Origin of the sequence: Nonomuraea longispora, assembly GCF_004348345.1 — a bacterium.
GTDB classification, from domain to species: Bacteria; Actinomycetota; Actinomycetes; order Streptosporangiales; family Streptosporangiaceae; genus Nonomuraea; species Nonomuraea longispora.
In genome coordinates this window covers 1-45,234 of record NZ_SMJZ01000056.1, presented here as the reverse complement: position 1 = coordinate 45,234, position 45,234 = coordinate 1, and the positions used below count along the sequence as shown (strand labels likewise).

At 70.8% G+C, this 45,234-nt stretch carries 48 protein-coding genes and 1 pseudogene; 32 read left to right on the top strand and 17 right to left on the bottom strand.

Annotation, left to right across the window (positions count from 1 at the left end; genetic code table 11):
• Window positions 1-76: 76 nt before the first annotated feature.
• Window positions 77-502 carry a MerR family transcriptional regulator gene (locus tag E1267_RS16920; protein ID WP_132333533.1) on the bottom strand — a complete coding sequence of 142 codons (426 nt, stop codon included), beginning with the start codon at window positions 500-502 and terminating at the stop codon, window positions 77-79.
• 95 nt (window positions 503-597) lie between these two features.
• Between E1267_RS16920 and E1267_RS16915 the strand changes: the two genes are divergently transcribed.
• The 3 genes from E1267_RS16915 to E1267_RS16905 all read left to right on the top strand — a co-directional run bounded on the left by E1267_RS16915 (window position 598) and on the right by E1267_RS16905 (window position 2,237).
• Window positions 598-1,005: a hypothetical protein gene (locus tag E1267_RS16915; protein ID WP_132333532.1), complete on the top strand. Its 408-nt coding sequence runs from the start codon at window positions 598-600 to the stop codon at window positions 1,003-1,005.
• 108 nt (window positions 1,006-1,113) lie between these two features.
• Complete coding sequence (locus tag E1267_RS16910; RefSeq protein WP_132333531.1) at window positions 1,114-1,518, top strand: ArsR/SmtB family transcription factor; 405 nt, start codon at window positions 1,114-1,116, stop codon at window positions 1,516-1,518.
• On the top strand, window positions 1,515-2,237 hold the full coding sequence (locus tag E1267_RS16905) for a cation efflux transmembrane domain-containing protein (protein ID WP_132333530.1): 723 nt from the start codon (window positions 1,515-1,517) through the stop codon (window positions 2,235-2,237). Before E1267_RS16910 ends, E1267_RS16905 begins: the two co-directional genes overlap by 4 nt.
• 49 nt (window positions 2,238-2,286) lie before the next feature.
• Here the strand turns inward: E1267_RS16905 and E1267_RS47905 are convergent, their stop codons facing one another.
• A complete protein-coding gene (locus tag E1267_RS47905) occupies window positions 2,287-2,568 on the bottom strand; it encodes an acyltransferase domain-containing protein (RefSeq protein ID WP_425465080.1) in 282 nt (93 codons plus the stop codon).
• 184 nt (window positions 2,569-2,752) lie between these two features.
• On the opposite strand from E1267_RS47905, the gene E1267_RS16900 reads away from it, so the two are divergent.
• Both E1267_RS16900 and E1267_RS16895 read left to right on the top strand, forming a co-directional pair.
• Window positions 2,753-3,067, top strand: coding sequence for a hypothetical protein (locus E1267_RS16900; protein WP_132333529.1), 315 nt, complete (start codon window positions 2,753-2,755; stop codon window positions 3,065-3,067).
• A gap of 135 nt (window positions 3,068-3,202) precedes the next feature.
• Window positions 3,203-3,916 (top strand): hypothetical protein, encoded by a 714-nt coding sequence (locus E1267_RS16895; protein ID WP_132333528.1) that lies wholly within the window; start codon window positions 3,203-3,205, stop codon window positions 3,914-3,916.
• Here the strand turns inward: E1267_RS16895 and E1267_RS16890 are convergent.
• From E1267_RS16890 to E1267_RS16845, 10 genes are all read right to left on the bottom strand, one after another.
• Window positions 3,900-5,447, bottom strand: coding sequence for an arylsulfatase (locus E1267_RS16890; RefSeq protein ID WP_165959646.1), 1,548 nt, complete (start codon window positions 5,445-5,447; stop codon window positions 3,900-3,902). The genes E1267_RS16895 and E1267_RS16890 overlap by 17 nt on opposite strands.
• Window positions 5,444-7,072: a glycoside hydrolase family 13 protein gene (locus E1267_RS16885; protein WP_132333526.1), complete on the bottom strand. Its 1,629-nt coding sequence runs from the start codon at window positions 7,070-7,072 to the stop codon at window positions 5,444-5,446. Before E1267_RS16885 ends, E1267_RS16890 begins: the two co-directional genes overlap by 4 nt.
• The gene (locus E1267_RS16880) at window positions 7,065-7,973 is read right to left on the bottom strand and encodes a dihydrodipicolinate synthase family protein (RefSeq protein ID WP_132333525.1); all 909 of its coding nucleotides are present in this window, start codon (window positions 7,971-7,973) and stop codon (window positions 7,065-7,067) included. Before E1267_RS16880 ends, E1267_RS16885 begins: the two co-directional genes overlap by 8 nt.
• A complete protein-coding gene (locus E1267_RS16875) occupies window positions 7,973-9,583 on the bottom strand; it encodes an FAD-dependent oxidoreductase (protein ID WP_246063964.1) in 1,611 nt (536 codons plus the stop codon). The genes E1267_RS16880 and E1267_RS16875 overlap by 1 nt, the downstream gene beginning before the upstream one ends.
• 24 nt (window positions 9,584-9,607) lie before the next feature.
• Window positions 9,608-10,405, bottom strand: a complete 798-nt coding sequence (locus E1267_RS16870) for an ATP-binding cassette domain-containing protein (RefSeq protein ID WP_220449520.1) — start codon at window positions 10,403-10,405, stop codon at window positions 9,608-9,610.
• The gene (locus E1267_RS16865; protein WP_132333522.1) at window positions 10,402-11,409 is read right to left on the bottom strand and encodes an ABC transporter ATP-binding protein; all 1,008 of its coding nucleotides are present in this window, start codon (window positions 11,407-11,409) and stop codon (window positions 10,402-10,404) included. Before E1267_RS16865 ends, E1267_RS16870 begins: the two co-directional genes overlap by 4 nt.
• A gap of 5 nt (window positions 11,410-11,414) precedes the next feature.
• Window positions 11,415-12,827 carry an ABC transporter substrate-binding protein gene (locus E1267_RS16860; RefSeq protein WP_165959651.1) on the bottom strand — a complete coding sequence of 471 codons (1,413 nt, stop codon included), beginning with the start codon at window positions 12,825-12,827 and terminating at the stop codon, window positions 11,415-11,417.
• 140 nt (window positions 12,828-12,967) lie between these two features.
• Window positions 12,968-13,834 carry an ABC transporter permease gene (locus E1267_RS16855; RefSeq protein ID WP_132333520.1) on the bottom strand — a complete coding sequence of 289 codons (867 nt, stop codon included), beginning with the start codon at window positions 13,832-13,834 and terminating at the stop codon, window positions 12,968-12,970.
• The gene (locus tag E1267_RS16850; protein WP_132333519.1) at window positions 13,831-14,757 is read right to left on the bottom strand and encodes an ABC transporter permease; all 927 of its coding nucleotides are present in this window, start codon (window positions 14,755-14,757) and stop codon (window positions 13,831-13,833) included. The genes E1267_RS16855 and E1267_RS16850 overlap by 4 nt, the downstream gene beginning before the upstream one ends.
• Window positions 14,754-15,809 carry a LacI family DNA-binding transcriptional regulator gene (locus E1267_RS16845; protein WP_132333518.1) on the bottom strand — a complete coding sequence of 352 codons (1,056 nt, stop codon included), beginning with the start codon at window positions 15,807-15,809 and terminating at the stop codon, window positions 14,754-14,756. Before E1267_RS16845 ends, E1267_RS16850 begins: the two co-directional genes overlap by 4 nt.
• A 302-nt stretch (window positions 15,810-16,111) precedes the next feature.
• Between E1267_RS16845 and E1267_RS16840 the strand changes: the two genes are divergently transcribed.
• From E1267_RS16840 to E1267_RS16785, 12 genes are all read left to right on the top strand, one after another.
• Window positions 16,112-17,812, top strand: a complete 1,701-nt coding sequence (locus E1267_RS16840) for a right-handed parallel beta-helix repeat-containing protein (RefSeq protein WP_165959650.1) — start codon at window positions 16,112-16,114, stop codon at window positions 17,810-17,812.
• Between the two features lie 9 nt (window positions 17,813-17,821).
• Window positions 17,822-18,847: an SGNH/GDSL hydrolase family protein gene (locus tag E1267_RS16835; protein WP_132333516.1), complete on the top strand. Its 1,026-nt coding sequence runs from the start codon at window positions 17,822-17,824 to the stop codon at window positions 18,845-18,847.
• A gap of 21 nt (window positions 18,848-18,868) precedes the next feature.
• Window positions 18,869-19,501 carry a TetR/AcrR family transcriptional regulator gene (locus tag E1267_RS16830; RefSeq protein WP_132333515.1) on the top strand — a complete coding sequence of 211 codons (633 nt, stop codon included), beginning with the start codon at window positions 18,869-18,871 and terminating at the stop codon, window positions 19,499-19,501.
• 66 nt (window positions 19,502-19,567) lie between these two features.
• Window positions 19,568-19,978 (top strand): VOC family protein, encoded by a 411-nt coding sequence (locus E1267_RS16825; protein ID WP_132333514.1) that lies wholly within the window; start codon window positions 19,568-19,570, stop codon window positions 19,976-19,978.
• Between the two features lie 34 nt (window positions 19,979-20,012).
• The gene (locus E1267_RS16820; protein WP_132333513.1) at window positions 20,013-20,477 is read left to right on the top strand and encodes a helix-turn-helix transcriptional regulator; all 465 of its coding nucleotides are present in this window, start codon (window positions 20,013-20,015) and stop codon (window positions 20,475-20,477) included.
• A 216-nt stretch (window positions 20,478-20,693) separates the two neighbouring features.
• The gene (locus E1267_RS16815) at window positions 20,694-21,500 is read left to right on the top strand and encodes an ABC transporter ATP-binding protein (protein WP_132333512.1); all 807 of its coding nucleotides are present in this window, start codon (window positions 20,694-20,696) and stop codon (window positions 21,498-21,500) included.
• Window positions 21,487-22,194 (top strand): ABC transporter ATP-binding protein, encoded by a 708-nt coding sequence (locus E1267_RS16810; protein ID WP_132333511.1) that lies wholly within the window; start codon window positions 21,487-21,489, stop codon window positions 22,192-22,194. The genes E1267_RS16815 and E1267_RS16810 overlap by 14 nt, the downstream gene beginning before the upstream one ends.
• Window positions 22,195-22,230: 36 nt before the next feature.
• The gene (locus E1267_RS16805) at window positions 22,231-23,472 is read left to right on the top strand and encodes an ABC transporter substrate-binding protein (protein WP_132333510.1); all 1,242 of its coding nucleotides are present in this window, start codon (window positions 22,231-22,233) and stop codon (window positions 23,470-23,472) included.
• Window positions 23,473-23,481: 9 nt separating this feature from the next.
• A complete protein-coding gene (locus E1267_RS16800; protein WP_132333509.1) occupies window positions 23,482-24,345 on the top strand; it encodes a branched-chain amino acid ABC transporter permease in 864 nt (287 codons plus the stop codon).
• Entirely contained in the window at window positions 24,342-25,349 is a 1,008-nt protein-coding gene (locus E1267_RS16795) for a branched-chain amino acid ABC transporter permease (protein WP_220449519.1), read from the top strand. Before E1267_RS16800 ends, E1267_RS16795 begins: the two co-directional genes overlap by 4 nt.
• A 185-nt stretch (window positions 25,350-25,534) precedes the next feature.
• On the top strand, window positions 25,535-27,427 hold the full coding sequence (locus E1267_RS16790; protein WP_165959649.1) for a helix-turn-helix domain-containing protein: 1,893 nt from the start codon (window positions 25,535-25,537) through the stop codon (window positions 27,425-27,427).
• The gene (locus E1267_RS16785; RefSeq protein WP_281283642.1) at window positions 27,424-27,645 is read left to right on the top strand and encodes an alpha/beta hydrolase; all 222 of its coding nucleotides are present in this window, start codon (window positions 27,424-27,426) and stop codon (window positions 27,643-27,645) included. The genes E1267_RS16790 and E1267_RS16785 overlap by 4 nt, the downstream gene beginning before the upstream one ends.
• Here E1267_RS16785 and E1267_RS16780 read toward each other — a convergent pair.
• Complete coding sequence (locus E1267_RS16780) at window positions 27,630-28,100, bottom strand: lamin tail domain-containing protein (RefSeq protein ID WP_132333506.1); 471 nt, start codon at window positions 28,098-28,100, stop codon at window positions 27,630-27,632. The genes E1267_RS16785 and E1267_RS16780 overlap by 16 nt on opposite strands.
• A 203-nt stretch (window positions 28,101-28,303) precedes the next feature.
• On the opposite strand from E1267_RS16780, the gene E1267_RS16775 reads away from it, so the two are divergent.
• The 3 genes and pseudogenes from E1267_RS16775 to E1267_RS47900 all read left to right on the top strand — a co-directional run.
• Window positions 28,304-28,483 carry a hypothetical protein gene (locus tag E1267_RS16775; RefSeq protein ID WP_132333505.1) on the top strand — a complete coding sequence of 60 codons (180 nt, stop codon included), beginning with the start codon at window positions 28,304-28,306 and terminating at the stop codon, window positions 28,481-28,483.
• Between the two features lie 114 nt (window positions 28,484-28,597).
• Window positions 28,598-29,470: an Atu4866 domain-containing protein gene (locus E1267_RS46405; RefSeq protein WP_132333504.1), complete on the top strand. Its 873-nt coding sequence runs from the start codon at window positions 28,598-28,600 to the stop codon at window positions 29,468-29,470.
• 102 nt (window positions 29,471-29,572) lie between these two features.
• Window positions 29,573-29,674, top strand: a pseudogene (locus E1267_RS47900) (mycothiol transferase); the annotation flags it as partial.
• On the opposite strand, the gene E1267_RS16760 reads toward E1267_RS47900, so the two are convergent.
• The gene (locus E1267_RS16760; protein ID WP_246063961.1) at window positions 29,668-30,783 is read right to left on the bottom strand and encodes an ROK family transcriptional regulator; all 1,116 of its coding nucleotides are present in this window, start codon (window positions 30,781-30,783) and stop codon (window positions 29,668-29,670) included. The pseudogene E1267_RS47900 and the gene E1267_RS16760 overlap by 7 nt on opposite strands.
• Window positions 30,784-30,872: 89 nt before the next feature.
• Between E1267_RS16760 and xylA the strand changes: the two genes are divergently transcribed.
• The 7 genes from xylA (at window position 30,873) to E1267_RS16725 (ending at window position 38,006) form a co-directional block, all read left to right on the top strand.
• A complete protein-coding gene (gene xylA, locus E1267_RS16755) occupies window positions 30,873-32,024 on the top strand; it encodes a xylose isomerase (protein ID WP_132333502.1) in 1,152 nt (383 codons plus the stop codon).
• Window positions 32,021-32,764, top strand: coding sequence for a sugar phosphate isomerase/epimerase family protein (locus E1267_RS16750; protein ID WP_132333501.1), 744 nt, complete (start codon window positions 32,021-32,023; stop codon window positions 32,762-32,764). Before xylA ends, E1267_RS16750 begins: the two co-directional genes overlap by 4 nt.
• Window positions 32,761-33,864 carry a Gfo/Idh/MocA family protein gene (locus E1267_RS16745; protein ID WP_132333500.1) on the top strand — a complete coding sequence of 368 codons (1,104 nt, stop codon included), beginning with the start codon at window positions 32,761-32,763 and terminating at the stop codon, window positions 33,862-33,864. The genes E1267_RS16750 and E1267_RS16745 overlap by 4 nt, the downstream gene beginning before the upstream one ends.
• A 181-nt stretch (window positions 33,865-34,045) precedes the next feature.
• Window positions 34,046-35,647 carry a lysine--tRNA ligase gene (gene lysS, locus E1267_RS16740; RefSeq protein WP_132333499.1) on the top strand — a complete coding sequence of 534 codons (1,602 nt, stop codon included), beginning with the start codon at window positions 34,046-34,048 and terminating at the stop codon, window positions 35,645-35,647.
• Window positions 35,644-36,213: an AAA family ATPase gene (locus E1267_RS16735; protein ID WP_132333498.1), complete on the top strand. Its 570-nt coding sequence runs from the start codon at window positions 35,644-35,646 to the stop codon at window positions 36,211-36,213. The genes lysS and E1267_RS16735 overlap by 4 nt, the downstream gene beginning before the upstream one ends.
• Window positions 36,214-36,273: 60 nt before the next feature.
• A complete protein-coding gene (locus E1267_RS16730) occupies window positions 36,274-37,002 on the top strand; it encodes a glycosyltransferase family 2 protein (protein WP_132333497.1) in 729 nt (242 codons plus the stop codon).
• Between the two features lie 41 nt (window positions 37,003-37,043).
• Window positions 37,044-38,006, top strand: a complete 963-nt coding sequence (locus tag E1267_RS16725; RefSeq protein ID WP_132333496.1) for a ketopantoate reductase family protein — start codon at window positions 37,044-37,046, stop codon at window positions 38,004-38,006.
• Here the strand turns inward: E1267_RS16725 and E1267_RS16720 are convergent.
• Window positions 37,981-38,508 carry a DUF6886 family protein gene (locus tag E1267_RS16720; protein ID WP_132333495.1) on the bottom strand — a complete coding sequence of 176 codons (528 nt, stop codon included), beginning with the start codon at window positions 38,506-38,508 and terminating at the stop codon, window positions 37,981-37,983. The genes E1267_RS16725 and E1267_RS16720 overlap by 26 nt on opposite strands.
• Window positions 38,509-38,583: 75 nt before the next feature.
• Here E1267_RS16720 and E1267_RS16715 point away from each other — a divergent pair, with 75 nt between their 5' ends.
• A complete protein-coding gene (locus tag E1267_RS16715; RefSeq protein ID WP_132333494.1) occupies window positions 38,584-38,940 on the top strand; it encodes a hypothetical protein in 357 nt (118 codons plus the stop codon).
• Window positions 38,941-38,946: 6 nt separating this feature from the next.
• Here the strand turns inward: E1267_RS16715 and E1267_RS16710 are convergent, their stop codons facing one another.
• A complete protein-coding gene (locus tag E1267_RS16710; protein WP_165959648.1) occupies window positions 38,947-39,372 on the bottom strand; it encodes a hypothetical protein in 426 nt (141 codons plus the stop codon).
• A 62-nt stretch (window positions 39,373-39,434) separates the two neighbouring features.
• Between E1267_RS16710 and E1267_RS16705 the strand changes: the two genes are divergently transcribed.
• Window positions 39,435-41,336 carry a sensor histidine kinase gene (locus tag E1267_RS16705; protein WP_132333493.1) on the top strand — a complete coding sequence of 634 codons (1,902 nt, stop codon included), beginning with the start codon at window positions 39,435-39,437 and terminating at the stop codon, window positions 41,334-41,336.
• Window positions 41,337-41,445: 109 nt separating this feature from the next.
• Here E1267_RS16705 and E1267_RS44365 read toward each other — a convergent pair whose 3' ends face one another.
• The gene (locus E1267_RS44365) at window positions 41,446-41,586 is read right to left on the bottom strand and encodes a hypothetical protein (RefSeq protein WP_165959647.1); all 141 of its coding nucleotides are present in this window, start codon (window positions 41,584-41,586) and stop codon (window positions 41,446-41,448) included.
• Between the two features lie 393 nt (window positions 41,587-41,979).
• Between E1267_RS44365 and rho the strand changes: the two genes are divergently transcribed.
• From rho to E1267_RS16690, 3 genes are all read left to right on the top strand, one after another.
• A complete protein-coding gene (rho, locus tag E1267_RS16700) occupies window positions 41,980-43,083 on the top strand; it encodes a transcription termination factor Rho (RefSeq protein WP_132333492.1) in 1,104 nt (367 codons plus the stop codon).
• A 23-nt stretch (window positions 43,084-43,106) separates the two neighbouring features.
• Window positions 43,107-44,138 carry a putative RNA methyltransferase gene (locus tag E1267_RS16695; protein WP_132333491.1) on the top strand — a complete coding sequence of 344 codons (1,032 nt, stop codon included), beginning with the start codon at window positions 43,107-43,109 and terminating at the stop codon, window positions 44,136-44,138.
• A 144-nt stretch (window positions 44,139-44,282) separates the two neighbouring features.
• Window positions 44,283-45,234 (top strand): TolB family protein (locus tag E1267_RS16690; protein ID WP_425465079.1); only part of this gene is annotated, 952 nt, incomplete at its 3' end.

Sequence of the window (45,234 nt, the reverse complement as noted above, 5' to 3'; positions counted from 1 at the left end):
ATCGCCGCCCGCAACGGCACCCCGATCAGTTTCTGGCAGTTCACCAAGTACGGCCTGGTCGTCACCGTGGTGACCATCACTTTGACCGCGCCGTACCTGTGGTTCCGCTACCTGACCTGACGCCGGCCTCGGCCTGGCCGTACATGAGCCGGCAGCGGCCGGCCCGGCAGTCCTGAAGGCCCGCCGCAGCGGTGCGGCGGGCCCTGGTCAGCTCTGCGATCTTGACGTCGAGCCGGTTCACCACCGCTTCCAGTCGCCAGCGTTCACTGTCGCACGTGGCGCCGCCCTGGTCGTGCGCGGCCAGGGCGGCGATGACCTGGTCCAGGGTGAAGCCCAGCTCCTGTAGCGCCTTGGCCATGCGGATGCGTTCCACCGCCTCGGTGGTGAAGACGCGGTATCCGGAGGGTCTGCGCTCGGCCGCGGGCAGGATGCCGCGCCGCTCGTAGAAGCGCACGGTGTCCACGCTGACCCCGGCTTCCTGAGCGACCTGTCCGATTCTCATGTGGCTTCGCCTCTTGACTCTGGACTCAGCTCCAGACTTTACGGTTCACGTGAGGGCGCCACAAGAGCGCCGGAACCCGTCGAGAGGAGTCCGGCATGGACATCCCGCCCGCTTCCACGCCCGTCGTCTGCGACATGACCACCGCTCCTGACACCGCCCGGCAGCGCCTGGAGGAATACCGGCTGCTGTTCGGACGGCACCTGCTCAGCCGCGAGCGGACCGGCCAGGGCGTCCGCTTCCGGCTGCGCGCCGAGCCCGGCGTGGCTGCGTGGGCGCGCGACCTCGCCGCACGGGAGAAGGCCTGCTGCGCGTTTTTCGCCTTCGAGGTCATGGTCGAGGGGGAGCAGGTGATCTGGGACTGGGCGGTCAGCGACAACGACGCCGCGCGTGCCGTACTGGAGGAGTACTACGTGCTGCCCGCCGCGGACCCTGAGGAGGTGGAGAAGCGTCTGGCGGACAAGGGCCTGCATTTCACCGACCCCCTGCGCCACACCGTCGGCTGATCCCGGCGGCGCTGCGCCTGGTCGTCAGCCCGGAGCATGCCTGCTGAGCTTACGGCGCGGCTTCCTTGCTCTTGCGATGACATACCCTTTCTGGAATATCATCGCTGTATGGCGATTAATGATGTTGCTGGTCGCTGCGTCCGCATCGATATCGCTGTCGGCGTCCCCCCGGCGGCAGCGTTGTTCCACTCGCTGGCCGACGAAACCCGGCTGCGCATCGTGGCCAGGCTCGCCCGCGGCGAGGCTCGCGTGGTCGACCTGACCGCCGAACTCGGGCTGGCGCAGTCCACGGTGTCCAAGCACCTGGCCTGCCTGCGCGACTGCGGCCTCGTCGCCTATCGCGCCGAAGGCCGGCAGTCGTTCTACTCCCTCACCCGGCCCGAGCTGATGGACCTGCTGGCCTCGGCCGAGCAGCTGCTGGCAGCCACCGGCCACGCGGTCACGCTCCGCCCCGCCCCCGGCCACAACGACTGTGACGGTGTCGCGCCGGCGGCCGGGGAAGCGGCGACATGAGCGCGCTCAACCTGACCGGCCCCGTCCCGTCCCCGGCGCGGCGCACCCTGCTGCGGCAGCGTATCCGGCTGCTGGTGGCAGCCACCATCGCCTACAACGTGATCGAAGCGGTTGTGGCCATCGCCGCAGGCACCATCGCCTCTTCGGTCGCCCTCGTCGGATTCGGCCTCGACTCCATCGTCGAGGTCGCCTCCGCCACCGCGGTCGCCTGGCAGTTCTCCGCCACCGACCACGAAGCACGGGAGAAGACCGCGCTGCGCGTCATCGCGCTCTCGTTCTTCGCCCTGGCCGCCTATGTCACCTTCGACTCGGTCCGCGCCCTGCTGGGCGTCGGCGAGGCCGAGCACTCCACGCCCGGCCTGATCCTGGCCTCTCTGTCGCTCGTGATCATGCCCTTCCTGTCCTACGCGCAGCGCCGCGCAGGCCGCGAACTCGGCTCCGCCGCCGCGGTCGCCGACTCCAAGCAGACCCTGCTGTGCACCTACCTGTCGGCGGTCCTGCTGGTGGGCCTGGCGCTCAACAGCCTGTTCGGCTGGTCCTGGGCCGATCCCGTCGCCGCCCTCGTCATCGCCGCCGTCGCGGTCAAGGAAGGCCGCGAAGCCTGGCGCGGGGACGCCTGCTGCGCGGTCCCAGCCGCCACCCTGTCCGGCGGCACCGTCTCCGAGTCTGATGGTTGCTCGGACGGCTGCTGCTCACCCGTTCAGAAGGACACGCCATGAACGATCCGGCCGGTGCGGGCACGCCAGTGCCGGCCGGATCGCAGGTGGGTCACGTACGCCCTTCGCAAGGGAGACAGAGCCAGACGTAGAGGTGCAACGCCACGGGGCCGGCGTCGACCGGGAACGCCGGGAAGCCGCGGTATCCGTTGCCCGCAAGCCCTGAGCCCATCTGCGAAATCATGTCCCGATGGCACCGTTCCAGGTGCCGCCACAGTCCGGGGTGTTTGTGGGGGTCGGGCCGGACCGCCGGCGTTTCGTCCCGGTCGGCGGGCATTGCGTCCATCCGGTCCAGCAACCGCGCCGCTTCCGCGTTCGGGGGAAGGCCGAGCATGTGCCCAACCTACGACGGCGAGCCGCACGGGGCGGCGGTTCGAGGTAGTGTCGTGATCAGGATCTTTGAGCGGCGTTGTCGCTCTCGGTCCCTTTTGTGTTGTACGGAGCTCGGAGGTGATCACGGTGCACCCGGTCTAGCGACAGCCCCAACCAGGGGCGTCACGGAGCCGAAAGGTGACCGTATGAGCAAGACCGACAAGACCCGGCCATGGTGGGTGCGGATGGCCGACGCGCCACTGACCACCTGCGTGCCCGTGCATGATCACCGTTTCGGGCCGTGCACGCTGCGGGACGAGATCGACGTCGACAGCACCGACTGGAAGCAGGACGGCTGTTTCTGGGGCCCTCCCGGCTACCACGTGCTCGTCGTCGACGCCAAGCGCTCCTCCCGGGAGTGGCAGCACTTCCGTCGCGTGGACCGCCGCCGCAGCCGTCACCAGGCGCGGCGTGAGCTGCGCGTCTACCACACCTATCGCACGCATCTCGACGAGAACTGAGTACGCGGCGAGGGCCGGATGTCAGCGGGCACTGTCGTTCGCCCCGGTCCGGCCGCCCTCGCCAAGGGGATTCTCCCTCGGCACCTCGGGTAGCTGCCGTTCCGAAGACGCGGTCCCCGCCCTGAGGAGCAGGTCATGGAGTGGTGCACCTCCTTCGTGCGGTCCGGGCTGGCCGCCACGTTCGGCACCGCCGCCCGGCTGCGGCGAGGGCGCCCCCTCCACCGGTGCGGGCTGATCCTGGAGGCGCGGCTGCGCCTGCACGGGACGCCTCGGCCGTGGGGTGCCCGGTTCCTCGACCAGCCGCTGGACCTGCGGGGAATCGCGCGGCTGTCCCGCTCCACGGGTGTGCCGCCGCCGCTTCCCGACATTCTCGGGCTCGCCTTCCGCTGGCAGCAGGACGACGCCACCGCCGACCTGCTGCTGGCCACCACCGGCCACACCGCGCTCGGCCGTCGTGCGTTGCGGCCCGCCACGCGCTGGACGGGGATGTACGGCTCTCTGTTCCCGTACCAGGTGGGTGAGCGCAGGCTCCTGCTCGGCGCGCTGTTCCACACGCCCGCCCGGCTGCCGGCCACGATCGACGCGCTGGAGCAGGCGGTCGAGTACGGTCCGCTGCGCGCGGAGTTGCTGGCCGCCGCCCCGAGAGGTCCATGGACTCTGTTCGGCCAGGTCGAACTGTCCGGCCCGGCGATCGGGGACGCCGACATGCCGACGCGGTTCAACCCCCTCCGCCGTCCCATCCCGGGTCTGCGCCCGGCGGGATGGCTGAACGAGGTACGCGACGCCGCTTACGTGGCCGCCCAGCAGACGCCGGATCCCGCGGACAAGGCTCTCACCCGCGCGGTATGACGCCGACCCGCCGTGCCCAGGCCTGGTACGCGGTGGCCAGTTCGGCGACGACGTCGGGGTGGTGCCCGGCCAGGTCGGTCAGCTCGGAGCGGTCGGTGTCCAGGTCGTACAGCTCCCATGGCGCCGCGTGCTCGCGGACCAGCTTCCACCGCCCCCGGCGTACGGCGGCGTTGCCGAGGTGCTCCCAGAACAGCCACGTGTCCTGGACCGGCTCCCCGCGCAGGGCGGGCGTCATGTCGCGCCCCTCAAGGGGCGGCACCTCGTGACCCCGGTGTTCGCTCGGGTACGTGACGCCGGCGGCGGCGAGCAGGGTGGGCAGCACGTCGGTGAGCTGGCAGGGCGTCCGGACGATCCGGCCGGCGGCCAGGCCTCCGGCGGGCCAGTGCACGACGAACGGGGTCGCGATGCCTCCCTCGTGCACCCAGCGCTTGTAGAGGCGGAACGGGGTGTTGGACAGGTTGGCCCACGCGGGGCCGTAACTCGCGTACGTGTCCTCGGGCCCGGGGTCGACGCCCGGGAGGTTGCCGACCCGCAGCTCGGCGCCCTCACGGGTGGCCGCGGGCACGATGTGTCGCCCGGCCCGGAACTCGCCGGGGTCGCCGAGCGGCAGGATCTCGGCGCAGCCGCCGTTGTCCGACAGGAAGACGACGATGGTGTCGTCGGAGACCCCGGACGCCGCCAGCCGGTCGAGGATCCGGCCGACACCCCGGTCCATCCGCTCCACCTGGGCGGCGTACACCTGCATGCGGCGTGCCTCCCACGTCTGATGCGGCGCCGACGCCCACGATGGCTGGGCGGGATCGGGCGCGGACAGTGCCGACTCGGTGCCGAGCAGGCCTTCCGCGTGCAGCCGGTCGAGCCGGCGGGCGCGCAGTTCGTCCCAGCCCGCCGTGTAGACGCCGTCGTAGCCGGCGATGTCGTCCTCGGGCGCGTGCAGCGGCCAGTGCGGCGCGGTGTAGGCGACGTAGGCGAAGAACGGCCGGCCGGCGGCGGCCTCCCGGCCGATGAAGTCCACCGCGTGATCGGTGATCGCGTCGGTGTAGAAGAAGCGCGGATCGCGGGTCTCGTCGCTCGCGTCCTGTTCGCCGCGGTACAGCGTCGCCGGGTCGTAGTAGCTGCCGCATCCGCTGAGCGTCCCGAAGAAGTCGGAGAAGCCCCGCCGGGTGGGCCACGAGTCGGCCGGTTCCCACAACGGCCCGCTCAGGTGCCATTTGCCCGACATGCCAGTCGCGTACCCGACATCCCCGAGCAGCTCGGCGACGGTCACGCAGCGGTCGTTGAGGCTGCCCGGATATCCTCCGGGCGCGTTGTTCCCGGCCAGGACGCCGATGCCGGTCTGGTGCGGATGCAGCCCGGTCAGCAGGGAGGCGCGCGACGGGCTGCAGCGTGCCGTGTTGTAGAACTGCGACAACCGCACCCCCGACCGCCCGATCCGGTCGAGGTTCGGCGTGCGGATCTCGCCGCCGTAACAGCCGATGTCGGAATATCCGAGGTCGTCGGCGAGGATCAGCACGATGTTGGGGCGCCTCACGTCCACTCCGCGGTCCCGTCCCGTACGCGCAGCCAGGCGGCCGTGTCCGGCCCGAGCGGAGCGCGCTCCTCGGCGTGCGTGTCGCTGCGCAGGAGCGTGACCGTGTCCGCGGGCAGCGGCACCTCGGTGGCACCGAGGTTGACGACGCATTCGAAGTACGGCCCCCGCCGCAGACGCAGCACGGAGCCGGCCCGGTCCACCCATTCGAGCTCCTGCGGCACGTCCAGCTCCCGCCGGATCCGCAGCGCCCGCGCCACCAGCCCGTACGTGGAGTCCGGGTCGGCCACCTGGCGGGCCACCGAGAGCCGTCCCCAGCCGGAAGGCTGAGGCAGCCACGGGTCCGCCGACCCGAACCCGGCGCCGTCCGGGGCGGGCGTCCACGGCAACGGCACACGGCAGCCGTCGCGCCCCCGTCGCCGCCCGCCGGACCGGGTCCAGATCGGGTCCCGGAGGCGGTCGTCGGGGATGTCCAGGTGGTCGGGCAGCCCGAGCTCCTCGCCCTGATAGAGGTAGGCGACGCCGGGCAGCGCCAGCATGAGCAGCAGCGCGGCCCTGGCTCGGCGCCGGCCGAGCTCCTCGTCGACCGGGCCCAGTTCGTGACCCGATCTTCCCTGGTGCTTGCGGGTGTCGGCGCGGCCGTAGCGGGTCACCGTACGTTCGACGTCGTGGTTGGACAGCACCCAGGTCGGCGGCGCGCCGGAGAGCGCCATCGTGCGGAGCGTGGAGTCGATCACCGTGAACAGGTCGCCGGCGTCCCACGCGGACTGCAGGAAGGGGAAGTTGAACGCGGTGTGGAGCTGGGCGGGCGCCACGTACCTGGCGAGCCGGTCGGGATCGGCCACCCACGCCTCGGCGACGAAGACCCTCGGCGGGTCGTAGGCGTCGGCCACCTCCCGCCAGTCCCGGTAGATCGCGTGCACCTCGTCGCGGTCGCGGTGCGGGTGGTCGGGCACGTCGGTGAGGACGAGCAGGTCCTCCTCCCGGTAGCCCAGGTCGGGGTAGCCGGGGTGTTTGACCAGGCCGGTGGCGACGTCGATGCGGAACCCGTCGACCCCGCGGTCGAACCAGAAGCGCAGCAGGTCGAGAAACTCGGCGCGCACCTCGGGGTTGGACCAGTTCAGGTCGGCCTGGGTGGGGTCGAACAGGTGCAGGTACCACTGCCCGTCGGGAACCCGGGTCCAGGCCGGGCCGCCGAACGTGCTGCGCCAGTCGTTGGGCGCTCCCGAGCCGTCCAGGAAGTGGTATCGCGCCCGTTCCGGGGAGCCCGGAGGGGCGGCGAGCGCGGCCTGGAACCAGAGGTGGTCGGTGGAGGTGTGGTTCGGCACGATGTCGAGGATCACCCGCAGGCCGTGCCGGTGCGCCGCCGCGACGAGCTGCTCGGCCTCGTGTACGTCGCCGTACTCGGGGGCGATGGCGCGGTAGTCGGACACGTCGTAGCCGCCGTCGTTGCCCGGCGACGCGTACCACGGGGTGATCCAGATGGCGTCGACGCCGAGCCCGGCCAGGTAGCCGAGGCGGCTGCGGATTCCGGCGATGTCGCCGATCCCGTCGCCGTTCCCGTCCGCGAAGGACCGGATGTAGATCTGGTAGATCACCGCGGTACGCCACCATTCGACGTCAGCCATCGGCGCCTGCGATCAGTTCCGGCTCGAATTCCCTCAGGAACTCGCGCAGCGCCGTCAGCTCGCCGTCGTCGAGGGTGCGCAGCGGCGCGGCGACCGTGGGGCGGCACAGGCCCCGCATGGCCAGTGCCGCCTTGACGACCGGGACTCCGGGGCGGACCCGGTGCACGCCGAGCAGCCGGACGACCTGCTTCTGGGCCAGGGCGGCACGCTCCTGGTCGCCGGCGTGGTGGGCGTCGACCAGTTCGAGCGCGAGGCGCGGGGAGAGGTTGGCGATCCCGGGGGTGATCCCGTCGGCGCCGGCGGCCAGCGCGTCGAGCATGGCGCCCTCCGCTCCCTGGCTGACGCCGAAGTCCGGCCGGTGGCGCTTGACGTCGAGCCACCGGCGCAGGACGTCCGCGTCGCCGGAGCTGTCCTTGACGCCGGTGACGTGCTCCATGTCGGCGACGGCCGCGATCGAGCCGGCCGAGAACGGCGGCGCGTACCTCGGGATGTGGTACGCGATCACCGGAACGGCGGCGGCACGGGCGGCCCGATAGTGCTCGACGATGTCGCGCTCGTCATGGTGGAAGTAGCAGGGCGGGCTGAGGGCGACCGCGTCGCAGCCGGCCTCGGCGGCGAGCTCGGCCCGCCTGAGCGACTCGCGGGTGCCGGCGGCCGAGACGTTGACGACGACGGCGCCGTCAGGCACCAGGCGCCGCCAGCGGCCGACGGCCTCCGTGAGGAACGCGCCGATCTCGGCCGTCGGGTGCAGCGGCCCTTCGCCGTTCGTGCCCAGGAGCATGATCTTCGTGATGCCCGCGGCCGCGAGCGCGTCGAAGTAGCGCAGGCCGGCCGCGAGGTCCGGGCGTCCGCTCTCGCCGATCGGGGTCACGGCGGGGACGATCACACCTGACACGGACATCAGTACCCCCGGATCTCCGGCCAGGCCAGCTCTACGCCGTCTGCCTTCAGTTTGCCCTGGAACGCGCGCAGGTGTCCTTCCTTGCGCCGGACGTCGTGCGGCTCCACCTTCTCCCCCAGGCAGTAGGCCACCAGCGAGGCGGCGGCCTCGCCGATGTTCCACTCCACGGGGTGCAGCCGGTAGCAGCCGTTGGTGATGTGCGTGCTGCCGATGTTCTTGCCGGCCGGCAGCAGGTTCCGCACGCGTACGGGCAGCAGGGCGCCGAGCGGGATCTGGAACGGGCAACTCGGGACGTCGATGTAGTTGTCACCGCCCGTCGAAGGGTGCAGATCGATCCGGTACATGCCGATGCCCACCGTGTCGTCGTACGGCGTCGCGCCCGCCCCACCGCGTACGGCGAGGGACACGTCCTGCTCGACGACGGTGTACTCGGCCCTGATGCGCCGGGACTCGCGGACGTAGGGCGCGGCGGCGAAGCCGTCGGTGGTGTCCATGGCGTCGGGCCGCAGCCGCAGGCCGGGCCAGCCGCGCCCGCCGTCGGGCCGCGGCGCCTCGGTCTGCAGCCAGTACAGCATGCTCTCCGACAGCTCACGCGCGCCGGCGAGGTGGCGGGCCTTGTCCTCCTCGCTCACTCCGATGAGGGGCCCCTCCACGTAGTCGATCATCGGCCAGTTCACCAGGGTGACGTCGCTGGTGACGAAGCCGGGCTCGTACTGCTCGCGGGCGACGGCCCGGCGGAACTCCCACAGTTCGCGGTCGCCCGGGTCCTGGCTCTGGTCGGCGAGCACGGGCCCCGACGGGACGTTCGGGGTGAACGTGCGCGTCAGCGGCTTCCGCGTGCGCGGGTCGGGGGCGGTCAGCCCGATCTGCGGTCCCGGCCAGTAGTCGGGACGGTACGCGCGCCAGTGGTCGTAGTTCGCCGGCCGGTCGATCACGTGGTTCTCGCCCTCCCGGTGATCGACGGCGAACACCCAGGAGAACGCCTGCATGTTGCCAGGCTGTGGGACCTCGGGCGCGCTCGGCTCACCGGTCTCGTGCCGGGACTCGAACCCGGTCACGTGCTCCACGCCGGCGAGCGGCAGCAGGTCGCCGAGTTCGGTGGCGTCCAGATAGTACGGGCTCACGATGTGCACCAAGCCGCCGTCCGCGCGGTCCACGGTCACGCTGCTCACCCGGTCGCCGTCGGTCTCCGCGGCGACCGGCCGCGCACGGAGCAGGATGCGCAGCCGGCCGCCGCTCAGGTAGGGGTCGACCATGGCGCGCAACACCGCGCCGCTGACCCGCGGCTCGTGGCACAGCGCGCCGACCCGGCCGAGCCCGGGGTTCAGGTGCGGCTCGTTTCTGGCCGACACGGTGAGCGGATACCAGGTCCGGTAGTAGTCGCGGACCGCGTCCCGGTACCGGCGGTAGGAGGCGGTGCAGCCGAACTGCTCGATCCACCTGTGCTCGTCCGGAGGCACGCCCTGGCTGGTGAACTGCCCGCCGATGCGGTCGCCCTCCTCGGTCAGCACCACCCGCAGTCCCTGCCGCAGCGCCGCGAGCGCGGCGGCGACCGCGCCGACGCCACCGCCGATGATGGCCAGATCCGCATCAGTGATCCGTGATTCCAACGTTCCCCCTGGTTGCATGTGAATTCAGGCGCCCTCGAGGTCAAGGGCGGCGGCGAGAAGTTTCCTGGTGTACGCATGGCCGGGCCGCTCGAACAGGTCGTCGGCGGTCGCCGTCTCGACCAGGCGGCCCCGGTGCATGACCGCGACCCGGTCCGCGATCTGCCGTACCACCCCGAGATCGTGGGTGATGAAGAGGATGGCGAGGCCGCGGGCGGCGCGCAGGCCGGCCAGCAGCCGCAGGATCTGTGACTGCACCGAGACGTCGAGCGCCGAGACGGCTTCGTCGCAGACCAGCAGCCGGGGTCGCAGGGCGAGCGCGCGGGCGATGCTGACCCGCTGGCACTGCCCGCCGGACAGGGCCGTGGCGCGGCGGGTGCCGACGTCGGGGTCGAGGCCGACGTCGGCTAGCAGCTCGTCGATCGCGGCGTCCCAGGTTCGGCCGTCGGGTGCGGCCGAAGGGTGGGTCCGCCAGGTCTCGGCGATGATCGACCGCACGGTCATGCGGGGGTTGAGCGAGGCCGCCGGGTCCTGGAAGACCATCTGGATCGCCCGCCGGGTCGCCGGTGACCGCCTGGTCACCGGGCCGACCGGGGCCCCGTCGAACATGACCGTCCCTTCCTGGTGCGCCTGGAGTCCGACGACGCAGCGGGCGACCGTGGTCTTTCCCGAGCCCGACTCCCCGACGATCGCCAGGGTCTCGTCGGCGCTCAGGCCGAAGGAGACGCCGTCGACGGCGTTCGGCGCGCTGCCGCGCCTGCGCTCCCTCCGGGTGTGGAAGTTGACCACGAGGTCGCTGACCTGGACCAGGGGCGATGCGCTCACGTTTCCTCCGGGAAGTGACAGGCGACCTGCCGGCCGGCGGCGACCTGGCGCATCCGCGGCACCTCGCTCGCGCACCGGTCCTGCGCCTTGGCGCAGCGCGGATGGAAGGGGCATCCGCTCGGGCGTTCCGCCGGGCTCGCCGGGCTGCCCGGCAGCGGCTCGGCGATGGCCGTCCTGCTGCGTACGGCGGGCACGCTCACCACGAGCGCCCGCGTGTACGGGTGCGCCGGGCTGTTGAGCACCTCGCGGCCGCTGCCGACCTCGCAGATCCGGCCGGCGTACATGACGACGACCTCGTCCGCCACGTGGGCCATCACCCGCAGGTCGTGGCTGACCAGCAGCATGGCCGTGTCCTCCTCGTCGCGCACGCGCCGCAGCAGCGCGAGGATGCGGGCCTGCACGGTGACGTCGAGCGCCGTCGTCGGCTCGTCGGCGAGGATGAGTTCCGGCGAGCCGGCCAGCGCCGTCGCCACCATGGCCCGCTGGCGCAGCCCGCCCGAGTACTGGTGGGGATACTGGGCGTGCCGGGTCTGCGGGTCGGGGATGCCCACCCGGTCGAGCAGGTCGATCACGGTGCGGCGGACCTCCTTCGCGGGCATTCCGCCGCGCCGCAGGATCTCGCCGACCTGCCGGCCGATCGTCTGCGTCGGGTCCAGCGCCGCCTGGGGATCCTGGAAGATCATGGCGATGCCGCGCCCGCGCAGGCGGCGGCGGTCCTGCTCGGCCATGGTGACCATGTCGTCGCCGTGCCACAGCAGCCGGCCCGTGACCGCCGCGCCGGGCGGCGGCAGGCCGATGATCGCGCTCGCCGTCATGGTCTTGCCGCTGCCCGACTCGCCGATCAGGCCGGTGGTACGGCCCGCGGCGACGGTGAACGAGACGTCGTCCACCACGCGGACCGGGCCGGCCGGGCCGGGCAGGTCGATCGACAGGTGCTCGACCTGGAGCAGCGGCGCCGGCTCCGGGTCGAGCTCCGCCGCCACCTGGTCGGTGACCTTGGACATCCGGCTCATGATGTGCCGTTGCCGATGCGGACGGTGGAGAAGTCAGGCGTCAGGTCCGGGGGAATGGTGAGGCCCTGTACGGACTTGTTCCGGACGTACAGGTTCCGCACGAACATGGGGTACATGCCCACCGCGTCATCCCAAATGATCTTGTTGGCCTGCCCATACAGCTCCTGCCGCTTGGCGTTGTCGCTGGTCGAGCCCGCCTGGTTCAGCAGCTTGTCGAGGTCGGGGTTGCAGTAGCCCGTACGCTTGGCCGCGCAGGTGTACAACCGGCCGAGATTGGTCGCCGCGTCGAAGCCGGCCGTGCCGAGCTGCTGGATGTTCAGGTCCCACTTCAGCGCCAGCAGGTCTTGCAGGAAGACCGCCGCCTCCTTCTGGGTGGGCTCCGCCTTGACCCCGATCTTCGCGAGGTCGCTGGCCACCGCGTCGGCGAACTGCTGGAACTGCGGCTGGGAGAACTGCATCTGGATCTTCTGGTCGTAGTCCCAGCCCGCGTCGTCCAGCGCCTTCTTGGCCGCGGCGGGGTCGTACGTCACCGGGGTCTGCGGCGCGTAGCCGAGCACGTTGGGCGTCACCACCGAGTTCGCCACCGAGCCCGTCTCGGGGAACAACGACTTGATGATGGTGGCGAAGTCGACCGCCTGCCACAACGCGCGCCTGACCGCGGCCTCCTTGAGGCCCTTCTCCGAGCCGTTCATCCACATGGTGATGACGCCGCTGCCCGAGTCCTTCTCGACCACCAGGTCGGTGTTGCCCTTCAGGCCCGCGAGCTGGTCGTCGGGGACCACCCACGTCATGTCCACCTCGCCGGTCTTCAACGCGGTCATCCGCGCCGCCATCTCCTGGACGCTGCGCAGCTCCAGGCGGTTCAGCGCCGGCTTGCCGCGCCAGTGACCGGGGTTGGGTGCCAGCACCAGGCTCTGGCCCGGTGTGAACCGCTCGACGACGAACGGGCCCGAGCCGATCGGCTTGGACCAGTCGCCGTCCTGGTGGGCGGCGGGGGTGACGTAGAAGGTGATGAGCTTGCCGAGCAGCGCCGGGTCGGGGTCCTTGGAGGTGATGACGACCTTGTCCGCACCGCTCTCCTTGGCGTTGTGACCGGCGTAGTTGCCGGCCATCGCGCCCTTGAGCGCCAGCACCCGCTCGAAGGAGGCGACGACGTCGGCGCTGGTGACCGGCGTGCCGTCGGAGAACGTGACGTCCTCGCGCAGCGTGAAGGTCCACTCCGTGGCGTCCTCGTTGGCCTGCCAGGACTCGGCGAGCACCCCTTCGAACTGCCCCTTCCCCTTCGTACGGAGGAGCGGGCTGAAGATCGCCTTGGCGGCCACCTGGGTGCCGTTGTCCATCCCGGAGGCGCCGTGCGGATCGAGGTTCTCGATCGGGGTCCACACGGCGACGGCCAGTTCCTGCGCCACGGCGCCACCTGTCGACGATCCGCCGGTGGTGGTGCTGCAAGCGACGAGCCCGACGATGGATACTGTCGCGGCGGCGAGGGCCACCGCACGACGAAGCCGAACGGGCCTCATGGAAATCCCTCCTGACATTGGCTGAGCTGTCAGCGGCTCGTGCCGAGACGCTGGGTGAGGTGGTCGCCGAGCAGGCCCGTGCTCACCACGAGGCCGGTCAGCGCCAGCCCAGGTAGCGCAGAGATCCACCAGGCGGTGTCCAGGTAGTCCTTGCCGTTCGCGATGACCTGGCCCCAGGAGACCGTGGCCGAGGGCAGTCCGAGGCCCAGGAAGCTGAGCCCGGCCTCGGACAACACCGCTCCGGCGAACTCCGTGGTCGCCAGCGCGGTCACCGGGCCGATGACGAACGGGACGACGTGCCGGACGATCACGACCGGGGTGGGAACGCCGATCAGCCGTGCCGCGTCGACGTACGGCCGTTCGCGCAGTGAGAGGGTGAGCCCTCGGGCGAGCCTGGCGAAGCCGACCCAGCCGGCCACCGACAGCGCCAGGACGACGACCAGCATGCTGCGGTCGAAGAGGCCGGCGATCACGATCGCCAGCAGGATGCCGGGGAAGGCCATCAGGATGTCGATCAGCCGGGAGATCGCGACGTCGGTCCAGCCGGCGAGATAGCCGGCGAGCGTCCCGAAAGCCAGCCCCACCGCCAGGCAGGCGGCCACCACGGAGATCCCGATGATGATCGACGTCCTGGCGCCGTAGACGAGCTGGCCGAGCATGTCCCGGCCGGCGCCGTCGGTGCCCAGGAGGGCGACCGTGCCGTCCGATCTGACCGCCCCGATCGGCAGCAGCCGGTCGGCCACGCTGGTCGCCACCGGGTCGTAGGCGATCAGCAGCGGGCCGATCAGGCCGACGACCAGGTAGACGGCGAGCACGACGGTGGCGACCGCGGCGACGGTCGGCGTGGACCTCAGGCGTACGGGCCACAACCGTGGCCGGGCGGTGATCGCGCTCATGCCTTCGCCCCCAGCCGCACTCGCGGGTCGAGCCGGGCGGCGATCAGGTCCGCCGCGACGTTGCAGCAGACCACGATGACCGCGATGAGGAGCACCGCGGCCTGCACGATCGAGTAGTCGCGGTTGGTGACCGCCGTCACCAGCAGCGAGCCGAGGCCGGGCCAGGTGAAGACGCTCTCCACGATCACCGCGCCGCCCAGCAGCGTGCTCACGTGCAGCGCGCCGACGGTCACGACGGGGGTCGCCGCGTTGCGCACCACGTGCCCGGTCACCACTTCGCGGGTGCTGAGCCCTTTGGCGTACGCCCGCTGCACGTAGGGCTCCGCCATGGTGTCGGCGACGCTGCTGCGGGTGATCCGGGTGAGCAGCGCGGTGAAGGGGGCCGCGAGCGTGAGCGCGGGGAGCACGATGTGCGCCGGGGTGCCGACGCCGGCGCTGGGCAGCAGCCTGAGCTGCAACGCCATCACCAGGATCAGCATGATGCCGATCCAGAACGGCGGCATGGAGTAGAGGGTGAGGGCGAACCCGGAGATCCCGCGGTCGATCCACCGGCCGCGGTAGGCGCCGGCCAGCGCTCCGAGCACGACGCCCGCCATCGCGATGACGGTCGCCGTCAGGGTGAGCTCGACCGAGGCCGGCAGCCGGGACAACACCAGCTCGACCGCCGGCTGCCCGAAGCGGTAGGACTCCCCGAAGTCGAGCGTCACCAGCTGGGTCAGATAGTGCCAGTACTGCACCGGCAGCGGCTGGTCCAGGCCGAGCCTGGTCCGGGCGGCCGCCACCTCGGCCGCCGTGGCGTCCGGTCCGAGCAGCACCAGGGCCTGGTCCCCGGGGGCGGCCCGCATGATGAAGAACACGAGGGTGGCGGCGCCGAAGATGATCAGCACTCCGGTCGCCGCCGTGCGCAGCGCGTACCTGGTCATCGCCGCACCACCCGGCTGATCGAGTTGCCGCGCACGTCGGTGCACGGCACGACCAGCTGAAGGGGCGGCTGCTCCGCGCCTTCGAGCAGGTTGACCAGCAGCTGCACCGCGGCCCTGCCGATCTCCACGCGGGGGATCTCGAACGACGTCCAGATCCTGGTGGCGGTCGGCGGCGGTGCGGAGCCCAGGAAGGCGACCGACAGGTGGTCGGGGATGCGCACGCCGGCCGCCTCGGCGACCTCGGCCAGGGCGAGGCCGGTGGCGTTGTCCTCGGAGGGCTCGACCACGACCGCCGTGACCCCGTCCCGGACCCATCCGGTGACCCGGTCCGTGCCGATGTCCGCGGCGCCTGAGGAGAACTCGACCACGAGGTCGTCCGGGTGCAGGTTCGCGGCCCGCGCGCCCTGTCGCAGGCCGCGCTCGCGATCGTCGCCCGGCTCGGCTCCGTCGGTCTGCCGCAGGAGCAGGATGCGCCGGTGCCCGAGCGCGGCCAGCTCCTCCACGAGGGCCGCGGTCGGGGTGACGTAGTCGGGGGCGACGTAGGACAGCTCGGTTTCCGAGATGTCGCGCCGGCCGATGAAGACGAAGGGGAAGCCCTCCTTGGCGAGGTTCGCCAGGTCGTCACGGGAGATGTGACGGCCCAGCAGGACGCAGCCGTCGGCCTTCAGCAGCGCGTTGCGCCCTCTGGCGTAGACCCCGCCCTGGGCGGTGTTGGCCGAGGTGAACAGCAGCAGGTCGTAGCCGAGCCGCGCCGCCTCCTCCTCCACCCCGAGCAGGAACGGGTGGTAGAAGTCCCGCTGGTCGACCGGGAACACCGACTCGAACGTGTAGAGCCCGATGGTCTTGACGGTCATCCCGCGCAGCGCGCGGGCGGCGGGGTTGGCGGCGTACCCCAGGTCTTCGATCGCCTGCTGCACGCGCCGGCGGGTCTCCTCGGCCACCGGCACACCGTCTCCCCCGTTCAGCACGAGGGAGACCGTGGCCTGGGAGACCCCGGCCCGCTGGGCGATCTCGACTTGGGTGGGGCGACGGGGCCCCGCTCGTTTGCGCATGGCGATCCACTTGACTAATACGTAACGACTCGGGGGCACTCTAGGGACCCGGAGGGGGTGCACACAAGGGGTAGATTTCCCTAACATTACGTCGAGACAGCGCAAAGCGGGCGCAAAAAGGGGCATCCGCCGCCTCTTGTAAGCCGGATATGACGTCTGTACGATCCACGATCTATACGTATCAACCCGCTTCATGGGAGGTAGGGGCCATGCCCGAGGGCACCGATCGTCGAGCGCTCTTACGAATCGGCGGTGCGGCACTGGGCGCGGCCGCGGCCACCGCGTCATGGGGAGCCTCCCCCGTGGCGGCCGCGACCGCGGACCCGCCGGAAATCGTCACTCCCCAGGAGTTCGGCGCGCTGGCCGACGGGAAGCACGACGACACCGGGGCCATCGAGCAGGCCATCAACGCCCAGCGCACGCAGTACCGGATCGTCGTCTTCCCGCCGGGCACCTACCGGATCACCCGGACCATCGTCATCCCCGACCAGCCCGACGAGAACTACAACCGCATCCAGCTACGCGGTTACAGCACCATGACGAACCGCGCGTCCGTCATCCAGGTGGAGCACGACGGCGTGGGCATCGACGTACGGTGCTCGCTCGCCGCGATCCACGGCCTGGCCTTCGTCGCCCCCGCCAAGACCGAGAACAACCGGGCGCTGCGCTTCGCCGGCGAGGTCAACACCGACGACACCGACGCCGCCATCCTGGAGTGCACGTTCGTGTCGTTCAAGCTGGCCGTCGAGCACGTCGGCCGCGGACTGTACTTCTCGCACAACCTCGTCGCCCTCTGCACCACCGGCATCAGCCTCGCCTGGCCCGCCGATGGCGTCGGCGGCGGCCCCGTCCACGTCCCGCCGTACGGGTTGCGGAAGTGGCTCATCACCAACAACCACTTCCACAGCCCGTTCCAGGCCATCGTCACGGAGGGCGCCGAGGACGCCGACTTCCGCGGCGCGATCATCCAGGGCAACCTGCTCGACATCGGCCGGCGCCTGCTGATCGGCAGCCTCACCAACTCCACCATCAGCGGCAACATGGTGGAGAAAGGCGACAACGGGCCGATCATCGAGATCACCAGCGGGGGCCACAACCTGACGATCTCCGACAACGTCCTCGGCGGGCTCGAACCTCCCCTGAACGACGGCCCGAGCGCCATCCAGTTCTCCAGCGGCGTCACGGCGCAGAACGTCACCATCAGCGGGAACACCTTCAACTGGCTCAACCACTCGCCCATCCGGTTCGAGAACGACGCCAGCAAGATCACCATCGCGAACAACTCGTTCGACCACTGGAACCTCGACGGCAAGTCCGACGCCGCCGCGATCAGGGTGGACGGGAAGGCGACCGCGTTCAGCGTCATCGGCAACGTCATCTCGGCCGACCCCGCCGACCGGCCACCGATCATGACCACCGGCGGGCTGCACGGGTCACACGTGATAGGCAACGCCTCCGCGCACGTACCGCTGGTCGCGGGCACGGTGGGGGCGGACTCGTTCGTGCAGGCCGGCCCTGGCCGGTTCAACCGGATGGAGGTCGCCCAGCCGCTGGGCGCGGCGGCGAAGGTGGTCAGCACCTCGACCGAGAAGCCCACGGTGGGCGAGGACCACTACGGCTCGTTCGTCGTGGAGGGCAACAACGCCAACCCGGGCGTCAAGGGCGGGCTGCGGGTGGTCCCGGTCAACCAGTCGGGATCGGCCGCCACCGAGTTGCTCTGCTCGACCACGAACACCAACGAGCTGGTCTCCATGGCCTCCAGCGCCACCGGGCTGATCCCGCCCGCCGACAACGCGCGCGATCTGGGCAGCCCGGACCGGCGGATGCGCACTGTGTACGCACACCAGGTGGCCCTGGCCGAGCACGCGCCGGGCGCGCTGCCGGACGCGGCCGGCCACGTCGGAGGCGTCGTCATGGTCCGCGACCCGGAGACCGGCAAGCGCGGTCTCGCGTTCTCCGACGGGGACGCCTGGCGCAGCGTCGCGCTCGGCCCGAAGGTCTGACCGGCCGGCGTGGCGCCGATCCGGCTCGCTCCTGACGCCCGGCCGGACGTCTGGCGGGGCGGCCTGGCCTGGACGGAGGAGGGCGGCTGGTGGCAACCGTGGCGGCTGCCGCCCGGCCGGATCGCCACCGCCCACGCTTCCGGCCTGGTCACGCGGGCGCGCATGCCGGCCGGGGTCCGCGCGGTCGTCCGTACCGACGCGAGCGCGCTGGAACTGCGCACCCACGCCGCCGACGACGACGTGACGTCGCTGGACGTCGTCGTGGACGGCGCGTTGTGGCGGCGTACGGCGCTGACGGCGGGGGCGGCGACGAGCCAGGTCTCGTTGCCGCCCGGCGCCAAGGTCGTCGAGGCGTGGTTGCCCCAGTTCGGCGAGCTCCGGACGGGTGCCCTCGTCCTGCACGGCGCGACGTACGCCGCCGCCGTGGACGAGGGCCCCCGCTGGGTCGCGTACGGGAGCTCGATCACGCAGTGCCGCTCGGCCGCCGGCCCGAGCCGGACGTGGCCCGCTCTCGTCGCGCGCCGCCTCGGCTGGGACCTCACCTGTCTCGGCTTCGCCGGGGAGTGCCACCTCGATCCCGTCGCCGCCGGGGCCATCGCGCGTACGCCCGCGGAGGTGATCTCGTTGTGCCTCGGTGCCAACGTGTACGGCGCCGCGAGTTTCGGCCCGCGGACCTTCGCCGGCCAGGTGTCCGGGTTCGTCCAGGCGGTCCGCGACGCGCATCCGCGGGCGCCGATCGCCGTGCTCTCGCCGATCGTCTCACCGGACCGTGAGCGGCTGCCCAACCAGGCGATGATGACCCTCGAAGACGTCCGCCGCGCCGTCACGGACGCCGTGACGACGCTGCGCCGATGCGGCGACACCGGCCTCCACCTCATCGACGGCCCGAGCGTTCTCGGGGCCGGCGACGCCCACCTCCTCCTGCCCGACGGCCTGCACCCCGACGCCGACGGCTACCGCCTCATGGCCGCGCGGCTCGCCCCCCGCCTGGCCGGCCTCCGTCCAGCACCACCACGTCCAGCCACACCAGTGTGACCGCATCGATAAGGTGGCGACGTGGCAACGAGACGCGCCCGTGGGCCCGGAGCCCACCACGAGCAGCGGCGCAACGAGATCGCCGACGCCGTGCTCGCCATCGTCGCCGACCGCGGCCTGGCCGCCGTGTCCCTGACCGAGGTGGCGGCCCAGGCCGGCATCTCGCCCGGCCGGGTGCAACACTATTTCCCGGCGAAGCGGCAACTCATCGAGGCCGCATTCGAGCGGGGCAACGAGCTGTCCAGCGTACGCATCAGGCAGAAGACCGGCTCCGCCCTCGACGCCGCCGACCCCCGCCTGGTGCTCACCACCGTGCTCACCGAGCTCATCCCGTACGACGCCACGACCGAGGCCCACATGCGGGTACGCCAGTCCTTCCACGCCCTCGGCCTCGCCGAGGAGAGCATCGCGGCCAGGCTGCGCATCCTGTACGCCGGACTCCACCGCCGGCTGGCCGACCTGATCAGAAAGGACCAGCGAGCCGGCCGCGTCGCCGCCGAGGTGGACGCCTCCGGCACCGCCCTGTCCCTCGTGGCCCTGGCCGAAGGACTCGCCGCCTACGTGCTGACCGGCGTCGCCCCCTCCGCCGTGGCACGTGACCGGCTGCTGGGCGAGATCACCGCCCTCTACACCCGCACCACCGACCAGGCGTGAGCCGGCGTCACCGATCGGTCAGGATGGGAGAAGCGCAGGTCGGGGAGCCGCCGTTACCGTGACGGTATGGACATCACCATTCACACGACCTTCCTGCCGCACGACGACCCGGAGGCCTCCCTGACCTTCTACCGCGACACCCTCGGCTTCGAGGTACGCAGCGACGTCGGGCAGGGGACGATGCGCTGGATCACGGTCGGCCCGCCCGGACAGCCCGGCACGTCCATCCTCCTGGCGCCCCCGGCCGCCGATCCCGGCATCACCGAGGACGAGCGCCGCACCATCCAGCAGATGATGGCCAAGGGCACCTACGGCTGGATCCTGCTGGCCACCAGGGACCTCGACGGCGTGTTCAGGAAGGTGCGGGCCGGCGACGCCGAGGTCGTCCAGGAGCCGACGGAGCAGGTGTACGGCGTGCGCGACTGCGCCTTCCGCGACCCCGCGGGCAACCTGGTCCGCATCCAGGAAGTGCGCTGAGCGAGTGTAGGCCGTCGACGAGAGGGGTTTGCTCATGTGCCATCCCGCGTGGGGACGCGCGCTCACCACGGCGGAACGCCTGAAGGACCTCGCGCGGCTGCGCCGCGTACGCGACCGCATCGACAGGGAGTACGCCCAGCCGCTGAACGTCGAGGCGCTCGCCCGCGGCGTGCACATGTCAGCCGGGCACCTCAGCCGCCAGTTCCGCCTCGCCTACGGGGAGTCGCCGTACGCCTATCTGATGACGCGCCGCATCGAGCGCGCGATGGCGCTGCTGCGCCGTGGCGACCTCAACGTCACCGAGGTCTGTTTCGCGGTGGGCTGTTCGTCGCTGGGCACGTTCAGCACCCGTTTCACCGAGCTGGTCGGCATGCCGCCCAGCGTCTACCAGCGCCGCGCGGCGGGTGCCGCGGCGGGGATGCCGTCGTGCGTGGCCAAGCAGGTGACGCGGCCGATCAGGACCAGGGAGGCGCCCGTCGCCGAGCCCCAGCCCGCGTGACGACGTGAACCCGGCGCGGCCCGAGCCAGTGATCTCGGGGGTGCGGCGAGGCTTCAGCGAGGACGCGTGACGGCGGAAGGTGTGCGCCAGCTCATAGTGCGCTGCCGGAATGTGTGTCCGAGTCACCTGGTCCAGCGGCCCGGCTGCCACTTAGCGTTCACGGTTACGGCGGTCTGAGCGTGACTCGGGTCACGTCGTGACGCGCGAGGAGGGCGCATGGGAGCAGATCCGGTGGGGAGCGGGCACGGTGCCGCCCCGGGCGGATCCGTCCCCATCCTGCGGGTGCGCGGCCTGAGCAGGGAGTTCCGCGGTTTCCTCGCGGTGGACGGCGTGGACCTGGACATCGCCGAGGGCAGCGTGCACGCACTGGTGGGTCCCAACGGCGCCGGCAAGACCACCCTGTTCAACCTGCTCACCGGGTTCCTGAAGCCGAGCGCGGGCAGCGTGCTGCTGGCGGGCGGCCAGGAGCTGGCCGGGCGCAGCCCCGAGGCGATCACCCGGCTGGGCGTGGCGCGCTCGTTCCAGATCACCAGCCTGTTCGCCGAGCTCACCCCGCACCAGCACGTGGAGCTGGCGCTGGCGAGCCCCACCGGTCTCGGCTGGCGGTTCTGGCGTTCCGACCGGGCGCTGGCCCGCTTCGCGGAGCGCGCCGAGGAGTTGCTCGACCAGGTCGGGCTCTCCGGCCACGGCCATGTGCCCGCGGGTTCGCTGCCGTACGGGAGCAAACGGGCGCTGGAGCTGGCGCTGGCCCTCGCCCTGGACCCCAAGGTGCTGTTGCTCGACGAGCCGACGGCCGGGATGGGCGTGGAGGACGTCGACCGTACGAGCGAGCTCGTCCGCAAGATCCGCGCGGGCCGGACCGTGGTTCTGGTCGAGCACAACATGAACGTGGTGGCCAGCCTGGCCGACCGGGTGACCGTCCTGCAGCACGGCAAGGTGCTGGCCGAAGGCCCGTACGCCGAGATCCGCCACGACCCGCGGGTCATCACCGCCTACCTCGGAGACTCTCATGCTGCGCGTTGACCGGCTGTCGGCCTGGTACGGCGAGGCGCAGGCCCTGCGCGAGGTGTCGATGCGGGTGGACGAGGGCGAGATCGTCACGCTGGTCGGCCGGAACGGCGCGGGCAAGACCACGCTGCTGCGCTGCCTGATGGGGCTGCACGGCACGTACGGCAGGACCACGGGCACGGTGTCGCTGTTCGACGAGGACATCTCCGGCCTGGCCCCGCACCGCAGGGCCCGCCACGGCCTGGGCTTCGTCCCCGACGACCGGGGCGTGTACGCCACCTTGTCGGTCGAGGAGAACCTGCTGCTCCCGCCCGTGACCAAGGGCGGCCAGGAGCCGTGGCCGCTGAAGCGCGTGTACGAGACGTTCCCGCCGCTGCGCGAACGCCGTCGGTTCCCCGGGACGAAGTTGTCGGGCGGTGAGCAGCAGATGCTCGCGCTGGCCCGTGTGCTGCGCACGGGCGCCCGGCTGTTGTTGTGCGACGAGCCGACCGAGGGCCTGTCGCCGCTGATCGTCCAGCAGATCGGCGAGATCCTGCGCGAGGTCAAGGCGGCCGGGGTGACGGTCCTGCTCGTCGAGCAGAACGTGCACTTCGCCGCCACCGTCGCGGACCGCCACTACCTGCTCGCCGAGGGCCGGATCGTCGAGTCGCTGGACAACGACCAGGTCCGCGAACGCGAGCACGAGTTGCTCGAATACCTCGGGATCTGACGACCACGACGCTGGGGAAACAGAGGAGATGCCTGAATGAGAGTCACAGGCTGGGGCGGCTGCCTGGCCGCCACAGGGCTGCTGCTGGCCGGATGCGGCGGCGGTCCTGGCGGTGGCGACGAGAAGATCAGTGACGGCAAGGTGGTGCTGGCCGTGCTGAACGACCAGTCGGGCATCTACGCCGACACCTCGGGACGTCAGACGATCGAGGCCGTCAAGATGGCGGTGACCGACTTTCAGGCGAAATATGGTGACAAGGCGGCGTCCAAGACGATCGAGGTCAAGGACGCCGACCACCAGAACAAGCCCGAGATCGCCAACTCCAAGGCGCAGGAACTCTACGACCGGCAGCAGGCCGACGTGATCCTCGACGTGCCGACCTCCTCGGCCGCGTTCGCCGTCGCCACCATCGCCAAGAACAAGAAGAAGGTGTTCATCGACGTCGGCGCGGCCAGCACCGAACTCGAGGGCAAACAGTGCAACAAGTACACCTTCCACTACGGCTACAACAGCTACATGCTGGCGCACGGCACCGGCGCCGAGGTCACCAAGGACGGCTCCAAGAACTGGTACATCGTCTACCCCGACTACGCGTTCGGGCAGGACATGCAGAAGACCTTCAGCGCGGCGATCAAGGAAGCGGGCGGCACCGTGGTCGCGTCCGACCCGACGCCGTTCCCCAACGACAACTTCTCCACGTTCCTGCTCAAGGCGCCGAACCTGGACCCCAAGCCGCAGGTGATCGGCACGATGCAGGCCGGCGGTGACCTCGTCAACCTGGTCAAGCAGTACAACGAGTACAAGCTGCGCGACAAGGGCGTCGGGCTCGCGGTCGGGCTGCTGGCGCTCAGCGACATCCACTCGCTCGGGTCGGACGCCCTGGCCGGGACCCGCTACACCGACATGTGGTACTGGAACGCCGACGAGAAGTCCCGCGCCTGGGCCGACAAGTTCCACGCCAAGACCGGCAAGCGGCCCACCGCCAACATGGCGGCCAACTACTCGGCCGCCCTGCAGTATCTAGAGGCCGTGCAGCGCGGCGGCACCGACAACTCCGACGAGGTGGTCAAGCAGCTGGAAGGCCACAAGATCGAGGACATGTTCGCCCGCAACGCCACCATCCGCGCCCAGGACCACCTGCTGCTGCACGACGCGTACCTGTCGGAGGTCAAGCCGTCCAGCGAGGTCAAGGAGCCGTACGACTACGTGAAGGTCCTCAAGACCATCCCGGCGTCGGAGGCGTTCCAGCCGCGGCCCGACCCCGCCTGCAGGCTGTAGGCGGCCGGCGTGCTCCAGCAGGCGTTCAACGGGCTGGTGGGCGGGGCCTTCTACGCCCTGCTCGCCCTCGGCCTGTCCGTCATCTTCGGCATGCTCGGCGTGGTCAACCTGGCCCACGGCGCCTTCTACATGCTCGGCGCCTTCGGGGCGTTCATCGCGCTCGACGCGTTCGGACTGAACTTCTGGATCGCCCTGCTGCTGGTGCCGCCGCTGCTGGGCGTCGCCGGAATCGTGCTGGAACGGCTGTTCATCCGGCGGCTGACGCCGCTCGACCCGCTCTACAACTTCCTGTTCACGTTCGGGCTCGCGTTGATCCTCCAGGACCTGGTCAAGCGGGAGTACGGGGTGAGCTCGCAGCCCTACCCGAGGCCGCAGGAGCTGGACGGCACGGTCGACCTCGGGCTGTTCACCTACCCGGCCTACCAGGTGTTCGTGCTGGCCGTGTCGGTGCTGATGTGCGTCGCCGTGTGGCTGGTGCTCACGCGCACCCGGGTCGGGATGATCGTCAGGGCCGCGACCGAGCGGCCCGAGCTGACCCGCGGGCTCGGCATCGACGTCGGCCGGTGGGTGACCCCGGTGTTCGGCTTCGGCATCGCGCTGGCCGCGTTCGCCGGCGTGCTGGCCGCGCCGATGCGGGCGGTCAACCCGCTCATGGGCGCCGACCTCATCATCACCGTGTTCGCGGTCGTGGTGATCGGCGGCCTCGGCTCCGTGTTCGGCTCGGTCGCGGCCGGCTTCGCCGTCGGGCTCGTGTCGGCCCTCGGCAACCTGTACGTGCCGGCGCTCTCGCAGATCCTGGTGTTCATCCTCATGGCCGTCGTGCTGCTGTGGCGCCCGGCCGGGCTGTTCGGACGCGAGGAGGCGTTCCGGTGATCCTGACCAGGCTGGCCCGCTCGGGCCGGGGCGGATGGCTGCTCCTCGTCGCCGGGCTCGTCGCCGCCTTCGCCCTGCCGTGGCTGATCTACCCGCCGGTGGCGCTCGACATCGCCTGCTGGGCGTTGTTCGCCGCGTCGGTGGACCTGCTGCTGGGCTTCACCGGGCTGCTGTCGTTCGGGCACGCCGCGTTCTGGGGCGGGTCGGCGTACTGCACGGGCCTGATCGCGCTGCACACCGGGATGCCCTTCCCCGTCGCGATCGCGGGCGGCGCGGTGTTCACCGCGCTGCTGGCGCTGCCGATCGGTTTCCTGTCCGTACGGCTCAGCGGCATCTATTTCGCCATGGTCACCCTGGCCTTCGCCCAGATGATCTATTTCGTGGCCAACCAGTGGAGAGACGTCACCGGCGGGGAGAACGGCCTGCAGGGCATCCCGCGCGAGTTGTTCGGGCTCGACCTGTCCGACTCGTTCTTCTTCTACTACGCGGGCCTGCCGTTCGTGCTGGCCGGGCTGTTCGCCGCCTGGCGGATCGTGCGTTCGCCGTTCGGACGGGTGCTGGTGTCCATCCGCGCCAACCCCGACCGGGCGCGGGCCCTCGGCTATCCGGTCGACCGTTACAAGCTCCAGGCGTTCGTCCTGTCCGCCGCGCTCGCCGGCACGGCCGGCGGGGTCTTCTCCGTCGGCCACGGTTTCGCCTCGCTCGAAGGCGTCTACTGGACCACCTCCGGGCAGGCCGTGATGATGGTGATCCTCGGCGGGATCGGCACGTTGTGGGGCGGCGCCATCGGCGCGGCCCTGATCGTCCAGCTCCAGGACTTCCTGGCCACCGCCGGGTTCGCCGAGACCGGGATCATCACGGGCACCATCTTCATCGTGGTCGTGCTGCTGTTCCGCCGCGGCATCTGGGGAACCGCCCGCCACCTGCTGATCACCCGTCGTACGCCCGCCACGCCCGCCGACGTGGCCGCCGAACCCAAGAAGTCCGTCGACACCCCGGTCTGACCGCGCGCGCCGAGGGTGGAAATCGCACCCGCCTGGCGTTTCGGGTGCCACAGGTCTTGACTAGTGCCCATTGTGGAAGCACGAATGTTACAACAATGGGCAAGTCATCCTTCAAGCGGCGGTCGGCAGCGTCGGAACCACCGGACGCGTCCTGCGGACGAGCCGGGGTCGGCGGGAGCGAGGGTGTGAACAGGCGCAGTTTCCTCCAGCTTCTCGTCGACGGTGCGCCGCTGCCCCACTACGACGAGGTCCTGCACGACGCGGTGGCGGGCGCCGCCTCACCCGCCGAGATAGCCGATCTGCAGGCCGAGCACACGCTCGCCCTCCAGCTCCGCGACACGCTGGAGAAGCGGCGCAGCCGCCATGAGCAGCAGCGTGCGCTGGTGGAGTGCGCGAAGGAACTTGCGGAGGACCGCAGCGACCCCGACACGATCCTGAGCCTGATCGTGAGCCAGGCGCAGCGGCTGCTCGGCTGCGACATGGCCTACCTGAGCCTCAACGACAACGAGGGCCGGGCGACCTGCATGCAGGTGATGGTGGGCGCGACATCCTCGGCCTGGAAGGACGTCAGGATCCCGTTCGGGATCGGCATCGGCGGCAGGGTCGCCGCGACGGGCACGCCGTTCTCGACGCCCGACTACTTCAGCGACGAACGGCTGACGCACGATCCGGCGGTCGACGCCTCGGTCAGGGCGGAGCGGCAGGTGTCGATCGTCGGCGTACCGCTGCGCACCAACGCCGTCATCGGGGTGCTGTTCGCCTCCAACCGCACTCCGGGCTGGTTCTCCCACGACGCCATCGCCCTGCTCGGCTCGTTCGCCACGCTCGCCGCGACCGCCATCGAGCAGGCGCGGTCGAGGCACGACCGGCAGCAGACGCTGGCGACGCTCCGGCGGGAGAACGCGGCACTCCGGCAGCGCGCTGCCGACCAGGAGAGGGCGGTCGCGGCCCACGACCAGAGCATGGCCATCGTGCTCCGCGGCGGCGGCGTGCAGGAGGTCGTGGCCGCGGCGGGCGACCAGCTCGGCGGCGTGCTGGCCATCTTCGACGAGTTCGAGACGCCGGTCGCCTGGACCCCCGGGGCTTCCGACGAGGTGCTGAAGGCGATGTCCGCCGCGGTGGGCGGTGTCGCCGGCCGCTCCGCCGCCTCCACCCACGACGGGACGTACTGGGTCACCGGCCTCGTCGCCGGCACCGAGAACATCGGCACGCTCGTCTGGGGGCCGCCGACCGCGCCCTCCGAGGTGGGCGACCTGGACAGGCGGCTGCTCGCCAGGGCCGCCGTCGTCGCCTCGCTGCTGCAGCTGTTCAGCCGCAACCTCGCCGCGGCGGAGGCCAGGGTGCGCGGCGAACTTCTCGACGACCTCCTCACGCCCACCCCCCGTACGTACTCGTCGCTGGCCGAACGGGCGCTGCGGATCGGCTACCAGCCGCAGAAGCGGCATGCCGTGGTCGTCGCGCACATCCGGGCGGAGAACCGGCGCAGCCTCGCCTCCGTCGCCTCCGACCTCGCGGCCGCCCGCGACGGCCTGAGCACGGTACGCGACGGCCAGGCGATCCTGGTCGTGCCCTCCGACGACCCGTCGCTGACCGGCCGCCAGACGGCACGCTCGATGACCACGCGGCTCGGCTCGCCGGTCACCGTCGGCGCCGCGGGACCGGTCGACGACCCGGCCGACCTGCCGAGCGCGTACGCGGAGGCGCTGGCCTGCGTACAGGCTCTGCTCCGGCTCGAACGGGTGGGAGCCGCGGCCACGGCAGACGACCTCGGGTATGCCGGGCTGCTGCTGGGCGACGGCGCGTCCGCGGTGCGCTTCGTGGCGCGGACGCTCGGGCCGGTCATCCGGCACGACGAGCAGCGCTCCACCGCGCTGATGGAGACGCTCGAAACCTACTTCGCCACCGGGCAGAGCCTCGTCGCCAGCGCCAAACGCCTGCACATCCACCCGAACACCGTCACCCAGCGGCTCGACCGGGTCAGACGCCTGCTCGGCATGGACTGGAACAGCCCTGACCACACGCTGGAGGTGCAGCTGGCGCTGCGGCTGCACCGGCTCCGCCGCGAACTGGACGACTGACACCGCCGGTCGCGGCGGCCCGCCACGAGACCGTGACACCGTACGAATGGGCGCGGGCCATGCGCGCGGCCATCGGCGGAACGCTGGTGAGCATCGACGACGACGTGCACGGCTCGGCGGCGCAGGTGCCCGGCTGCGCCGCGAAGGTGATCGCCTACTTCGAGACCGGCAGGCGCACCACCACGTGCCCGGGAAAGCCGGCTCAGCAGACCTTGTAAGACTGCCGCGAGGAGTTGTACGCGCAGGAGTCGATCAGTTTCCCGGCCGGGTTCCGCAGGTAGGCGGTGTCGCTGGTCTGGTTCCAGATGTAGGCCAGCGTGCCTCCGCTCCTGCCCCAGTAGCGGGTGGTGCTGGTGTTCTTGCCCCTGCCGGTGCGCAGGGTGACCGTTTTCCCGGCCCTGAGGGTGAACGTGCCGAACCTGTAGATGTGGTCCTGCCTCCTGGTCGCGTCGCGCACGGTCCAGCCGGCGAGGTTGACGGCCTTCCTCGTCATGTTCCTGATCTGCACGTACTCGCCGTTCAGGCTGCTGTTCGCGCCGTAGTCCGGTGAACCGGGCGAGTCATAGTAGATCTTGGTGATCCGGACGGCGGGAGCGGCGGCGTAGGCGGGCTGTGCGGCGGTGACGGCGGACGCGGCTAACAGGGTGGCGGTCAGCAGGGATCGGGTACGCACGGGGACAACTCCCGGGGTAGTGGGACATGATGTGGAACGATCCTATGGATGACCAGTTGGCCTGGATGGACCGCTCCCATATCGGTTTGGTGTCCCATGGGCGGCTTGACTCCGGGTCGACGCACGCGTGCAGGTGCGGCCAACGTCCTGTACGTGCACGGTCCCGGCGGAATCGGCAGGTCGGCCCTGTTACGTCGTTTCGCGTGCGAGGCGCCACGATGGCGGGCCGTGCGGTGTCCCTGGTGGACGGGCGCACGCTGGAGCCGGCTCCGGCGGCGTTCGAGGCCGGGGCCGGCCGGGTGCTCCGTGATGCGGACACGGTGCTGCTGTTCGGCTGGCCGGTTTTTGGTCCCTTCACTGTCCACTTCCGAGCGAACCTGTGAGCAGGAACGATGGGCCTGTCCGTCTACGGTCGAGCCGACGCGGAGGCTGGGTGCGGCGTTCCCAGGAGGACCGCGGCCTTCTCCCGCGCACCGCCCCGGCCGAAGGTGGAGCGCATGAGCAACGCGCCCACTGTGTCGACCTCCGCCGTGTCGACCTCCGCCGTGTCGACCTCCGCCGTGTCGACCTCCGCCGTGTCGACCTCCGCGCCGAAGGCCGGCCGCCGACGGTGGCTCCTGCTGCCGGCCGCGCTGGCCGCCGGCCTCGTCATCCACGCCGTACACCCGCAGGTGACCGGCCACCCCGTAGCCGGCACGACCGCACAAGGAGCACAGCCGATGGCAGGACCCGGCGCGTTGGTGGTCGCCGACGCCACCGTCCACGTCACACCGTCACGGACGGTACGCGGGGAGTTGTGGGCCGAGAACGGAAGAATCACCCACGTCGGCCCGCGCGAGGAAAGATCATCCCGTCCGGCCGGGGCCCGGGTGATCGAGGCGGACGGTGCGTACGTTGTCCCGCTGCTCGTGGACTCCGCGGTACGCGCACAACCCGCACACCAGCGCGGCCACTACGACCTGACCGTCGGCAACCCGGCCACCTTCGCCGTCACGCGGGCGCGCGCCAGCGAGTCCCAGATCAGGCAGATGCTGATGATCCAGCCGCGCGACCTGCTCGCCATCACCACATCCGGACATGTCCAAGCATGGCAAGGCCGGCCCACCGACCCCGCCGGCACCTCCGCCGGAGAGCGCCGGACCTGGCACGGAGTCTGGGTCGACGACTCTCATGAGCTGGAACAGCACCTGCTCCCCGACGGGCGCTACACCGAGACCCGCCACGGCCGGACCGACGCCTACACGGGCAGATACTGGGCCCGCGACGACCGCGTCACCTACCTCGACGACACCGGCTTCTGGGCCTTCGGACAAATGGTCGACGGCGTACTCCACCATTCCGGCTTCGTCATGCGCAAACGCCCCGGGTGATCGTCTAGGGGAGCAGGTCGTTCAGCTGGGCATGGTCCATGAGCGGTGACACGTCGCCGTACCACCTCGCCTCTCATGACGGTGGCCGGCGTGCTGTCCCACCTGCGCTGGAAGGGGATCCACATGGTCGAGGAGACCGCCAGGCACGCCGGCCACCTCGACACGATCCGCGAGCCGCTCGACGGGAGGAAGGGCTACTACTGAAGCCCCAGGACCTCGGCGGGTTCGGCGATGATGCGCTGGATAATCATCCCGGCGGCCCCCAGCACCGCCGCGTCCGGGCCGGTCCCCGAGACCACCAGCGCGGGCGGGGCGCCGCGCATGTGCGCCAGCCGGGTCCCCAGCCCGTCGGCCACCGGCCCTTCCAGCCAGGGGAACACCGGCGCGAAGACCCCGCCGAGCACGATCATGCCCGGGTCGAGCAGGTGCACGGCCGAGGTGAGCGCCACGCCGAGGGCGTGCCCGGCCCGCTCGCACGTCTCCCGCGCCCGCCGGTCGCCCGACTCCAGCCGCGACACCAGCTCGGAGACCGAGTCCAGCTTCCCGAGCAGCGTGTCCTGCCCGGCGTAGACCTCCAGGCAGCCCCGGCCGCCGCACCGGCACGCGGGCCCGTCGGGCACGACGACCACGTGGCCCAGCTCGCCCGCCAGCCCGAAGGTGCCCCTGAACAGGCTGCCGGCCACGACGAGCCCGGCCCCGATGCCGATCTCGCCCGAGACGTAGAGGAAGTCCGTCTCCCGCGCGCCGAACCACAACTCGCCGAGCGCCGCCAGGTTGGCCTCGTTGTCGATGGCGAACGGCAGGTCGACGAGGTCGCCCACCCGTACGTCCCGCCATCCGAGGTGCGGCGCGCTGCGCAGCGTCTCGCCCTCGACGGTGCCGGGCACGGCGAGCGCGGCGCCGATGACCCGCAGCCCGTCCGCCTCGGCCTCGGCGATGGTCTCCTTGGCCAGGTCGCGCAGCAGGTGCAGGATGTGCTCGGGGTCGGAGTTGCGGTTGTCGGCCGGGCGGGTGCGGCGCAGGCGTACGGTGCGGGTCAGGTCGACCACGCACGCCGCCAGATAGTCGATGTTGATCTCCAGCCCCAGCGTGACCACCCGGTGGCCGCTCAGACTCACGGCGACGCCCGGCCGTCCCCGCTCGCCGCCCCGTACGGCGCCGCGCTCGGTCACCACCCCCGCTTCCAGCAGGTCGGCGACCAGGCTGGACACGGTGGTCTTGGTGAGCCCGGTCAGCTCGGCGAGCGCGGCGCGGGTGTGCGGGCCGGACCGATGGATCTCCCCGAGTACTACGGCCAGGTTACGGGCACGCATGGAATCATGACGGACCCCTCTTGACGCGACCATGCTCACCTCCTCAGGATTATGTACAGATTATGGACTAAAGGCCAAAAGGACGCACCATGACCGCATTCACGCCCACCCCCGACGATCGCTTCACCTTCGGCCTCTGGACCGTCGGGTGGCAGGCCCGCGACCCGTTCGGCGACGCCTCCAGGCCGCCGCTCGACCCGGTCGAGAGCGTGCACCGCCTGGCCGAGCTCGGCGCGTACGGCGTCACCTTCCACGACGACGACCTCCTCGCGGTCGAACCCGACCGCGACAAGGCCATCGCGGCGTTCAGGAAGGCCCTCGACGAGACCGGCATGAAAGTGCCGATGGCCACCACCAACCTCTTCACCCACCCGGTCTTCAAGGACGGCGCGTTCACCAGCAACGACCGCGACGTACGGCGCTACGCCCTGCGCAAGGTCATCCGCAACATCGACCTGGCCGCCTCGCTGGGCGCGAAGACGTACGTCTGCTGGGGCGGGCGCGAGGGCGCCGAGTCCGACGCCGCCAAGGACGTCAGGGCGGCCATGGAGCGCTACAAGGAGGGCCTGGACCTGCTCTGCGCGTACGTCCGGGAGCGCGGCTACGACCTGCGCTTCGCCCTGGAGCCCAAGCCCAACGAGCCCCGCGGCGACATCCTGCTGCCCACGATCGGCCACGCCCTGGCGCTGATCAACGAGCTGGAGCACCCGGAGATGGTGGGCCTCAACCCCGAGGTCGGCCACGAGCAGATGGCCGGGCTCAACTTCGTGCACGGCATCGCCCAGGCGCTGTGGCACGGCAAGCTCTTCCACATCGACCTCAACGGCCAGCACGGGCCGAAGTACGACCAGGACCTGATCTTCGGCCACGGCGACCTCAAGAGCGCCTTCTTCCTGGTCGACCTGCTGGAGAACGGCGGCTACGACGGCCCCCGCCACTTCGACTACAAGCCGCTGCGCACCGAGGACCCCGAGGACGTGTGGGCGTCGGCGGCGGCGAACATGCGCACCTACCTGATCCTCAAGGAGAAGTCCCGCGCCTACCGGGCCGACCCGGAGGTGCGGGAGGCCCTGCGCGCCTCCCGCGTGGACGAGCTCGCCCAGCCCACCCTCGCGGCCGGTGAGACGTGGACCGACCTGGCGGGCGACGACTTCGACCCCGAGGCCGCGGCCAGGCGCGGCTTCCACTTCACCCGGCTCAACCAGCTCGCGCTCGAGCACCTCATGGGGGTACGCGGATGACCAGACCCATCAGTGTCCAGCTCTACACCGTCAGGGAGCCGCTGACCGCGGACCGCGACGACGTGCTACGGCGGATCTCGGAGATCGGCTACACCGCGGTCGAGCCGTACGATCCCACCTCCGACCCCAAGGGGTTCCGCCAGGTCGCCGACGACCTGGGGCTCAGCGTGTCGAGCACGCACGCGGGCGCCCTGCTCCGGCAGGAGCCCGCCGAGGTCTTCGACGCGGTCGCCACGCTCGGTACGGACCTGGTGATCGTCCCCGCCGGCATCGCGCACGAGGAGTTCACCACCGCCGACGGCGTCGCCCGTGCGGCCGACCTGCTGAACGGCCTGGCCGAGCAGGCGGCCGGGCACGGGATGCGGATCGGCTACCACAACCACTGGTGGGAGCTGGAGCCGAAGATCGACGGCCGGCACGCCATCGAGGTGCTGGCCGACCGGCTGGCTCCCGAGGTGTTCCTGGAGATCGACGCCTACTGGGCGGCGGTGGGCGGCGCCGACGTGCCCGCCCTGCTGGGCCGCCTCGGGGAGCGCGTGATCGCGCTGCACGTCAAGGACGGCCCGGTGGTCAAGGGAGAGCCGCACACCGCGGTCGGCAGGGGCGTCATGCCCGTGCCTGAGATCCTCGCCGCCGCCCCGGACGCCTGGCGCGTCGTCGAGCTCGACGAGTGCGCCACCGACATCTTCGCCGCCCTGGCGGACAGTCACGCCTATCTCACCTCCTTGGAGAGCCTTTGAGTAACGGCCCCGTCGGCGTCGCCCTCGTCGGCGCCGGAGTCATCAGTGGCCAGTACCTCCGCAACCTCACCTCCTTCCCCGACGTGCGCGTGCTCGCCGTCGCGGACCTCGACGCCGAGCGGGCCGCGACCGTCGCCCGCGAGCACGGCGTACCCGTCTCCGGCGATCTCTCCACGGCGCTCGCGCTGCCCGAGGTGGAGATCGTCGTCAATCTGACCGTGCCGTCCGCGCACGCGGCCGTCGCGCTGGAGTCCCTGCGCGCCGGCAAGCACGTGTACGGCGAGAAGCCCTTCGCCATGGACATGGACGAGGGGGCGAAGGTCGTGGCAGAGGCCGCCAACCGGAGCCTGCGTCTCGGCTGCGCCCCCGACACCTTCCTGGGCGCCGGGCTCCAGTCGGCCCTGCACGCCCTGCGCTCGGGCCTCATCGGCACGCCGGTCGCCGTCGCGGCGGCCACGCAGAGCCTCGGCCCCGAGTCGTGGCACCCCAACCCCGAGTTCTTCTACCAGCCGGGCGGCGGCCCGCTGTTCGACCTCGGCCCCTACTACCTGACCGCGCTCGTGTCCCTGCTCGGCCCGGTCGAGCGGGTCGCGGCCGGCACGCGCAAGGCCCGCGAGCAGCGCGTCGTCGGCTCGGGGCCCAAGGAGGGCACGGTCTTCCCCGTCGACGTCCCCACCCACGTCAACGCCCTGCTGGACTTCCCCGGCGCGGCCACGGCGACGGCGACCTTCAGCTTCGACTCGCCCGTCAACCGCAGGGTGATCGAGGTCATCGGCACGGAGGGAGCGCTGTCGCTTCCCGATCCCAACACGTTCGAGGGTCCGCTGCTGGCGCGCGGCCTGCGCGACACGGACTGGCGCGAGGTGCCCGTGTCGGGCACCACGGTGAGCCGCGGCATCGGCGTGCTGGACCTGGCCAGGTCGCTGCGCGCGGGCACGCCGCACCGGGCGTCGGGCGAGCTGGCCTATCACGTGCTGGAACTCATGTCGGCGATCGCGCAGTCCGGCGAGGCCTCGGAGTTCCGTCCCGTCACCTCCACCACGACCGCACCTGAGCCGCTTCCCGCAGACTGGGATCCGCACGCGGCCACCCTGTCCTGATCCGCATGCCCTGGTGATCGTTCGACGCCGCGGTCGGCGAGCACGACCGCGGCGTCCCCTTCACCCTGGCCCGGCCCGCGGGCGTTGTCAGGTGGGCCGACGAGCGGCGCAGCGGACGACCGAGACGGACCGGACAAGTATCGCGTTGGCTTGAACCGGCCCGAGCCGCAAGAATGGCGCGATGGTGGAAAGTGCCGAGACCGACTGGGTCTCCAGGTTCGCGGACGAGGTGATCTCCGAGGCGGAGAGACGCGCTCCGGGCAAACCGATCGTCTGCGCATCGGGGTTGAGCCCGTCAGGCCCGATCCACCTGGGCAACCTGCGCGAGGTCATGACTCCCCACCTGGTCGCCGACGAGATCAGGCGGCGCGGCATCGACTGCGTGCACCTGCTGTCGTGGGACGACTACGACCGCTTCCGCCGGGTCCCCGCGGGCATCGACCCGTCCTGGACCGAGCACATCGGCAAGCCGCTGACCTCCGTTCCCGCCCCTCCCGGCAGCGTGCACGCCAACTGGGCCGAGCACTTCAAGGCGCCGCTGAACGAAGCGCTCGAAGAACTGGGCATCGACTGCCACGGCATCAGCCAGACGGAGCAGTACACCTCGGGCGCCTACCGCGAGCAGATCCTGCGGGCGGTGCGTGAGCGGTCGGCGATCGACGCCGTGCTGTCGCGCTACCGATCGAAGCAGGTCGAGGACTATTTCCCGTACAAACCCTACTGCCACCTGTGCGAGCGCGACCTGACGACGGTCACCGCCTACGACGACGAGACCACCGAGCTGGCCTACACCTGCGAGTGCGGCTTCGGCGAGACGGTCCGGCTGGCCGAGCACGACCACGGCAAGCTGGTGTGGAAGGTCGACTGGCCGATGCGCTGGGCGCACGAGGGCGTGATTTTCGAGCCGTCCGGGGTCGACCACCACTCCCCCGGCTCCGCCTGGGTCGTCGGCGGCCAGATCGTGGGCGAGGTGTTCGGCGGCAGGCAGCCGATCGGCCCCATGTACGCGTTCGTCGGCATCACCGGCATGGCCAAGATGAGCAGTTCCAAGGGCGACGTGCCGACCCCGGCCGACGCCCTGGAGATCATGGAGGCGCCGGTGTTGCGCTGGCTGTACGCCCGCCGCAAGCCCCAGCAGTCCTTCAAGATCGCCTTCGACCAGGAGATCCAGCGCCTCTACGACGAGTGGGACGCACTGGGCCGCAAGGTCGCCACCGGTCAGGCCCAGCCCGCCGAGCTGGCGGCGTACAAGCGCGCGGTCGGCACCGCCGCCGGCCCGCTGCCCGCCACGACGCACCCGGTCCCCTACCGCACACTGGCCTCCGTCCTCGACATCACGACGGGGCACGCCGGGCAGACGCTGCGCATCCTGCGCGACCTCGACGCGGTGGCCTCGCTCGACGACGCCCGCCCGCGCCTGGACAAGGCGCAGACCTGGGTCGACGACCACATGCCCGCCGACCAGCGCACCCGCGTGCGCGGCACCCCCGACCAGGAGCTGCTCGACTCGCTCGACCCCGACGCCCGCGAGTCGCTGCGGCTGCTGGCCGACGGCCTCGACGCCTGGACGATCGAGGGCCTCACCACGCTGGTGTACGGCGTGCCGAAGGTCCAGGCCGGGCTGCCGGCCGACGCCAAGGCGACGCCGGAGCTGAAGGCGGCGCAGCGGGCCTTCTTCGCCCTGCTCTACAAGCTGCTGGTCGGCCGCGAGACCGGCCCGAGGCTGCCCACGCTGCTGATGGCCGTCGGCGCCGACCGGGTGCGCAAACTCGTCGGCGCATGAACGACGTCCGGGTCCCGCGGCGCGTGCGCGGGGTCGTCCTGATCACCGGCATCTCGGCCGCCGGCAAGTCCACCGTGGCGCAGGCCCTGGCGGAGCGGCTGCCGCGCTCGGCCCACGTACGCGGTGACGTGTTCCGGCGCATGGTGGTCGGCGGCCGGGCCGAGATGACGCCCGAGGCGCCGGACGAAGCGCTGCGCCAACTCGATCTGCGCTACCGTATCGCGGCACAAACGGCGGATCTGTATTACGAAGCCGGATTCACGCCAATTGTTCAGGACGTCATTCTTGGTAGGAATTTGGAGCGGTTTACGAGAATGGTCCGTTCTCGTCCTCTTCATGTGGTCGTCCTCGTTCCAGACCCCGCCACCGTGGAGCGCCGCGAGCGGGCGCGCGGCAAGAGCGGCTACGCGGGCGGATGGACGATCGCCCAGCTCGACGCCGCACTGCGCGACGAGACACCGCGCCTCGGCCTGTGGCTCGACACGTCGCCGCAGAGCCCGGAAGAAACCGTGAACGAGATTCTTTCTCGGATGAGCGAGGCTGAAATAAAGGACAATTCCCATTAATTCCTGCCCATGCAAGGAATCGTCAAGTGAACTGCATGTGAAAGGGAGGATTTTTCTGCCATGGACAAGCAGCCTTTCGCCGCCAGCGTCAGTGTCATCGTTCCCGCGATGAACGAGGCGGAGAACCTCCCCCACGTGTTCGCCACGCTGCCCGACTGGATCGACGAGGTGATCCTTGTCGACGGCAACTCGACCGACGACACCGTCGCCGTGGCGCGCGAGTCGCGCCCCGGCCTCCGGGTCGTCACGCAGACGCGGCGCGGCAAGGGCAACGCCCTCATCGAGGGCTTCCAGGCCGCCCAGGGCGACATCATCGTCATGATCGACGCCGACGGGTCCACCAACGGCCGGGAGATCCGCTCGTTCGTCGCCACGCTCGTCAACGGCGCCGACTTCGCCAAGGGTTCCCGGTACGCCCCCGGCGGCGGGTCCGACGACCTCAGCCCGATCCGCTCCCTCGGCAACAGGATCCTCACCGGACTGACCAACCTCCTTTACGGCACCCGCTACACCGACCTCTGCTACGGCTACATCGCCTTCTGGACCCGCCACCTCGACGCCCTCGACCTCGACTGCGACGGCTTCGAGATCGAGACCCTCATGAACGTCAGGGCCGCCCAGGCCGGCCTCGTCATCCGCGAGGTCCCCAGCCACGAGCGCTCCCGCATCCACGGCGAGAGCAACCTGAACGCGCTGCGCGACGGCTGGCGGGTGCTCAGGACGATCCTGCGCGAGCGCGGTCGCGGCCGCTCCGTCACGGCACAGGCACAGGTGGCGCTGGCGAAGTGAGCCAGTGGCACTCGCCACACGACAAGTGACATCCTTTGACAATGCGCTACATAGTGATCGGGGCGGGAGCAGTCGGGGGAACCATCGGGGCCCGGCTGTTCCAAGGCGGCCACGACGTTCTGCTCATCGCGAGAGGCGCGCACTACGACACGCTCCACCGTGACGGCCTGCGCCTGATCACTCCCGAATCCGACGAGACCCTCGACATTCCCGCCGCCGACGGCCCCGTGCCCACCCGCGACGGCGACGTGCTGATCCTGGCCACCAAGTCGCAGGACACCGTCGCCGCGCTGAGCCCGTGGCCGACCGGCCTGCCCGTGGTCTGCGCCCAGAACGGCGTGGCCAACGAGCGCATGGCGCTGCGGCGGTTCGAGCACGTCTACGGCATGTGCGTGTGGCTGCCCGCCGAGCACCTGCGGCCGGGCGTGGTGACCGCGAACGGCCATCCGTACTCCGGCATGCTTCATGTCGGGCGTTATCCACAGGGTGTGGACGAACTCGCCGAGCAGATCGCCACCGACCTCGGCAAGCGCGGACTCGTCGGGCGGGCCACCCCCGAAGTGATGCGCTGGAAATACGGCAAACTGATCGGCAACCTGGGCAACGCCGTCGAGGCGCTGCTCGGCCGCGTCGACGGCATGGGCGAGGTGGTCACGCGGGCCAGGGTCGAGGCCATGGCCGTGCTCGACACGGCCGGCATCGCGTACGCGACGAGCGAGGAGGAGGCGGAGGTGCGCGGCCGGCGCGTGGGCATCCTGCCGATCGAGGGCGCCGAGCGCGGCGGCGGGTCGTCGTGGCAGAGTCTGGCCAGGGGCAGCGGCTCGATCGAGACCGACTACCTCAACGGCGAGATCGTCCTGCTCGGCCGGCTGCACGGCGTGCCCACCCCGGTCAACGAGGTGCTGCGGCGGGAGGCCGACCGGGCCGCCCGCGAGAAGCTGCCGCCCGCATCGATGCGGCTGGAGACGCTGCGGGCCCTCATCGACGAGCGTTGCGCAACCTGATCCCGCTGAACTCCAGCGAACTCGCCGTCACCTCGTTCCAGAACGGCCACAGGTCGGCCATCACCCTGAGCTGGATGCCGGCCTCCTCGTGCAACTCGAACACGTCGCCGACCCGCTCGGGCGAACCCAGCGGCGTCACGGGCACCGTCGCCACCATGGCGTGCGGCGGTTCACCGACGGGCTTGAAGTCGTCGTCGGGGAGCCGGTAGGCGTAGAGCCGTACGTCCATCATGGCCGCCAGCCAGCCGTACTCGACGGCGTGGACCCGATCACCGCAGCCCGCGCCGACGATCCGGTCGAGATCCTCCTGAGTGGTGCGCGGCCCGGCCCACGCCATCGCCCGCGGGCAGGCCCGGGGGAACCAGTAGTCGGGGCACCGGTCATGGCCGACCGCCCACACGTAGGGCTCGCTCCGCACCGACGTCGGCGCGACACGGGGCACGAACCGCTCGATCGTCGGGTCCTCGGAGAAGTGCAGCACCTCGCCCGGTCCAGGTCTCATGAACGCCATCATGGCGCATACCCCGCCGCCGCAGGGGCAGGGGAAACCCGCTCTGACGACAAGGGGTGAGTTTGGATGATCTTTTTAGGTGTGCTCCTGGTCCTGCTCGCCGGCGCCGCCGTCGCACTGGTCCTCACCGAGGAGAGCGCCAGGTACATCCTGTTCGGATACACGTTCGAGCCGAATCACCTGGAGATGTTCCTCGCCGGTGCGGCCGTCGCGGCCGTCCTGCTCGTGGGCTTCTGGCTGATCGGCTCGGGCTCGCGCAGGACCGCCAGGCAGCGCCGCAGGCTGCGCAGCGCCAAGGCCGAGGCCTCCAGCCGGGTGGCCCGGCTGGAGGACGAGAAACGGGATCTGGAACGCAAGCTCGAACACGACGGCACCTCCGGTGACCGGCTCGTGTCGCGCGGCCCCGAGACCACGCGTCCGTGACGCCGGTCAGGCGTCCACGCTCTGGCGTGAGGGCAGCAGGTTGCCTTCACGCCAGAGCGCGTACGCCGTGATCAGCGCGCCGAGCCCTTCCCAGAGCCCGACGCCGAAGAACTTGCCCGGCGCCGCGCCCGTCAGCACCAGCGTGGTGAACACCCCGAACGTCACGAGCCTGAACGGCACCGTCCAGCGGAAGAACGGGGTGTAGTTCGCCGAGGCCGCGAAGACGTAGTAGACGCCCATGTTGACGGCCGCCATCGACGAAGCGGCCATGTAGACCAGGGTGTAGTCTCCCGGCGGCCTGGTGTCGAGCACCTCGAAACCCAGCATGACCAGCAGGGTGCCGGGAGAGATCAGACCGAGCAGGCCAAGGGCGAAGGCGAGGAACCCGAAGACCGCGATGGTCCAACCGGAAAAAGAACGCGGGAGACGCACAGAAATCCTTCCAAAGGGGGGTGTACTCTGCGAGGCGATCTCATCATGCACCCGGAGGTCGCATGCCCCCCACGCGTGGCCGCCCCATCGCGCTGAAAATCCTGATTCTTCTCCTCGTCCCGCTGCTGTCCCTCGTGGGCCTGTGGGCGTTCGCCGCGGGCCTGACCGGCGGCGACGGCGTCCGGCTGCTGGCCATCAACGAGCTGGCCGGCAACCTGGCCATCCCGTCCGAGCAGGTCAACATCCACCTGCAGAAGGAACGGCTCGTCTCGACGCAGTTCCTGGCCACCGGCCAGGGCGCGGGCATGGTGGCCGAGCAGCGCAAGCTCACGGACCGGACCCTTGACACGTTCCGCAGGCTGACCAAGGCCCAGCAGGACCTGACCCCGGGCATGACCACGCAGCTCAACGCGCTGAACGCCAAGCTCGGCCAACTGCCCGAGCTCCGTCGCGCGGTGGACGGCGGCACCGTCAGCCCGCTCGACATCGTCGAGGGCTACAGCCAGATCGTGGACGCGTCCTTCCGCATGTACGACGCCATGGTGCTGGTGCCCGACATGGCCCTCTACAAGCAGGCCAAGGCGATCACGATGCTCGGCGAGGCCAAGGACATGCTCTCCAGGGAGCAGGCCGTGATCGCGGTGGTGCTCGCCAAGGGCAAGGTCGAGCCCAGGGAACGGGGGGCGTTCACGGCCATGGTCGCCACCCGGCGGCTGCTGTACGCCCAGGCGCTCAACCACCTGGACGACGAGCTGCGCGGCCCGTACGAGCGGCTGGCCTCCTCGCCGGTCTACCTGGAATTCACGCGCACCGAGGACGCCATCCGCGGGCAGCAGACCACCATCAGCCTCCCGCCCACGGCGGCCACCTGGTCCGTGGACGCCCAGAACCTGTGGCGGGCCGTCGAGCGCAACCAGAGCGCGGCCGTCCAGGGCATCACCCAGCGGGTCACGCCGACGGCCATCGGCACGCTGGTCAAGCTGGGCGTGGCGGGCGGCGTGGGCCTGGTCGCCGTCGTGGCCTCGATCGTGCTCTCGCTGCGCTTCCGCAGGCGCCTGGTCAGCGAGCTGGCCGGACTCCGCGACGCGGCCACGGAACTGGCCGAGGTGCGGCTGGCAGCGTTGATCAAGCGGCTGCGCGGGAACGTGGACCCGCCCACGCCCGAGGAGGTGGCGCCGCTGCAGGTCAAGACCAGCACCTCCGAGGTGAGCGACATCGTCCAGGCGTTCAACGAGGTGCAGTCCACGGCCGTCGAGGCCGCGCTGGGCCAGGCCAAGCTGCGGTACGGCGTCAGCCAGGTCTTCGTCAACCTGGCCAGGCGCAACCAGTCGCTGCTGCACCGGCAGCTGCTGCAGCTCGACAGCATGGAGCGAGCCACCGAGGAGCCCGAGACGCTGGCGGACCTGTTCAAGCTCGACCACCTCACCACCCGCATGCGCCGGCACGCGGAGAGCCTCATCATTCTGTCCGACCAGGCGCCGGGGCGCGGCTGGCGCAACCCGGTGGCGGTGCACGACGTGCTGCGCGCGGCCGTGGCGGAGATCGAGGAGTACGAGCGGGTCGAGGTGCTCCAGCCGCCGCCGGTCTCGCTGCTGGGCTCGGTGGTCACGGACGTGGCCCACCTGATGGCCGAGCTGGTGGAGAACGCCACGCTGTTCTCGCCGCCGCAGACCAAGGTGGACGTGCGCAGCTCCAGCACCGCGCACGGCCTCATGATCGAGATCGAGGACCGCGGCCTCGGCCTGCCCCGCATCGAGCTCGACGAGCTCAACGACCGGCTGTCGAAGGTGCCGGAGTTCGACCTGGCACAGAGCGACCGGCTCGGCCTGTTCGTGGTCGGCAGGCTGGCTTCCAGGCACGGCATCAAGGTCACCCTGGCGCCCTCACCGTACGGTGGGCTGACCGCGATGGTCGCCCTGCCCTCGTCGCTCCTGGCCGACCAGCCGGTGCTCAGCGGCCGCTGAGGGGCCGCTGAGGCGGGGCCCATGGGGCCCACGGCGTCGCAGACGGGGTCACCTCCACGCCGGACACGGTGATCGGTCGGTGCGGCACCCGACAAGGCCACGCCGTCGTTCAGGCGGCGACCGGCTCGCGCGGGACGTACTCGTTCTCGACGTCGGCGGCGTAGACGGCGCGGCGGCACTGGGCGCATCGGTACATGATCGGGCCCTCGTCGAGCTCGTTGTGGCACCGCGGGCAGTTGACGGTCTTCATGGTGCTCCCCCAGAAGTTCTCTTGGTCCTTGTGGAACCCTCATCGAGTTGCGGGCATCCTGCACGCCACTGGATATGACGCCGCTGCGCCGATGGGAGTTGTGCTCTTCGGTACACCGAGCGCGGTAATCTTCCTCGCCCTGCGGTGTAGAGAAGAACATTGTCACGCGTCTACCCGGCGTTCGCCGGTCAAGACACGGGAACAGCCCTGGAATAGTCCAAGGGGGCTAGGCGTTTCATGGGTCAGATGGTGTGGTATGTTCCCACCAAGCGTTGAGCTCAGGCTCCGCTGATCTTCACCCAGTAGCCCCGCCCCGCTTCACGAGGGCCCGGCTCGTCTTCCTTTTCCCGCCGGCCCGTCACGGGTTCGGCGCATTCCCCTGAGGGGTTCATCATGTCTGTGCACACCGTTCCACAGCAGCGTGCCTCCACGTCGGTCCGGCATGTGACCGGCCTTCTGGATGTACGCGAAAAATCCGCATTCATTCGGGCGGGCCACCTGCCGGAACCCGGCGACGTCCGCCTCACCCCCGACAAGATCCGCCAGTACGACCTGCGCCCCGGCGACCACGTCACCGCCGCCTTCGCCGGCAACAAGCTGGTCGACGTCGAGTCCGTCAACGGCTCCCCGCGATGGCGGGACCGCCCCCGCTTCGCCGACCTCACCCCCGTCCACCCGACGGAACGGCTCAGCATCGAGACCGAGTCGCTCAGCACGCGCGTCATCGACCTGTTCGCCCCCATCGGCAAGGGGCAGCGCGGCCTCATCGTGGCGCCGCCCAAGGCCGGTAAGACCATGGTCATGCAGGCGCTGGCGGCCGGGATCTCCCGCAACCACCCCGAGGTGCATCTCATGGTCCTCCTGGTGGGCGAGCGGCCGGAAGAGGTCACCGAGATGCGCGCCACCATCGACGGCGAGGTCTTCTCCTCCACCTTCGACCACCCCGACCGCGACCACGCCGCCCTGGCCGAGCTGGCCGTCGAACGGGCCAAGCGGCTCGTCGAGGCGGGGCGGGACGTGGTGCTGCTGCTCGACTCGCTGACGCGGCTCGGGCGCGCGTACAACAACCTGGCGCCCGGCGGGGGGCGCGTGCTCACCGGCGGTATCGACGCCACCGCCCTCTACCCGCCCAAACGTTTCTTCGGCGCCGCCCGCGCCGTCGAGGGCGGCGGCTCCCTCACCATCCTCGCCACCGCGCTGGTCGACACCGGCTCGCGGATGGACAACAGCCTGTACGAGGAGTTCAAGGGCACCGGCAACATGGAGCTGCACCTGACCCGCGAGCTCGCCGAGCGGCGGCTGTACCCCGCCGTCGACCTCGACGCGTCGGGGACCAGGCGGGAGGAGATCCTGCTGCACCCGCAGGAGCGGCAGGTCATCTGGCGGCTGCGCCGGATGCTCACGTCGCAGGAGAAACAGCAGGGGCTCGAGATGCTCGTCGGCAAGCTGCGCTCCACCCCCTCCAACGCCGCGTTCCTCCTCGAAGCGAGCGCGTGACGTACGTGCACCAGAATGGGCGCATGCTGGCTGACATCGTCGACCATCTGATCTGTCCCGTGTGCCGTACGACGCTGCGGATCGACGCGGCGACGGTGCGGTGCGCGCAGGGGCACACGTTCGACGTGGCCAAGCAGGGATACGTGAGCCTTCTGGCCGGCGGGAGGCCGCCGGGCACCGCCGACACCGCCGCGATGGTGGCCGCGCGGGCCGCCTTCCTGGACGCCGGGCACTATGCCCCTCTCGCCGCCGCGATCGCGGAGACCGTGCACGCGCACGTGGCACGGCGGGGAAAACATGAGTACTCCACGGAAACGAATGACGACGCCGGGCCGAGGGCGTACCGTGGGGCGCACATGGAGGCCGGTGACGGCCCGGGGCCGGCCGGCCGCGGGCGCGGGCCGGGCATCGTCGACGGTCGTCGCGCGGAGGGCAGGGCCGCGCCGGTGATCGTCGATGCAGGAGCGGGCACCGGGCACTACCTGGCGGCCACGCTCGACGCGGTGAACGACGGCACCGGGATGGCATTCGATGTGTCGAAGCACGCTGTGCGCCGGGCGGCGCGGGCGCATCCGAGGGCTGGAGCGTTCGTGGCCGACGTGTGGCGGCCCCTTCCGATCCGGGACGGGGTGGCCGACGTGGTGATCGACGTGTTCGCGCCCAGGAACGGGCCGGAGTTCGGCAGGATTCTGCGGCCCGGCGGCGTCGCGGTGGTCGTCACTCCCGCGAAGGCGCATCTGAGCCCGCTGGTCGAGGAGCTGGGCCTGCTCTCCGTGGACGACGAGAAGGAGCGCAGGGTGGCCAGGAGCATGGAGGTGTTCACCGAGCGTGAGCGGCGCTCGGTGGAGTTCGAGATGGAGCTGGCGCACGGTGACATCGCCCGGGTGGTCGGGATGGGCCCCAGTGCGTGGCATACCGACACGGCTACGCTCGATGAGCGAGTTGCCACATTTCTCTCCCGAAACGTCGTGAAAGGACGTCATAAAGTAGTGATCCGCGCGGCGTTTCATCTGTCTATCTACGCGCCCGCACCCCGATCAAGTGCTGTTCCTTGACGGGCCGACGTTACCGATGTTACTGATGGGGCATTTAGTCCGAAATTCCCCCACATTTCCTAAGTATTTCCTCGGCACAGGCGCAATACTGGACGACATCCATCGCCCCGAGGCGAGGGACCTCAGATGGAGGGAGCGCGCCGGATGAAGGCGGAGGAACGCTGGCAGGCCAGGTTCCGGGCCTCGCGTATGACGCTGCCGTCCTGGGCACGTCAGGCACCCAACCGCTCCATCTACCGTTCCAACGCCACAGGAACGTGGCAGGTCTACGCGTGGGACCGCGTGTCGGGCGCCACCCGCCAGGTCACCGACCGTCCCAGGGGCGCGGTGTACGCCGCCATCGACCCGACGGGCCAGTGGATCTACTGGTTCGCCGACACCGAGGGCGACGAGTTCGGCACGTGGTGGCGCCAGCCGTTCAACGGCGGCCCCGACGAACCGGTCGCCCCCGACGTACCGCCGGGCCAGCCCGGCGGCATCGCCCTGTCCGCGACGGGACTCGCGGCGATCAGCTGGGCCGGCGGTGGCGCGTTCCGCATCCATCTCGTACGCGCCGGCGACCCGGCCACGCTCCTGTACGAACACGCCGAGACCAACTGGGTGACCGACATATCACTCGACGGCTCCCTGATCGCCATCAACCACGGGGAGTACTCCGACTTCCGGCACCCGGCGCTCCGCGTCGTCCGCCCCAACGGCGACACCGTCGGCGAGCTCTACGACGGCCCCGGCAAAGGCGTCATCGGCCTCGGCTTCGCCCCCGTCATGGGCGACCGCCGGCTGCTCGCCCTGCACGAACGCCGCAGCCGCAACGAACCCCTGGTCTGGGACGCGATGACCGGCGAGCAGCGCGAGATCTGGCTGAAGGACTCCGGCGACCTCGCGGCCGAGTGGTACCACGACGGCCGCAGCCTGCTCATCCTGCGCGACGACCGCGCCCGCAGCCACCTGCACCGCTACGACCTCGCGGGCGGCGTGCTGAAACCCATCGAGACGCCGCACGGCGTGATCGACGCCGCCGCCCCACGTCCCGGCGGCCACGTCGAATACTCCTGGTCGAGCGCGTCCCACCCGCCGGTCATCCGGTCCAGCAACG

What these genes read in the sequence shown, in the direction of transcription:
- E1267_RS16920 (WP_132333533.1), bottom strand. Translation starts at nt 502, where the DNA reads ATGAGAATCGGACAGGTCGCTCAGGAAGCCGGGGTCAGCGTGGACACC.
- E1267_RS16915 (WP_132333532.1), top strand. Translation starts at nt 598, where the DNA reads ATGGACATCCCGCCCGCTTCCACGCCCGTCGTCTGCGACATGACCACC.
- E1267_RS16910 (WP_132333531.1), top strand. Translation starts at nt 1,114, where the DNA reads ATGGCGATTAATGATGTTGCTGGTCGCTGCGTCCGCATCGATATCGCT.
- E1267_RS16905 (WP_132333530.1), top strand. Translation starts at nt 1,515, where the DNA reads ATGAGCGCGCTCAACCTGACCGGCCCCGTCCCGTCCCCGGCGCGGCGC.
- E1267_RS47905 (WP_425465080.1), bottom strand. Translation starts at nt 2,568, where the DNA reads ATGCTCGGCCTTCCCCCGAACGCGGAAGCGGCGCGGTTGCTGGACCGG.
- E1267_RS16900 (WP_132333529.1), top strand. Translation starts at nt 2,753, where the DNA reads ATGAGCAAGACCGACAAGACCCGGCCATGGTGGGTGCGGATGGCCGAC.
- E1267_RS16895 (WP_132333528.1), top strand. Translation starts at nt 3,203, where the DNA reads ATGGAGTGGTGCACCTCCTTCGTGCGGTCCGGGCTGGCCGCCACGTTC.
- E1267_RS16885 (WP_132333526.1), bottom strand. Translation starts at nt 7,072, where the DNA reads ATGGCTGACGTCGAATGGTGGCGTACCGCGGTGATCTACCAGATCTAC.
- E1267_RS16880 (WP_132333525.1), bottom strand. Translation starts at nt 7,973, where the DNA reads ATGTCCGTGTCAGGTGTGATCGTCCCCGCCGTGACCCCGATCGGCGAG.
- E1267_RS16865 (WP_132333522.1), bottom strand. Translation starts at nt 11,409, where the DNA reads ATGTCCAAGGTCACCGACCAGGTGGCGGCGGAGCTCGACCCGGAGCCG.
- E1267_RS16855 (WP_132333520.1), bottom strand. Translation starts at nt 13,834, where the DNA reads ATGAGCGCGATCACCGCCCGGCCACGGTTGTGGCCCGTACGCCTGAGG.
- E1267_RS16850 (WP_132333519.1), bottom strand. Translation starts at nt 14,757, where the DNA reads ATGACCAGGTACGCGCTGCGCACGGCGGCGACCGGAGTGCTGATCATC.
- E1267_RS16845 (WP_132333518.1), bottom strand. Translation starts at nt 15,809, where the DNA reads ATGCGCAAACGAGCGGGGCCCCGTCGCCCCACCCAAGTCGAGATCGCC.
- E1267_RS16825 (WP_132333514.1), top strand. Translation starts at nt 19,568, where the DNA reads ATGGACATCACCATTCACACGACCTTCCTGCCGCACGACGACCCGGAG.
- E1267_RS16820 (WP_132333513.1), top strand. Translation starts at nt 20,013, where the DNA reads ATGTGCCATCCCGCGTGGGGACGCGCGCTCACCACGGCGGAACGCCTG.
- E1267_RS16815 (WP_132333512.1), top strand. Translation starts at nt 20,694, where the DNA reads ATGGGAGCAGATCCGGTGGGGAGCGGGCACGGTGCCGCCCCGGGCGGA.
- E1267_RS16810 (WP_132333511.1), top strand. Translation starts at nt 21,487, where the DNA reads ATGCTGCGCGTTGACCGGCTGTCGGCCTGGTACGGCGAGGCGCAGGCC.
- E1267_RS16805 (WP_132333510.1), top strand. Translation starts at nt 22,231, where the DNA reads ATGAGAGTCACAGGCTGGGGCGGCTGCCTGGCCGCCACAGGGCTGCTG.
- E1267_RS46405 (WP_132333504.1), top strand. Translation starts at nt 28,598, where the DNA reads ATGAGCAACGCGCCCACTGTGTCGACCTCCGCCGTGTCGACCTCCGCC.
- E1267_RS16760 (WP_246063961.1), bottom strand. Translation starts at nt 30,783, where the DNA reads ATGCGTGCCCGTAACCTGGCCGTAGTACTCGGGGAGATCCATCGGTCC.
- xylA (WP_132333502.1), top strand. Translation starts at nt 30,873, where the DNA reads ATGACCGCATTCACGCCCACCCCCGACGATCGCTTCACCTTCGGCCTC.
- E1267_RS16750 (WP_132333501.1), top strand. Translation starts at nt 32,021, where the DNA reads ATGACCAGACCCATCAGTGTCCAGCTCTACACCGTCAGGGAGCCGCTG.
- lysS (WP_132333499.1), top strand. Translation starts at nt 34,046, where the DNA reads ATGGTGGAAAGTGCCGAGACCGACTGGGTCTCCAGGTTCGCGGACGAG.
- E1267_RS16735 (WP_132333498.1), top strand. Translation starts at nt 35,644, where the DNA reads ATGAACGACGTCCGGGTCCCGCGGCGCGTGCGCGGGGTCGTCCTGATC.
- E1267_RS16730 (WP_132333497.1), top strand. Translation starts at nt 36,274, where the DNA reads ATGGACAAGCAGCCTTTCGCCGCCAGCGTCAGTGTCATCGTTCCCGCG.
- E1267_RS16725 (WP_132333496.1), top strand. Translation starts at nt 37,044, where the DNA reads ATGCGCTACATAGTGATCGGGGCGGGAGCAGTCGGGGGAACCATCGGG.
- E1267_RS16720 (WP_132333495.1), bottom strand. Translation starts at nt 38,508, where the DNA reads ATGAGACCTGGACCGGGCGAGGTGCTGCACTTCTCCGAGGACCCGACG.
- E1267_RS16715 (WP_132333494.1), top strand. Translation starts at nt 38,584, where the DNA reads ATGATCTTTTTAGGTGTGCTCCTGGTCCTGCTCGCCGGCGCCGCCGTC.
- E1267_RS16705 (WP_132333493.1), top strand. Translation starts at nt 39,435, where the DNA reads ATGCCCCCCACGCGTGGCCGCCCCATCGCGCTGAAAATCCTGATTCTT.
- E1267_RS44365 (WP_165959647.1), bottom strand. Translation starts at nt 41,586, where the DNA reads ATGAAGACCGTCAACTGCCCGCGGTGCCACAACGAGCTCGACGAGGGC.
- rho (WP_132333492.1), top strand. Translation starts at nt 41,980, where the DNA reads ATGTCTGTGCACACCGTTCCACAGCAGCGTGCCTCCACGTCGGTCCGG.
- E1267_RS16695 (WP_132333491.1), top strand. Translation starts at nt 43,107, where the DNA reads ATGCTGGCTGACATCGTCGACCATCTGATCTGTCCCGTGTGCCGTACG.